50 protein-coding genes and 2 pseudogenes (1 of these 52 running past the window's edge) are annotated in these 57,671 nt (G+C 48.4%); 32 read left to right on the top strand and 20 right to left on the bottom strand.

Features of this window, described 5'->3' with window-relative positions:
- Together H6G46_RS13180 and H6G46_RS13185 are read right to left on the bottom strand one after the other, a co-directional pair.
- Positions 1 to 87 (bottom strand): IS630 transposase-related protein (locus tag H6G46_RS13180; protein ID WP_242021163.1); only part of this gene is annotated, 87 nt, incomplete at its 3' end.
- A gap of 78 nt (positions 88 to 165) precedes the next feature.
- Positions 166 to 956 (bottom strand): annotated as a pseudogene (locus tag H6G46_RS13185) (IS701 family transposase); the annotation flags it as partial.
- Positions 957 to 1,174: 218 nt separating this feature from the next.
- Here H6G46_RS13185 and H6G46_RS13190 point away from each other — a divergent pair.
- Positions 1,175 to 1,749: pseudogene (locus tag H6G46_RS13190) on the top strand (Uma2 family endonuclease).
- A 36-nt stretch (positions 1,750 to 1,785) separates the two neighbouring features.
- On the opposite strand, the gene H6G46_RS13195 reads toward H6G46_RS13190, so the two are convergent.
- From H6G46_RS13195 to H6G46_RS13210, 4 genes are all read right to left on the bottom strand, one after another.
- Entirely contained in the window at positions 1,786 to 3,438 is a 1,653-nt protein-coding gene (locus tag H6G46_RS13195) for an acetolactate synthase large subunit (protein WP_010872609.1), read from the bottom strand.
- Positions 3,439 to 3,737: 299 nt separating this feature from the next.
- Complete coding sequence (locus tag H6G46_RS13200) at positions 3,738 to 3,938, bottom strand: riboflavin synthase subunit alpha (protein ID WP_223211363.1); 201 nt, start codon at positions 3,936 to 3,938, stop codon at positions 3,738 to 3,740.
- A 441-nt stretch (positions 3,939 to 4,379) separates the two neighbouring features.
- On the bottom strand, positions 4,380 to 4,922 hold the full coding sequence (locus H6G46_RS13205; protein WP_010872611.1) for a thioredoxin family protein: 543 nt from the start codon (positions 4,920 to 4,922) through the stop codon (positions 4,380 to 4,382).
- 110 nt (positions 4,923 to 5,032) lie between these two features.
- Positions 5,033 to 5,461: a hypothetical protein gene (locus H6G46_RS13210; protein ID WP_010872612.1), complete on the bottom strand. Its 429-nt coding sequence runs from the start codon at positions 5,459 to 5,461 to the stop codon at positions 5,033 to 5,035.
- A 236-nt stretch (positions 5,462 to 5,697) separates the two neighbouring features.
- Between H6G46_RS13210 and glpX the strand changes: the two genes are divergently transcribed.
- The 10 genes from glpX to H6G46_RS13260 all read left to right on the top strand — a co-directional run bounded on the left by glpX (position 5,698) and on the right by H6G46_RS13260 (position 21,012).
- A complete protein-coding gene (glpX, locus tag H6G46_RS13215) occupies positions 5,698 to 6,735 on the top strand; it encodes a class II fructose-bisphosphatase (protein ID WP_010872613.1) in 1,038 nt (345 codons plus the stop codon).
- A 268-nt stretch (positions 6,736 to 7,003) separates the two neighbouring features.
- Positions 7,004 to 7,734 (top strand): IS1 family transposase gene (locus H6G46_RS13220; RefSeq protein WP_102014009.1). Its coding sequence is split into 2 segments (ribosomal slippage): positions 7,004 to 7,334 and positions 7,334 to 7,734, totalling 732 coding nucleotides; the frame shifts between segments, so codons are not numbered across the junction.
- A gap of 44 nt (positions 7,735 to 7,778) precedes the next feature.
- Positions 7,779 to 8,153, top strand: coding sequence for a group 1 truncated hemoglobin (locus tag H6G46_RS13225; RefSeq protein ID WP_010872616.1), 375 nt, complete (start codon positions 7,779 to 7,781; stop codon positions 8,151 to 8,153).
- Between the two features lie 272 nt (positions 8,154 to 8,425).
- Positions 8,426 to 12,211, top strand: a complete 3,786-nt coding sequence (locus H6G46_RS13230; RefSeq protein ID WP_010872617.1) for a response regulator — start codon at positions 8,426 to 8,428, stop codon at positions 12,209 to 12,211.
- 89 nt (positions 12,212 to 12,300) lie between these two features.
- Positions 12,301 to 13,401 (top strand): hybrid sensor histidine kinase/response regulator, encoded by a 1,101-nt coding sequence (locus H6G46_RS13235; RefSeq protein ID WP_010872618.1) that lies wholly within the window; start codon positions 12,301 to 12,303, stop codon positions 13,399 to 13,401.
- Between the two features lie 226 nt (positions 13,402 to 13,627).
- Complete coding sequence (locus tag H6G46_RS13240; RefSeq protein WP_010872619.1) at positions 13,628 to 14,734, top strand: two-component system response regulator; 1,107 nt, start codon at positions 13,628 to 13,630, stop codon at positions 14,732 to 14,734.
- Between the two features lie 164 nt (positions 14,735 to 14,898).
- Complete coding sequence (locus H6G46_RS13245; protein WP_010872620.1) at positions 14,899 to 15,330, top strand: cupin domain-containing protein; 432 nt, start codon at positions 14,899 to 14,901, stop codon at positions 15,328 to 15,330.
- A gap of 189 nt (positions 15,331 to 15,519) precedes the next feature.
- The gene (ftsY, locus tag H6G46_RS13250) at positions 15,520 to 17,034 is read left to right on the top strand and encodes a signal recognition particle-docking protein FtsY (protein ID WP_010872621.1); all 1,515 of its coding nucleotides are present in this window, start codon (positions 15,520 to 15,522) and stop codon (positions 17,032 to 17,034) included.
- A gap of 7 nt (positions 17,035 to 17,041) precedes the next feature.
- Positions 17,042 to 17,926 carry a lysophospholipid acyltransferase family protein gene (locus H6G46_RS13255; protein ID WP_010872622.1) on the top strand — a complete coding sequence of 295 codons (885 nt, stop codon included), beginning with the start codon at positions 17,042 to 17,044 and terminating at the stop codon, positions 17,924 to 17,926.
- A gap of 233 nt (positions 17,927 to 18,159) precedes the next feature.
- A complete protein-coding gene (locus H6G46_RS13260; protein WP_010872623.1) occupies positions 18,160 to 21,012 on the top strand; it encodes a response regulator in 2,853 nt (950 codons plus the stop codon).
- A gap of 222 nt (positions 21,013 to 21,234) precedes the next feature.
- Here H6G46_RS13260 and plsY read toward each other — a convergent pair whose 3' ends face one another.
- The gene (plsY, locus tag H6G46_RS13265; protein ID WP_010872624.1) at positions 21,235 to 21,903 is read right to left on the bottom strand and encodes a glycerol-3-phosphate 1-O-acyltransferase PlsY; all 669 of its coding nucleotides are present in this window, start codon (positions 21,901 to 21,903) and stop codon (positions 21,235 to 21,237) included.
- Positions 21,904 to 22,075: 172 nt separating this feature from the next.
- Between plsY and H6G46_RS13270 the strand changes: the two genes are divergently transcribed.
- The gene (locus H6G46_RS13270) at positions 22,076 to 23,863 is read left to right on the top strand and encodes a GldG family protein (protein WP_010872625.1); all 1,788 of its coding nucleotides are present in this window, start codon (positions 22,076 to 22,078) and stop codon (positions 23,861 to 23,863) included.
- Positions 23,864 to 24,035: 172 nt separating this feature from the next.
- On the opposite strand, the gene apt is transcribed toward H6G46_RS13270, so the two are convergent.
- From apt to H6G46_RS13290, 4 genes are all read right to left on the bottom strand, one after another.
- Positions 24,036 to 24,554, bottom strand: a complete 519-nt coding sequence (gene apt, locus H6G46_RS13275) for an adenine phosphoribosyltransferase (RefSeq protein WP_010872626.1) — start codon at positions 24,552 to 24,554, stop codon at positions 24,036 to 24,038.
- A gap of 380 nt (positions 24,555 to 24,934) precedes the next feature.
- Complete coding sequence (locus tag H6G46_RS13280) at positions 24,935 to 25,849, bottom strand: restriction endonuclease (RefSeq protein ID WP_010872627.1); 915 nt, start codon at positions 25,847 to 25,849, stop codon at positions 24,935 to 24,937.
- A 47-nt stretch (positions 25,850 to 25,896) separates the two neighbouring features.
- A complete protein-coding gene (locus H6G46_RS13285) occupies positions 25,897 to 26,091 on the bottom strand; it encodes a helix-turn-helix domain-containing protein (protein ID WP_199303631.1) in 195 nt (64 codons plus the stop codon).
- 151 nt (positions 26,092 to 26,242) lie between these two features.
- Positions 26,243 to 27,121, bottom strand: coding sequence for a bile acid:sodium symporter family protein (locus H6G46_RS13290; protein WP_010872629.1), 879 nt, complete (start codon positions 27,119 to 27,121; stop codon positions 26,243 to 26,245).
- Positions 27,122 to 27,516: 395 nt separating this feature from the next.
- Here H6G46_RS13290 and H6G46_RS13295 point away from each other — a divergent pair, with 395 nt between their 5' ends.
- Complete coding sequence (locus H6G46_RS13295; RefSeq protein ID WP_010872630.1) at positions 27,517 to 28,509, top strand: aldo/keto reductase; 993 nt, start codon at positions 27,517 to 27,519, stop codon at positions 28,507 to 28,509.
- Positions 28,510 to 28,559: 50 nt separating this feature from the next.
- Here H6G46_RS13295 and H6G46_RS13300 read toward each other — a convergent pair whose 3' ends face one another.
- From H6G46_RS13300 to proS, 3 genes are all read right to left on the bottom strand, one after another.
- Positions 28,560 to 29,810, bottom strand: coding sequence for an HhoA/HhoB/HtrA family serine endopeptidase (locus H6G46_RS13300; protein WP_010872631.1), 1,251 nt, complete (start codon positions 29,808 to 29,810; stop codon positions 28,560 to 28,562).
- Positions 29,811 to 29,923: 113 nt separating this feature from the next.
- Positions 29,924 to 30,391 carry a hypothetical protein gene (locus H6G46_RS13305; protein ID WP_020861748.1) on the bottom strand — a complete coding sequence of 156 codons (468 nt, stop codon included), beginning with the start codon at positions 30,389 to 30,391 and terminating at the stop codon, positions 29,924 to 29,926.
- 128 nt (positions 30,392 to 30,519) lie between these two features.
- Positions 30,520 to 32,331, bottom strand: a complete 1,812-nt coding sequence (proS, locus tag H6G46_RS13310) for a proline--tRNA ligase (RefSeq protein WP_010872633.1) — start codon at positions 32,329 to 32,331, stop codon at positions 30,520 to 30,522.
- A gap of 210 nt (positions 32,332 to 32,541) precedes the next feature.
- Here proS and H6G46_RS13315 point away from each other — a divergent pair, with 210 nt between their 5' ends.
- Positions 32,542 to 33,138, top strand: coding sequence for a late competence development ComFB family protein (locus H6G46_RS13315; RefSeq protein WP_010872634.1), 597 nt, complete (start codon positions 32,542 to 32,544; stop codon positions 33,136 to 33,138).
- Between the two features lie 71 nt (positions 33,139 to 33,209).
- Here H6G46_RS13315 and H6G46_RS13320 read toward each other — a convergent pair whose 3' ends face one another.
- The 3 genes from H6G46_RS13320 to H6G46_RS13330 form a co-directional block, all read right to left on the bottom strand.
- Positions 33,210 to 34,685: a DUF3084 domain-containing protein gene (locus tag H6G46_RS13320; protein WP_010872635.1), complete on the bottom strand. Its 1,476-nt coding sequence runs from the start codon at positions 34,683 to 34,685 to the stop codon at positions 33,210 to 33,212.
- 9 nt (positions 34,686 to 34,694) lie between these two features.
- Positions 34,695 to 35,372 carry a global nitrogen regulator NtcA gene (gene ntcA, locus H6G46_RS13325; RefSeq protein WP_010872636.1) on the bottom strand — a complete coding sequence of 226 codons (678 nt, stop codon included), beginning with the start codon at positions 35,370 to 35,372 and terminating at the stop codon, positions 34,695 to 34,697.
- 72 nt (positions 35,373 to 35,444) lie between these two features.
- Entirely contained in the window at positions 35,445 to 35,693 is a 249-nt protein-coding gene (locus tag H6G46_RS13330) for a hypothetical protein (protein ID WP_010872637.1), read from the bottom strand.
- 248 nt (positions 35,694 to 35,941) lie between these two features.
- Between H6G46_RS13330 and H6G46_RS13335 the strand changes: the two genes are divergently transcribed.
- The 6 genes from H6G46_RS13335 (at position 35,942) to H6G46_RS13360 (ending at position 44,239) form a co-directional block, all read left to right on the top strand.
- Positions 35,942 to 37,675 carry an alpha/beta hydrolase gene (locus H6G46_RS13335; RefSeq protein WP_232503171.1) on the top strand — a complete coding sequence of 578 codons (1,734 nt, stop codon included), beginning with the start codon at positions 35,942 to 35,944 and terminating at the stop codon, positions 37,673 to 37,675.
- Positions 37,676 to 38,228: 553 nt separating this feature from the next.
- The gene (gene hpnH / locus H6G46_RS13340; protein WP_010872639.1) at positions 38,229 to 39,311 is read left to right on the top strand and encodes an adenosyl-hopene transferase HpnH; all 1,083 of its coding nucleotides are present in this window, start codon (positions 38,229 to 38,231) and stop codon (positions 39,309 to 39,311) included.
- 118 nt (positions 39,312 to 39,429) lie between these two features.
- Positions 39,430 to 40,599 (top strand): glycosyltransferase family 4 protein, encoded by a 1,170-nt coding sequence (locus H6G46_RS13345; protein ID WP_010872640.1) that lies wholly within the window; start codon positions 39,430 to 39,432, stop codon positions 40,597 to 40,599.
- Positions 40,596 to 41,930, top strand: a complete 1,335-nt coding sequence (locus tag H6G46_RS13350) for a TrkH family potassium uptake protein (protein WP_010872641.1) — start codon at positions 40,596 to 40,598, stop codon at positions 41,928 to 41,930. Before H6G46_RS13345 ends, H6G46_RS13350 begins: the two co-directional genes overlap by 4 nt.
- A 175-nt stretch (positions 41,931 to 42,105) precedes the next feature.
- Positions 42,106 to 43,152, top strand: coding sequence for a phosphate acyltransferase PlsX (plsX, locus tag H6G46_RS13355; protein WP_010872642.1), 1,047 nt, complete (start codon positions 42,106 to 42,108; stop codon positions 43,150 to 43,152).
- Between the two features lie 94 nt (positions 43,153 to 43,246).
- Entirely contained in the window at positions 43,247 to 44,239 is a 993-nt protein-coding gene (locus H6G46_RS13360; protein WP_010872643.1) for a beta-ketoacyl-ACP synthase III, read from the top strand.
- A gap of 43 nt (positions 44,240 to 44,282) precedes the next feature.
- Here the strand turns inward: H6G46_RS13360 and psbP are convergent, their stop codons facing one another.
- Positions 44,283 to 44,849, bottom strand: a complete 567-nt coding sequence (psbP, locus tag H6G46_RS13365; protein ID WP_010872644.1) for a photosystem II reaction center PsbP — start codon at positions 44,847 to 44,849, stop codon at positions 44,283 to 44,285.
- 505 nt (positions 44,850 to 45,354) lie between these two features.
- Here psbP and H6G46_RS13370 point away from each other — a divergent pair.
- The 3 genes from H6G46_RS13370 to H6G46_RS13380 all read left to right on the top strand — a co-directional run bounded on the left by H6G46_RS13370 (position 45,355) and on the right by H6G46_RS13380 (position 47,512).
- On the top strand, positions 45,355 to 45,597 hold the full coding sequence (locus H6G46_RS13370; protein ID WP_071822649.1) for a hypothetical protein: 243 nt from the start codon (positions 45,355 to 45,357) through the stop codon (positions 45,595 to 45,597).
- Positions 45,598 to 45,969: 372 nt separating this feature from the next.
- Positions 45,970 to 47,094 carry a sodium-dependent bicarbonate transport family permease gene (locus tag H6G46_RS13375; RefSeq protein ID WP_010872645.1) on the top strand — a complete coding sequence of 375 codons (1,125 nt, stop codon included), beginning with the start codon at positions 45,970 to 45,972 and terminating at the stop codon, positions 47,092 to 47,094.
- 85 nt (positions 47,095 to 47,179) lie between these two features.
- Complete coding sequence (locus H6G46_RS13380) at positions 47,180 to 47,512, top strand: hypothetical protein (RefSeq protein ID WP_010872646.1); 333 nt, start codon at positions 47,180 to 47,182, stop codon at positions 47,510 to 47,512.
- Between the two features lie 280 nt (positions 47,513 to 47,792).
- Here the strand turns inward: H6G46_RS13380 and H6G46_RS13385 are convergent, their stop codons facing one another.
- On the bottom strand, positions 47,793 to 48,716 hold the full coding sequence (locus tag H6G46_RS13385) for an NAD(+) kinase (protein ID WP_010872647.1): 924 nt from the start codon (positions 48,714 to 48,716) through the stop codon (positions 47,793 to 47,795).
- A gap of 31 nt (positions 48,717 to 48,747) precedes the next feature.
- A complete protein-coding gene (gene psb29, locus H6G46_RS13390; RefSeq protein WP_010872648.1) occupies positions 48,748 to 49,470 on the bottom strand; it encodes a photosystem II biogenesis protein Psp29 in 723 nt (240 codons plus the stop codon).
- Positions 49,471 to 49,603: 133 nt separating this feature from the next.
- On the opposite strand from psb29, the gene H6G46_RS13395 reads away from it, so the two are divergent.
- The 9 genes from H6G46_RS13395 to H6G46_RS13435 form a co-directional block, all read left to right on the top strand.
- Entirely contained in the window at positions 49,604 to 49,774 is a 171-nt protein-coding gene (locus H6G46_RS13395) for a hypothetical protein (RefSeq protein ID WP_010872649.1), read from the top strand.
- Between the two features lie 399 nt (positions 49,775 to 50,173).
- The gene (locus H6G46_RS13400; RefSeq protein ID WP_010872650.1) at positions 50,174 to 51,598 is read left to right on the top strand and encodes an IctB family putative bicarbonate transporter; all 1,425 of its coding nucleotides are present in this window, start codon (positions 50,174 to 50,176) and stop codon (positions 51,596 to 51,598) included.
- Between the two features lie 73 nt (positions 51,599 to 51,671).
- Positions 51,672 to 51,956, top strand: a complete 285-nt coding sequence (locus H6G46_RS13405) for a DUF3288 family protein (protein WP_010872651.1) — start codon at positions 51,672 to 51,674, stop codon at positions 51,954 to 51,956.
- Between the two features lie 707 nt (positions 51,957 to 52,663).
- Positions 52,664 to 53,263, top strand: coding sequence for a superoxide dismutase (locus tag H6G46_RS13410; protein WP_010872652.1), 600 nt, complete (start codon positions 52,664 to 52,666; stop codon positions 53,261 to 53,263).
- Positions 53,264 to 53,542: 279 nt separating this feature from the next.
- On the top strand, positions 53,543 to 54,631 hold the full coding sequence (gene leuB, locus H6G46_RS13415) for a 3-isopropylmalate dehydrogenase (protein ID WP_010872653.1): 1,089 nt from the start codon (positions 53,543 to 53,545) through the stop codon (positions 54,629 to 54,631).
- A gap of 272 nt (positions 54,632 to 54,903) precedes the next feature.
- On the top strand, positions 54,904 to 55,116 hold the full coding sequence (locus H6G46_RS13420; protein WP_231848059.1) for a hypothetical protein: 213 nt from the start codon (positions 54,904 to 54,906) through the stop codon (positions 55,114 to 55,116).
- A 20-nt stretch (positions 55,117 to 55,136) separates the two neighbouring features.
- Positions 55,137 to 56,060 (top strand): 2-carboxy-1,4-naphthoquinone phytyltransferase, encoded by a 924-nt coding sequence (gene menA, locus H6G46_RS13425; RefSeq protein WP_010872655.1) that lies wholly within the window; start codon positions 55,137 to 55,139, stop codon positions 56,058 to 56,060.
- A gap of 25 nt (positions 56,061 to 56,085) precedes the next feature.
- A complete protein-coding gene (locus tag H6G46_RS13430) occupies positions 56,086 to 56,775 on the top strand; it encodes a pentapeptide repeat-containing protein (RefSeq protein WP_020861758.1) in 690 nt (229 codons plus the stop codon).
- Between the two features lie 109 nt (positions 56,776 to 56,884).
- Positions 56,885 to 57,671: the 5' portion of an aldo/keto reductase gene (locus H6G46_RS13435; protein WP_010872657.1), read on the top strand. It continues 269 nt past the right edge of the window; 787 of the gene's 1,056 nt are visible here — the first part of the coding sequence; it begins with the start codon at positions 56,885 to 56,887; its stop codon lies off the right edge, out of view.

Raw genomic sequence — 57,671 nt, forward strand, 5'->3', positions numbered from 1 at the left:
TTTATATATCTTGGAAGCCTCAGTTATTTTTCCTCCAGCTTCTATATAAGCTACTACCCTTTGCCTTAAATCTAAACTGTAAGCCATTGTTTAAACCTGTTCATTTTGTACACTCCATAATTTTACATTAAATTCTCTCATCGTTAATTGAAATGACTATACTCCTGATACTTTTGTCATAATACAATACGTTGAATTTGATGGCATTTTTTCCTTGTTATCCGTTACTTGCTAATATCTTTTTTCCCCTCTCTTTCCATAAATAATTTCTCTCACGTATCTTATTCGTATCTTACTTCCGACTTTCCACTTGCAAATTCTCTCTCAAATTTTCTCCATTTGTTCGCTCTTACTCTTTCCTCTTTCCCAAGCTAGACTCCATGATTACTCCTTATAGCTAGTACATATTCTAGATTTTCTTTTTCTAATACTCTTACAAAGTTCTCGCTGCTCTCTCCATATTCACTATCTGCTAATACTACCTTTATATTGAAATCAAGCTCTTTTATTTCTTTGATAATTTCCCCTGCTGTCTCTGGTTTGCTTTTGTATTTATCCCCCTCTTTTAGTCTTGCCTCTGGTTTATATACTTTGCTGATTAATGGTACTGTCATTCCCTTTATAATTCCATAACACATCACCTCTACTATTCCATTTTCTATTTTTCCTAGATTGCCAATATACTGACGCGCAACATAATCTGTCTTTCTTCCTTTTTTCCTATCCCCTGTTTCGTCTATGAGCATTGTTATTGCTTCTCCTTCCGCAAAACTCAGAATTTTATTAATTCTTCTTTCCCTTACCTCCTCTAACGACCAAGGGCTGTTACCGAAGAAATAGTCAAATCCTTGTCCATTTTCTAGTCCTACTACCTTAGCTATTTCTGGGAAGGTTTTTCTCTTGATATTCGCAATTAATCCTAGATACAAGTATTTAAAGTATTCAAAGCTTCTCACTTCTGGAAATAAGTCTCTGTATCCTTCGCAGTATTTGTCAATGAATTGTACTGTTTCTTTTGCTTCACGTGGGGCAACCATATACCACCTCTGCATTTCAGCCTTTTTCCTCCATTCTATCCTACCCACAATGATAGAAGAGCGATAGGTATTCTGTCACCGTAAACATCACTTAGAATGGGAGCCAATGCCACATCAATGCCTTTGGGGTAAAGCCAATGCCCGCCGCCATAACCGTCAAACTTGACAGCCTATCCCTTTCCGATGAGCAGTTTTATCAACTCTGTTTGAACAATCGAGAGTTGCGTTTTGAGCGTAATTGCCAGGGAGATTTAGTGATCATGTCACCCACCGGAGGCGAAACCAGTAACCGTAAGGGCATTTTGATACTATGGCTAGGTCTTTGGGCAGAACGCGATGGCACCGGAATTTTTTCGATTCTTCTGGGGGCTTCAAATTACCCAATGGAGCCGACCGATCGCCAGATGCGGCCTGGTTGAAACGGGAACGATGGGAAAGTTTAACCCCGGAACAAAAACAGAGATTTGTGCCCCTCTGCCCGGATTTTGTGATCGAATTAAGATCGCCCAGTGATGAACTAAAACCCCTGCGGAAAAAAATGCAAGAGTATCAAGAAAATGGGGCTCAATTGGGTTGGTTAATCGATCGCCAAACTCGCACTGTGGAAATCTATCGTCCTGGTCAGGCTGTGGAAGTTTTAGAAAATCCTGAAAGCCTCAGTGGTGAGGCTGTATTGCCAGAATTTGTTTTGGAGTTAGCGTCGATTTGGTAGATTTTTGTAGATCTTTATGGTGTCGCTAAAGGTTAGTTATTCCCAAATTTCACAGGCCAATTCCCCTGCTTTTTGCGAGAAACGAATATTCTCCCGATAATCCACAGGACAATCAATCACTGTGGGCACAGGTTGAGCTAAAGCTTCTTTGAGGATAGGAATTAAATCCGCCGCCGCTTCCACCCGATAACCTTTGAGACCCATACTTTCAGCAAACTTAACAAAGTCTGGATTGCCAAATTTAATAAAGCTGGATTCGCCAAATTGGTTGATCTGTTTCCACTCAATTAGGCCGTAACCGTTGTCGTTAAAAATCAACGTGACAAAGGGAGTGCCCACCCGCATGGCCGTTTCCAACTCCTGACAGTTCATCATAAAACCGCCGTCCCCCGTCACTGCAACAATGTTGCGCTCAGGATAAACCAGCTTAGCGGCGATCGCCCCTGGAATGGCAATGCCCATGGCCGCAAAACCATTGGAAATTAAACAGGTGTTGGGGCTGTCACAGTGGTAATGGCGGGCCATCCACATTTTATGGGCCCCCACATCGGAAATCACCACATCATCGGGGCCCATCACTTGGCGCAGGTCATAAATAATTTTTTGTGGCTTAACGGGAAAACCTGTGTCATTGGCATAACATTCATACTCGGCCCGAATTTCCGCCCGGAGAGAAGCCCCGTAGGGAGTGGGTTTACCTTGGCGATCGCACCGTTTGAGCAAATCCATCAGGGAATCGGTAATGTCCCCCACCACCTCCACCTGGGGAATATAACTGCTATCAATTTCCGCCGGAGTAGCGCCAATGTGAATGATGGGCAAATCTCCAGTGGGATTCCATTTTTTCGGAGAATATTCAATTAAGTCATAGCCCACCGCAATGACCAAATCGCTTTTTTCAAAGGCACAGGTAATGTGATCCCGTTGTTGTAAGCCCACTGTCCAAAGGGAAAGGGGATGGGTGTAGGGCATGGTGCCTTTACCCATGAAGGTGTTGGCCACGGGAATATTCAAACTGGTGGCAAATTCCGTCAGGGCTTCGCTGGCTTCGGCTCGGATGGTGCCATTGCCGGCCAGAATAATGGGGTTTTTGGCCTTGGAAATGGCGTTGGCCGCTGTGCCCAAAGTACGAAAAGCTGCATAAACCTTTTCCCGACTGTCCCGCCGTAGGGGTTTCCCATCCACCGGCATAGCGGCAATATTTTCTGGTAAATCAATGTGGGTGGCCCCTGGTTTTTCGCTCTGAGCCAATTTGAACGCTTTACGAACCACTTCCGGGGTAATGCTGGGGCGGACAATTTGCCTGGTCCATTTAGTCACCGGGTCGAACATGGCCACCAAGTCCAGGTATTGGTGGGATTCGATGTGCATCCGATCTGTGCCCACCTGTCCAGTGATGGCCACCAGGGGCGCTCCGTCCAAGTTAGCATCCGCTACCCCGGTCATCAGGTTGGTGGCTCCAGGCCCCAGGGTGGAAAGACAAACCCCCGCTTTGCCCGTTAAACGGCCGTAAACGTCGGCCATAAAGGCTGCTCCCTGTTCGTGGCGGGTGGTAATAAAGCGGATGGGCGAGTTTTTCAGCGCTTCGAGGATGTGGAGGTTTTCCTCTCCGGGTACGCCAAAAATGTATTCAACGTCCTCATTTTCCAGACATTGAACCAATAGGTCTGCGGTGTTCATTTGCCCCATGGTGGTGCCTAGTTCCCCTAGCTGTGTGAGCTATTTGAAAAATTTGAAATAAAACTATTTTCAAAATCCCCCTCTAGCCTAACGAATCCGGAAGGATTTTGGCATGGAAGTTTGGGGGGATATGATTTAGGTCGGGGAGACAATGGCTAATCGGCGATCGGGGCAATCATCTGCTCTGGGACCACCCAAGCGTCGAACTGGGCCAGTTTCAGGGATCTACTTCGGGTGGATAAACAAACAGGTTCCTAACTCCGGCAAAGGCAAAGTTAGTTATGGGCAAAGTTGCAAATTATGGGCTGTCAATCCATGGGGGCATTTTGATTGAGGCGATAAAACCGCTCTAAACCGAAGGGAACCGCCATTAAAGTCAGTTTTAACGCCCAGGGAGCAAAAAAGAGAGTGACCAAAATCGACAATACGGCCACACAACCTAACGAAGCCCTGACCACATCTTCCTGCACAGTGAAGCACAGGATGGCAGAAAACGAGGCTAAGGCCAAAGATAGGACGGAAAGTACCAACATAAAGCAGTAAGTTCGAGGATGGAGAGGGGAGAATCCAGTCAAAAGCTAAGTTAGGCGATCGGATTGGGGCTAGGCAAATAAACCCTCGGGGCGGCAGACACTTCTATGGAGAAATATCAATCTTTCACCGCTGTATCTAAATATACCATAAAGTTTTGTTAACGAGTGGATAGACTACGGTCAATCCCTCATCTTCGCCTTTCCTGAGACTTGCTGGGGCGGGTATTACCGAAAAAATAGGCAAAAAAATAAGGAAGTCCGCAAGGAGTCTTGCCATGTTTCGACCCTCCGGCTGCTTCCTTATTAATCTTACTCCTCACACACAAATAAATGTTAGCCGATCGCCTAAGGGCGGGATAGCCGAACCTGTAGCAGTTTAATGATTGGCATAGTTTCTGGCTATGGTTGCTCAAGCTCCTAGCTGGGGCGGGGATTACCGTGACTGCGGGGAGAGGTGGGGTCAGCTTCAATGGTTCGGTTTTCCACCACTGAAGTTTGGCCAGTTACATTGGCGTAGGGGATGGGTTCGTGGGCTACCAGGGCAGTGATATTTTGCTCCAACACCCTCAACGGTTGCTCTCCAATGCTCTCGGCGATCGCCGTGCCGGTGTCATCTAGGTAAACAAAATGGGGAATGCCATCCACCCGATAGCGCAACACTTCCGGCAACCATTTATTGTTGTCCACATTGAGCATGGCAAAGTTCACCGAACCGCCATAGTTTTTCTTCAACTCTGCTAAGTCCGGAGCCATGGCTTGGCAGCTAGTACACCAGTCAGCATAGAATTCCACCAAGGTGGGACGACCATTGTCCAAGGCAGTGGCCAGGGGAATGGCCCGCTGGGCTTGGGCTTCTAGGGATATACCCTGGGTTTGGGTTTGGAAACCGAGATAAACGGCCGCACTCAAGGCGATCGCCACTACGGCTAATAAGGCGTTACGAATTTTGGCCGGGGTCATGGTCTAGGGATATTTGTACGAAGTTAGGAATTCTATCCAAGGTAACAAACGAACACTAGGGACTGAACTGATTGCCTGAATTTGCCTAAAGTTAAAACCGATTAGTCAAACTATTCTGTCAGCCATTTCTTAATCCGTTCAATGTCTCGCCAATCGGGCTTACGCTCGAGACCATCATCCAAACTTTCCATCACTCCCGCAGCGATTTCCTGATCAAAGGACATCATTTGCGCCGCTAACTCCACCTGTTCCCGTACACCGGTTTTTTTATTAGCCAACATGGCCAAGGCATAGTTAATCCTTGCCTGGGGATGATAACCGTCAATTTTCACCGACCTTTGGGCCGCTTTGAAGGCCAAAGTTGGCTTGTCGTCCAGGAGATACAGCCAAGCTAGGCAAGCCCACACCGTCGCATTTTTCGGGGAGCTATCGGCAATGTCCTTAAACACCGGGATCAGGGTTTCGGGGCCTTCCCCCCCGTTATATCTGGCGATCGCCTGGTTGAAGGCATCTTCTGGGGAGATTACGGACTCAGTCATGGTCAAAATTAGCTGAATTTGGCAGTGGAATGGTTCAACGCAGTCAAAAAGCAGGCAGATAATCCGCCCAACTCTTAATCTTAGAGGATCTTTGGTGCCCGCCGTGGTCAGCGCCCAAGCCTAATTACCCCCCTCAACAATGCTGTACGCTGATCCCCCCCTCTGATAGACTTTTGACTATTAACACTTAATCACAAGCTAGGGAAACCTAATCAGCAGTTGGGAGGATTCAATTCGTGGACAGCACCCTCGGTTTAGAAATTATTGAAGTCGTAGAACAAGCGGCGATCGCCTCGGCAAAATGGATGGGCAAAGGTGAAAAAAACACCGCTGACCAAGTAGCCGTAGAAGCCATGCGGGAACGGATGAATAAAATCCACATGCGGGGCCGCATCGTCATTGGCGAGGGGGAAAGGGATGATGCACCCATGCTCTACATCGGCGAAGAAGTAGGCATTTGCACCAGAGAAGATGCCAAATCCTTCTGCAATCCCGACGAATTGGTAGAAATTGACATTGCTGTTGACCCCTGTGAAGGTACCAACCTAGTAGCCTATGGTCAAAACGGTTCCATGGCCGTGTTGGCAATTTCTGAAAAAGGTGGTTTGTTTGCCGCTCCCGACTTCTACATGAAAAAACTGGCGGCTCCCCCAGCGGCCAAAGGTCATGTGGACATCGACAAATCGGCCACCGAAAACCTGAAAATCCTCTCCGATTGCCTCAACCGCAGCATTGAAGAATTGGTGGTAGTGGTCATGGATCGTCCCCGCCACAAAGAATTGATCCAAGAAATCCGCAATGCCGGTGCTCGGGTACGTCTAATCAGTGATGGAGACGTTTCCGCCGCCATTTCCTGTGCTTTTTCCGGCACCAACATCCACGCTCTGATGGGCATCGGGGCTGCTCCTGAAGGGGTAATTTCCGCTGCTGCCATGCGCTGTCTGGGGGGTCACTTCCAAGGTCAGTTAATCTACGATCCCGAAGTGGTTAAAACCGGCCTAATCGGTGAAAGTCGGGAAGGCAACCTAGAGCGTCTCGCTTCCATGGGCATCAAAAATCCTGACCAGGTTTATAACTGCGAAGAATTGGCCTGTGGCGAAACCGTATTATTTGCCGCCTGTGGTATCACCCCTGGCACTTTGATGGAAGGAGTCCGCTTCTTCCATGGTGGGGTACGGACCCAAAGCTTGGTTATTTCTAGCCAGTCCAGCACCGCCCGCTTTGTAGACACTGTCCATATGAAGGAAAGCCCCAAAGTAATCCAACTGCATTAATTTCCCTCTCGGCAACTATCCCCAGAAGGTTAAAACCTGGGGAAATACATCGCCGTTTCCCTTGTCCCCTGAAGTTCAGACTTTGGGGGACTTATGTTTTGGTTGGGTCATAGTAACTGGGGTTTGATTACCCGCTACTGATTATCCATATCATTGGTATCGGGTAGGCGCTGATCACGTAACAAGGCTATCATTAAAATTACGGAGAGTTTCAAATAGATAATGATGTAGGATGATAGAGAATATTGGGTAATGAGCTTTTGGAAAAATGTCTACACACTGTCACTGTCCTCAATGTGGTCATGGGAATGTCGTCAAAAATGGCTTTGTCAAGGATAAGCAACGATTCAAATGTAAGAGTTGCCAATATCAATTCACCAATCTCTCCAAAGAACGGGGTAAACCTCTCTGGATGAAACTAGAAGCGGTCTTACTGTATATGAGTGGTATGTCAATGAATGCCACGGCGAAACTATTGGGAGTTTCTACTCAATCAGTGCTCAACTGGATTAGGGATTTTGGCGAAGCAAACTACGAGAAACCGGCTCCAGACTCAGCAATCGTAGTGGAATTAGACGAACTGTGGCATTTTCTTCAGGCAAAAAAAACAAGTTATGGCTCTGGAAGGCATATGACCGTGTTACTGGGAGACTCATCGACTGGGAACTGGGAAATCGTGATAGTCAAACCCTGAGTCGTTTGCTGGAGAGACTGGCAAAGTGGAAAGTGACAGTGTACTGCACCGATGACTGGAGGCCCTATCAACAACTGCTGGATGAACATCCTGATGCGTTTCATGGGATTAGCAAAAGAGAAACAGTAGGAATTGAGAGCAAAAACTCAGATAACCGTCATTGGTTTGCTAGATTTCATCGCCCCACGAAAGTTGTCTTCAGGTCACCCTACATGGTTGATATCACCATGGCAATATTTGCCGAATTTAGGGTCAATGGTAACATAGAACTACTACGCAACTGGCGCCTCTCATTACTTTCTTGAAACTCTCAAAATTTCCAATTCTTAATCCTTGTAGGAGAAAATTGATGTCAACTTTGTATGAAAAATTAGGTGGAACCACCGCTGTCGATCTAGCTGTGGACAAATTTTACGAGCGGGTGTTGCAGGATGACCGCATCAAACATTTTTTCGCCGACGTGGATATGGCTAAACAACGGGCCCACCAAAAAGCCTTTTTAACCTATGCCTTTGGCGGTACGGATAAATATGATGGTCGCTATATGCGGGAAGCCCACAAAGAGTTGGTGGAAAACCATGGTTTGAACGGTGAACACTTCGACGCAGTGGCGGAGGATTTGCTGGCAACCTTGAAGGAAATGGGTGTTCCCGAAGATTTAATTGCAGAAGTGGCCGCCGTGGCCGGGGCTCCAGCCCATAAACGGGACGTGCTTAATCAGTGAAGTTGAGAATTTATTTTATGGAGGCGATCGTTGCATCCTAAAAATTTGCACCCTTTGCCCAAATTGCCAATGGCAGGCCAAAAACTCCCGACTTTATTTGATGCTCTCCTGACTGTTGAGCAGGATATGGGCCAAAGCGTCCACATGCTCTACCTTTAACATTGTCCTGGAGTTTGTCTAAAAAAGTTTAACGTTTTCGGCGACGCTGTTCGTCATTATTGGGGCAGGAATAAGACTAGGTGGATTAGCATAGTCATATCTATGGGCAACCTATGTTTTGGCAACCTGTTAGTCCCCTCAACGCTGACCAGCTTAATTATCAGGGTTCCTATGACCCTAAATTAGTTCTGCTCTCTGTGGCGATCGCCATTTTTACGGCCTATATGGCTTTCTTGATGGCCAGTTCCGCCCTATCGTTGCCGGGGCGTTGGTCACGGAAAATTGCCTTAGCCCTCAGTGGGACTGTTATGGGGTTAGGTATTTGGGCCATGCACTTCATTGGCATGCTGGGGTTTGAGTTGCCCTGCCCCATCAGCTACGATCCCTTGATCACGTTTATTTCTGTTATACCGGCGATCGCCGCTAGCATTTACGCTCTGAACTTTTTGAGTTTCCAGGCCCCGACGGCGAAAAACCTCATGGTGGGGGCTATCTGGTTTGGTTTGGGCATTGGCACTATGCACTATAGCGGCATGGCGGCTCTGGAGTTACACGGCAATATTTACTACGAACTGCCCCTATTTGTCCTCTCCCTGGTCATTGCGGTCATGTTGGCCTTTGTGGCCCTATTATTCCGCTTCCATTCCGCCAAAATTTTCCACACGACCCATGGGCCAGCTTTGGGGAGTTCCGCCCTGGTGATGGGTCTGTCCACGTCGGGTATGCACTACACCGCCATGACGGCCACCCACTTTATCTGCCGCCCCTGGGGAGAATTTTTTATCCAAGGTATTGATATTCAGGAAGTGGCGATCGCCGTCACCATTTCCATCACCCTTTTGACTGGCGGGGTAATGCTGTTTGTTTTGCGGGAAATCAGCATCCAAAATCAACAGCAGAAAATCCTAGTGGCGACGGAATCTTGGTATCGGCAAATTATCGAGTATGCTCCGGAAGGCATTATGGTGCTGGATGCCCAGGGAAATATCATTTTGGCCAATACTTCCATAGAAAAGTTGTTTGGCTATTCCCAAACAGAACTGATTGGCCAATCCATTGCCCTACTGGGCCTGGCAGAACTGTTGCAACAATCCCTCCATCTGCTTCAGGAAGGGGAGGACGTGGGCCCCACCTGCCCCCTAGATCAAGAAGAATTTGAAATCCTCGGCACCCGTTACGATGGCTCGGAGTTTCCCATTGAAGTTAGTTTGACCAGCTTGCCTTCCCTGAGCCAAAGGGAAATGAATATTTTTGCCTCTGTGCGGGATATTTCCGCCCGTCAAGAAGCCCAGCAACAAATTTTGCGGCAACGGGAACATCTGCAGTCAGTGCTCGATTCCGCCCCCGTCGGGGTGGCCATTACCGTCAATGGCATTACCCAATTTGCCAATCCCCACATCGGTGAACTGGTGGATTTAAAAGTAGGGGATTCGCCCCAAAAGATCTATGTGGACCTAGGCGATCGCCAGCAAATGTTAGAAGAACTGACCCAGTTTGGCCGCAGTCAAAGCCGGGTGTACAAAATGTATAATCCCAGAGGTGAAATCCGGGACATTTTGGCTACCTTTTTAGCCACGGACTACGAGGGGCAAAAGGGCATCTTAGGCTGGTTAGCAGATATTACCCCCATTAAGGCCGCCGAAGCAGAAATGAAACGGGCCAAGGAACTGGCGGAGGAAGCCAGCCGCATCAAAGCTGATTTTTTGGCCAATATGAGCCACGAAATCCGTACCCCCATGAATGCGGTCATCGGCATGACCCATCTGGCTTTGAAAACTGACCTGACCCCCCGTCAACGGGAATATTTGCATAAAATTCGGTTTTCTGGTCAGCATCTGCTGGGGGTAATTAACGATATTCTCGATTTTTCTAAAATTGAAGCGGGCAAATTGCCCATGGAAAGCATTGATTTTGACCTGGATAAGGTGCTGGATAACGTTGCCACTTTGATCAGTGAAAAGGCCACCAATAAGGGTTTAGAACTGCTGTTTGACATTGACCGTAACCTACCCCGCCACTTCATCGGCGATCCCCTCCGTCTGGGGCAAATTCTGATTAACTATGCCAATAATGCAGTCAAATTCACCGAGCAGGGGGATATTACCATTGTGGTCAGGCTCCAGGAATACCGTGACCAGGACGTGGTGCTGTACCTAGCGGTGAAAGATACGGGCATTGGCATTAAACCAGAGCACATTGCCAATCTCTTTAACAGTTTTCAACAGGCGGATTCCTCCACTACCCGGAATTTTGGCGGCACAGGGTTGGGTTTGGCCATCTGCAAACGCATTGCGGAACTGATGGGGGGAGAAGTGGGGGTTGAAAGCGAATACGGCCAAGGCAGTACTTTCTGGGCCAAGGTCTGTTTGCAGAAAAGTAATGTCATACCCCACCGATTGGTTTTGAGCAAAGATCTGGAAGGTAAACGGGTGCTGGTGGTGGACGATAACGACCATGCCCGCCTGGTGATGAAAGATTTGTTGGAGCAGATGAAGTTTGTGGTAGAAACGGTGGAGAGCGGGCCGGAAGCCCTTAATTTTTTAGCAGAAGCTGATCGGGAGAACCATCCCCACAGCATTGTTTTCATTGATTGGCAAATGCCCAATATGGATGGCTTGGAAGTAGCCCGTCGTTTGAAAGCCATGGGGTTAAACCATCAGCCGTCGATTTTTATTGTCACTGCCTACGGTCGGGAAGAATTGTTTGTTAAAGCCAAAAGCCTCGGCATTGATGATGTTTTGGTCAAGCCCATTAGTCCCTCTGTTTTATTCGACAGTTTGGCGAGGGTGCTGGGGGATCCCACGGCCCTGGCCCAGGAAATGCGACAATCTTCGGGCATTGGGGCGGAAGACTTGGCCTTGGAAAAATTACGGCGTATTCGCGGGGCCCGCATTTTGTTGGTGGAGGACAATGAAATTAACCAGGAAGTGGCGGCGGAATTATTACGGGATGTGGGTTTCAACGTCGATGTGGCGGCCAATGGTTTAATTGCTCTGGAAAGACTGAACAATAATGCTTACGCCTTGGTTTTAATGGATATGCAAATGCCGGAAATGGATGGCATCGAGGCAACGATCGCCATTCGTCAGAATCCCCGTTACGCTCAGTTACCCATTGTGGCCATGACGGCCAATGTGATGCAGGGCGATCGGGAACGGTGTTTGCAAGCAGGCATGAATGACCATTTAGGCAAACCCATTGAACCAGAAGAATTGTGGAATAAGCTACTCCACTGGATTCCGGTGGACTCCCCCCTAGCCCCAGAAACGATAGAAGAATCGGCCATCAATACTAGCGATCCAGAAATATCCATTCCCCATATCCCTGGACTGAACAGCGATGATGGTTTGCGGCGGGTTTTGGGCAAAAAAAGTTTGTATCTGAAAATGCTCCATAAGTTTGTGGCCAGTCAAAGTTCTTTTCTGCCGGAAATTACTCAGGCTTTAGGGGAAAAAGACTATGGCTTCGCCGAACGGTTGGCCCATACCTTGAAAGGAGTTGCCGGGAACATTGGGGCCCAGGAGCTACAACAGGAAGCGGCGGAGTTGGAAAAAGCGATTAAAGAGCAGTGGCCCCAGCCAGAGGTTGAAAATTTACTTACCAACCTAGGCGATCGCCTGGATAATCTAATTGCCCAATTGACCAGTAATCTACCGCCGGAACCCGCAACTGTGGCCATAACCTTAGACCAGGGCCAATTAGAAGAAATTTGTGACCATTTAGCCCAACTTTTGGGGGAAGATGATGCAGAAGCCGCCGACCTCCTCCAAAACCATGGGGATCTTTTACGCCAAGCATTTCCAGACCATTACTCGGCGATCGCCGCTGGCATCAATAATTTCGACTTTGAAGCCGCCCTCGCCGCCCTCACCACCGCCCGCCAATTTTCCCAACCCTAGGGGATCAGAAAAACGGATTACACTAAACCCAGTCACCCCTTTTAAGCCCCAGCGGCTTAGGCCACTAACTTTTTCTCTCGCCATCACCCATGGATACAGCAACAACCAAGGGCAACAAAGCAACCGTGCTGATTGTGGATGACTCCCCCGATACTTTGACCATGCTCAGTGGTTTGCTCAAGGATCATTACCGCATCAAAATTGCCAGCAAAGGGGAACAGGCCTTGGCGATCGCCGCATCTATGCCGCCACCGGACTTAATCTTGTTGGATATTATGATGCCGGAAATAGACGGCTACGAAGTTTGCACCAAGCTCAAAGCTGATACCCAAACTAAGAATATTCCAGTTATTTTCCTCACCGCCAAAACCGACGTAGCAGACGAACAACATGGTTTTTCCCTCGGCGCAGTGGACTACATCACCAAACCCATCAGTCCCCCCATTCTCCTGGCCAGGGTACGCACCCATCTCAATCTCAAAGCCGCCTACGATCGCCTCACCCGCCTGCTCAAATTTCGGGAAGACATGGTGAACATGATTGTCCATGACCTCCGCAATCCCCTCTCCAGCATTAGCCTGGCCACCGAGCTGTTATTGAACAAGCCTGACTTGCCCCTAGATCGTCAACAAAAAAAGCTCAAGTCCATTCAAACAAGCACCCAACAACTACAAAATCTGGTGGAAGACCTGTTGCTTAAAGCCCAACTGGAATCCCATGCTCTGACATTGAACTATCAATCCACCGAACTTTGTGCCCTGTGTGAAATTGCCATTGCTACCCTAAGGGAAAGTATTGCCCAGAAACAGATTAACCTCATCACCCAATATCCCCCCGCTCCCCATCGTCCAGTTAATGTAGATGCCCAACTGTTCCGTCGAGCCATCGAAAATCTGATTAGCAATGCCATTAAGTTTTCCCCCTCCCAGAGTGAAGTCATAGTTTCAGTGGCCTATCCAGATGATGCCGTCGCAGTGGTGGCCATTGCCGACCAAGGGCCAGGCATAGACCTAAAACTGCGGGAACGGATTTTTGGCAAATACGAAATTGGCCCCATGCTAGAAGGGGTTGCCCAAATTGGACTGGGCTTAGCCTTTTGCAAAGTTATTGTCGAAGCCCATGGAAGCACAATAAGTGTTGTGGATAATTATCCCAAGGGTTCAATTTTTAGAATTGAACTTCGTCAGTGATTTGGGCAGGGCAACAAGCGGGTTTACCCTATTTAAATTCCGCTGAACATGTATCTAAAAAGTAAAAAAGACCGTATCACAATTTATGGCTGGTGGAAATAAAATTCAGACAGTAGCGATAGCGACTTCTATCAAGCTTGTATTAAAAGTACTTTAGCCGTTTATGTTGCCCTATTTTTGATTGAATTAGCTATACATACTCATTATTTATCTTTGACTATTGAAAATGAACACTCCCCCCGATCCCAACTCAAAAGCCACCATTTTGGTTGTGGATGACACCCCGGATAATCTAGCTTTGATGAGTGGATTATTGAAAGATTACTACCGGGTCAAAATTGCCAATAACGGGGAAAAAGCCCTCAAGGTTGCCCAAACTTTACCCCCACCGGATTTAATTCTGCTGGACATTATGATGCCGGGCATAGATGGCTATGAAGTTTGTGCCCATTTAAAAGCAAATCCGGCCACCCAGAGGATTCCCGTAATTTTTCTCACGGCCAAGTCAGAAATTGAGGATGAACGCAAAGGGCTGGCACTAGGGGCAGTGGATTATATTACTAAGCCCGTTAGTCCACCAATTCTGATGGCCAGGGTTAATACCCAGTTGACGATCAAAGCGGCGGCGGATTTTTTGCTTGATAAAAATGCTTTCCTAGAGCAGGAAGTGGCCAGACGTACCCAGGAGATGATGGCGATTCAGGATGTAACTATTCAGGTGATGGCTTCCCTGGCGGAAACTAGGGATCATGAAACGGGTAATCATATCCGCCGTACCCAAAATTATGTCCGGGCTTTGGCTGAGCAATTAAAAAACCATCCCCGCTTCCAGAAATTTTTAACCGATCACACCATCAATTTGCTCTATAAATCGGCTCCCCTCCATGACATTGGCAAAGTGGGAGTGCCGGACCACATTCTGCTTAAGCCCGGTCCCTTAACAGCAGAAGAATTTGAAATTATGAAAACCCACACCACTTTGGGGCGGGATGCCATTGTCCAAGCGGAAAAAAGTTTGGGAATGAAGGTGGATTTTTTGCAACTAGCCAAGGAAATTGCCTATTCTCACCAGGAAAAATGGGATGGAACCGGTTATCCCCAAGGGCTATCGGGGGATGATATTCCCATTGCGGCCCGTTTGATGGCGATCGCCGATGTTTATGACGCTTTAATTAGTAGTCGGGTTTATAAAGAAGCGATGCCCCACGAAGAGGCGGTGGCCATTATCGAAGCCGGCTACGGCCAACACTTTGATCCCGATGTGGTTGATGCGTTTATGGCTATTCATCCCACTTTTAAAACGATCGCCGCTGAGTTCGCCGATAAGGGGTAATGGCCATGGCGTATTAAAGAAGTACAGGTTTTGTGACTGTATGGCGATCGCCGTAATATTCCGGCAAAAAGCCTAGCCAAGGGAAAAGTTTGGGGTTAACGGGCTGAAATTAAGATTTATGGCGCAGAATTGGTTAAGACTAGCAACATTAGACCCTGAGCACCATGAAATTTATCTCCAGCTTCTTTGCCCTAGCCACAGTTCTTGCTTGCCAACCCACGGTTTTTGCTTTCGAGCCAGCGGAAGCAATTAAGGTAGAAACCATCCTCAAAACCGAAACTAGTTGGGATGGTCAACCTCTGGCTTACCCAGAAGGCCAAGCAGAAATCACTGGCATGATGATCGAAATTGCCCCCGGTGCCGAAACGGGTTGGCATTCCCATCCAGTGCCCTCCTTTGGCATTTTGCTGGAAGGGGAATTGGAGGTCACCCTCCTAAATGGGCAGAAAAAGCTCATCAAAACCGGGGACGCCATCGCTGAAGTGGTGAATACAGTACACAATGGCCGCAACGTGGGGGAGGGCCCTGTGAAAATTTTGGTGTTTTATGCCGGAGCGAAGGATTTGCCCGTAACCGTTAAGGATCAGCCCAATTAAACTGCCTAAGAAAACTGAAGCGCTCATCCCTAGGTGGCAAAAGGAAAAATTGCCCTGGTTTTTAGCCCCTGCCTCCCCGGTGTGGGAAAAACCGATAAACTAGGCACAATGGTCATTTGAAAACAGTGGGATTTCCATCCCAGGGCGATCGCCTAGAATTTTGGCCGGCTTCGTATTTTTCGCAAACGTATGTTTAATTGGTTCCGTCGTCAGTTTGGTAAAGATAACACTGCCCCCGAGTCTGCTCCCCCGGAAGGGGCGGAGGTTAGTCCTGAATTGGCACCGGAGGTAATCCAGGCAGAAACCGAATCCCCCAGCGAGGAAGATTCTCAAACAACGGAATTAGCTGCTCCCCCCCCCGAGGAACCAAGCTCAGACACTGCCAACCCGGACGATTATCTCCAATGGGCGAAAGCGGCGTACCAAAATATTCAGGCCCGTAAAGCGGAAACTGTTAGCCCGCCAGAGTCTGCCGCAGCGATCACGGTTGAAGCAGGAATAGAAGAAACCGCAGAAGAAATAGTTGTTGCCCCCGAATCTGACCAAGCAACAGCTACAGAGGCAGATCTCCCTTCTCCTGAAACCGAAATAACAACCGGCCCCGCTTGGTTACAAAAGTCCGATCGCCTAGAAGCCTTAAAAGAAACGGCGGTGGAAGAAGCCACAGTGGCGGGCACCCTAACTGCTGAATCCATGGCCATGGACGATGACTTCATGTGGTCAGCCAAGGTCCTAGCGGCCCAAGGGCGATCGGCAGCGGATGTGTCGGCGGAAGAAATTGATTGGCTGAGGAAACTGCGGCAGGGACTGAGTAAAACCAGGGTTAACCTAGTCAACCAACTTAAATCCATCGTGGGCCAGGGGCCCCTCAACGAGGCGGCGGTAGAGGAGATTGAAGCGATTCTGCTCCAGGCCGATGTGGGCGTTGAAGCCACCGATTACATCATTACCACCCTTCAGGACAAATTGCGAGAGGAAGCATTGCCCCCGGAACAGGCCATTGAATTCCTCAAAGAAATTTTGCGTTCCATCCTCGATCGCCCTTTGTTATCCCTGCCCAGTGCTGAATTTGCCCCGGAAGCGGAAGGGCTGAATGTCTGGTTATTGACGGGGGTTAATGGAGCCGGCAAAACCACCACCATCGGTAAGTTGGCCTTTATGGCCAAACAATCCGGTTATGACTGTGTGATTGCGGCGGCGGATACTTTTCGGGCGGCGGCGGTGGAACAGGTGAAAGTTTGGGGGGAAAGGAGTGGCGTTCCCGTCATTGCTAACCCTGGGCAAAATACTGACCCGGCGGCGGTGGTCTATGACGGCATTAGTGCAGCCCAGTCCCGTAACGTTAATTTGCTGTTGGTGGATACGGCGGGAAGGTTACAAAATAAGAAAAATTTGATGGACGAGCTAGCCAAAATCCGGCGCATTATCGACAAAAAAGCCCCCAACGCCACGGTGGAATCTTTACTAGTATTGGATGCCACCCTGGGGCAAAACGGTTTACGCCAAGCGGAAGTATTTGCCGAGGCCGCCAAATTGAGCGGAGTGGTGCTGACCAAATTGGATGGCAGCGCTAAGGGAGGGGTGGCCCTGGCGGTGGCCCAGCAGTTGAATCTGCCCATTCGTTTTATCGGTGCAGGGGAAGGCATTGAGGATTTGCGTCCCTTTTCCAGCTATGAATTTGTTGAAGCCCTACTAAACGGTTAATATTTTTGTGCTAAGAGCGACCAGTGATCGATCGCCGTTGTTTGAGTGTAATCCTGCCCTGGACGGTTGGTCTTTGGGGGGGCGGGATCCGGAAACCATCAAACGGTTAATGCCTTTTTGGGAATGGTTTTACAAATACTATTTCCGGGTGCAGACTAGTGGCTGGGAAAATTTACCGCCGGGACAGGTATTGCTGGTGGGTTCCCATAATGGCGGCCTTTCTTCACCGGATATGGTGATGATGATTTACGACTGGTTTCGTTGCCAGGGTTTACATCGCCCTGTGTACGGTTTAATGCATCCCACGGTTTGGAAAATGAGCCGTCCCCTGGCAGAGTTGGCCGTTAAGGTGGGGGCAGTCCAAGCTCATCCCAAAATGGCGATCGCCGCTCTGCAATCCGGGGCCAGTGTGTTGGTTTACCCCGGTGGAGCCCAGGATGTATTTCGTCCCTTTAGCCAACGACATGAAATTTATTTTGCCGGTCGTAAAGGTTTTATTAAATTGGCCCTGCGGCAAGGGGTACCCATCGTCCCGGCGATCGCCGTCGGTTCCCACGAAACTCTGTTGGTTATGGGGGATTGCTACGACCAAGTTAAATATCTCCATGACCTTGGTATGCCTTGGCTATTGGACGTGGACCCGGTGGTTTTTCCCATTTATCTGGGTTTGCCCTGGGGTCTAGCGTTAGGCCCCCTGCCCCATGTGCCTTTACCGTTGACTATGCACACTCGCATCTGTCCACCGATCTACTTTGAGCGTTACGGCAACGACGCCGCCAAAGATAAGGATTATGTCGAGCAGTGTTATCAACTGGTGAAAACGGAGATGCAACGGGAGCTAGATCAACTGGCTGAAACTGCCAATATTTTGCCTCAATTAAATTTTCTCTGAACAGGGTTTGGCCCGTAAAAACACTTTTGTCGTAACTGGCTTGATAAAAATATTTGAAGCAGAGTAATAGGTAAATGTCGACTTCATCTATAGCGGTGAATCTATAGTTTTGCTGGAAAATATCATTGTGCGGATGGGCGCAAAAATCCGCTGATGTTTGTTGGAATAAATTAAAATCAAACTAGTCTGGTCTATATCAGCCGGGACATTAGCAATCATCTGTCTCCCCCAGAATGAAGTCTTTTTTCCTCAACACATTTTCTCCGTTGCGTAGTACGGCCAGATTCTGGGTGTTAGTGGCCTTACTCACTTCCATGGAGTTATCTGCCAGCCAGTTGAGGGATACGGAACAAGCGGTGGCCATAGAGGAGTCAAAATGCACCGATTGCGTTGAAGGTAGGGGGACAGGAATTGTTCGGGGGGAAAGTTTTGCCCAGGTTGAAACGGTTCCCACCGAGGCCAAGGTGGAGCAGATAAAGCCAATGATCGAAAGAATAAGTCCACATCTAGGATTGGTGGGGTTCGGACTGGCGTTTATCGGGGTATTATGGCTGACTTATTTGCTCAAAAAAGATCGGCAAACCAAGGCGCAATTAGCTTTTCAAGCACGGCGGTCCGATGTTTTGTTGGAATTACCCCAGTACGCCGATCGCCTGAGTGAAGTGGAATTTTTACAACGGGGTCAGGAGTTTGCAGAGGAACTGACGAAAAGTAAGATCGCCTTTATTCATTTTGTCAATGATGACGAACAGACCATTGAATTGGTGGCTTGGTCCCGGGCCACCTTGGCCAACTATTGTCGTGTTGTAGCCGCTAGCCATTATCCCGTGGAAGAAGCAGGCATTTGGGCCGATGCGTTGAGACTCCGTCGCCCGGTGTTGATCAATGATTACGCCACCCACCAAGGGAAAAAAGGTTTGCCGGAGGGCCATGCCTATTTAGCCCGGTTGATCAGCGTCCCTGTTATCGACGATGGCAAAGTGGTGATGCTCACCGGGGTTGGTAATAAGGACGTTTTTTACACTGACCAGGATGTGGAAACCGTGCAATTAATTTCTAATGAAATCTGGCGCATTGCCCGTTCCCGTCGCCTAGTCAAAAAATTAACGGAAAGTGAAAACCGTTACCGCCTGGCCCAGGCGATCGCCAAAATTGGTAACTGGGAACTGGACTATGCCACCAACGTGCTTTTTTGGTCGCCGGAAGTGTTCAATCTGTTTGAGATTGCCCCCCAGGATTTTGCTGGAACCTATGAAGCCTTTCTCAATCTCATTCATCCCGGCGATCGAGAGTTGGTTGATGAAGCCTATCAGTGCCATCTGCAAAAATATCAACCCTACGATATTGTCCATCGCCTCCTAATGCCTGATGGTCGGATTAAGTATGTTCAGGAGCAATGTAATACCGTTTTTGATAAAAATAATCTGCCCCTTTTATCGAGGGGAACTATCCAAGATGTTACGGAGTTACAGGAAGCACAAATTTCCCTAGAACACCTCAATGAAAAATTAGAGCAACGGATTCAGGAGCGAACTCAAGAGCTAGAAAACAGTCAAGAAAGCTTATTGGAAGCAAAGCTGGTGGCGGAGGGGGCCACCAAAGCCAAAAGTGAGTTTCTCGCCAATATGAGCCATGAAATCCGCACCCCCATGAACGCCATCATTGGCATGAGCGAGTTGGTTTTGCAAACGGATTTGACCAGTCAACAACGGAACTATCTCCAAAAAGTCCAGTATGCGGGGGAGTTATTGTTGGGAATTATCAACAATATTTTAGATTTTTCCAAAATGGAAGCGGGCAAATTAGAGCTTGAGCAAAAGCCTTTTTCCGTGGAAGAAGTGATGGGTAATCTCCACAGTATTTTAGGCATCCAAGCGGAAGCCAAAGGTTTAACCCTTAACTTTCATCTTGATCCTAGAATTCCCCCGATTTTAGTTGGCGATCGCCTCCGTCTCAGCCAGATTTTGATCAACCTGGGCAATAATGCAGTCAAATTCACCAACCAAGGCGAAATTACCATTCGGGGCCAGTTGTTAAAAACCGAAAACGAGCAAACCAAACTACAATTTTCGGTCACAGATACGGGCATTGGTTTGACCCCCGACCAACAAAGCAAACTGTTTCAATGGTTTAACCAGGGGGAAACCTCCACCTCCCGCCAGTACGGGGGCACGGGTTTGGGTTTAGCCATCAGTAAATCCCTAACGGAGTTGATGGGAGGAGATATTTGGCTGGAGAGCGTGGTGGGCCAAGGAAGCACCTTTCATTTCACGGTTTGTTTGGGAACAGCTTCCCCAGCGGTGGCCCAAGATTATCTGGTTAGTCGGGTCTCCATTCTGGAGGCGAAACCATCGGTAACCCAGGCGATCACCCAACTGGAGGGGGCCAGCATTTTACTGGTGGAAGACAATGAGATTAACCGGGAATTTGCCCATGATCTACTGACTTCTAAAGGGTTGCGGGTACAAGTGGCCAATAACGGCCAAGAAGCTTTAACTTTGTTGACCAGTAATACCTACGATGCCATTTTAATGGACATTCAAATGCCGATGCTCAATGGTTATGATGCCACCCGGGCCATCCGGCAACAGGAATATCACCGCAATCTGCCCATTATTGCCATGACCGCCAATGCTATGGCCGGCGATCAGGAAAAAGCCCTAGATGCAGGCATGAATGACCATTTAACCAAGCCAATTAAGCCTGATCTACTTTTCCAAACCCTAGCCCATTGGATTCCGCCCAATTCTGCCAGGGAGAAAAAAAATCCAAGCAGCAATCTAAAAGCAGATTTGTCATTTTCCTCCATGACGGGCATTAATCAACAGATTGGCATGCAATATATCGAAAATGTGGAGCTTTACCACCGGCTTTTGGTTAAATTCGGCGATCGCTACTCCAACTTTGCAGATCAATTTAGAACAGAGCAAGCCAGCGACGACCCCACAGCGGCAACTCGCTATGCCCACAGCATCAAGGGTGCAGCGGCACTGCTGGGAATAGAAAATGTGCACCATACAGCTCAGCAGTTGGAAGATAGTTGCCGTGAACATGAGTCACCGGAGATGATTGACCGCCATCTCTAGGCCGTTCAAGCCGCGCTAGAACCTGTGCTGTCTGCATTAAAAATGCTCTGAAATGGGCGTTCGAGACCTAAAAAGTGGGCAGTGGGAGGGTACTGAGTTCATACTGTGGAATGCCTAAGGAGGGCTTGCTTGGGTCATCCTCAGCCTTTTTCACCATTTCTTTCTTTTTGAACTCAGGTTAAACTAATCCGATTTCGCTAAAGCGAGGGAATCCGGCCATGGCTAGGCAACCCCTTTTCTGTCCGGTACTGAAGAGACTTTTTCCCCTAACTTGGGCTCTGTACCCTGTAATATGCGTTCAATATTGGTCCGGTGACGAACAATCACATACATCCCTGCAAGAAAGGTAAAGGCAAGATAGGGCGGGGGCAATTGGAGAGCTAGGGCAATGCCATTAACGGCGATCGCCGCCACAATGGAACTCAGGGAAACAATGCGGGTGAAGAAAATTACGGTCAAAAAGGTGGCTAAAGTGCCCAGGGCCAACCAGATGTTGAGCATAAATAACACCCCCAGGCTGGTGGCAACGGATTTCCCACCGGAAAACTTGAGAAAAATGGATTTGCTGTGACCCAGCACCACCGCAATGGCCACCCCCAAAGTTAACCAGTTTTGCCAGGCCGCTGGTAAGGCCGGCAACCAATCTCCGCTGTAAATGGCCCGCACCAAGGCCACAGCCATTACCCCCTTACTGATATCAATGGCTAAAACGGCGATCGCCGCCGGTTTCCCCAGGGTGCGAAACACATTGGTGGCGCCGGTGGATTTGGAACCATGCTCCCGAATATCAATGCCCAATAACAGTTTGCCTGCTAGGTAACCAGTGGGGATAGACCCCATCAAATAGGTAATCAAGAGCAGACACAGGCAGAGTAAAAGAGCGGTGGTCATGGCGGCAGGGGACAATAATCAGCATGGCAGGGCTAACACCAATTATTTGCTGATCCGTGCCCAATGTCACCCAGTTTAAAAATTTTGGTTAAGCCAGCTAGAACTATCGCTCCATGTATGGCCAGCCCGTTTCGGTAAGATACGATACAGAGGATTTCGCATCACATCACCTATGGCTCGGCTTACTGCTCTATTTCGGACTTACGGGAAATATGCCTTCTTACCGGCGATCGCCTTTGGCTTGGCGGGGGGCATTGCCCTAGGGGTAACCGGGGTAATGAGTAAGTTATATCTAGGTTTGATGGCCATAGCAGTGATTTTTTTCTTCCTCTGGTGGACCTGGCTTTGGCAAAGATCCCAAGGTTTTCTCGGCCGGCGATCGACCCAATCTAGCGCTAACGTGATTGCCTCCACCCTAGCGGTGTTGGCGATTTTAACCCTCATTAACTACATTGCTTTTCGTTATCCTGTCGCCTGGGATTTGACCGAAAATCAACGGTTTACCCTCGCCCCCCAAAGTCAGAGCTTAGTGGCAGAGCTGGAACAACCCCTCAAAGTCTGGATTTTCGACGATGCCCCTAGTGAAAAAGATCGGAGGCTACTGCAAAATTACCAACGTTTCAGTGATCAATTTAGTTTTGAATTTGTGCACCCCGATCGCCGCCCTAAATTGGTACAGGACTTTAATGTGCAAAATAAGGGAGATGTATTCATCGAGTATGGCGACAAGAAACAATTAGTTCAAAATCTACTCAGCTTCCAGCAACGGGAAGACCTTTCTGAAATTCAACTCACCAATGCCATTGCCAAAGCCCAACGCCAGGAAATACCACAGGTTTACCTCGTCCAGGGCCATGGGGAATTGCCCCTCAATAACGAACCAAGGGGGATCTCCACCGCAGTGACCGCCCTCGAAAATCTTGGTGTGACAGTCCAACCCCTCAACGTGGTTACCGATGGAGGTATTCCAGAAGATGCCGATGCAGTGGTCATTGCCGGGCCGACCCGCAAGTTTTTAGCGCCGGAAATTGCTACTTTAAAACAGTACACCGACCAAGGGGGTAACCTATTAGTGATGGTATCCCCGGAAGCTGATGCCGGCTTGGAAGACCTTCTGGAGCCTTGGGGCGTAAGTTTTGATCCCAGACTGGTAATCGATCTTTCCGGAGCTGGTGGTGTGTTTGGCCTTGACCCCACCGTGCCCATTTTCAATCGTTACGGCAACCATCCCATCACCCAGAAACTCCAAGGGGCGATCGCCATTTTTCCCCTAGTACGCCCCGTGGCCACCAAGGAACAACCCCATATTCAAGCCACCACCCTAGTGGAAGCTTCGGATTTGATGTATGCCACCCAACTAATCAGTGAAGACCTGCAACCAAACCCGGAAACGGACTTGTTGGGCCCCTTTGATGTGGCTGTGGCTTTGACCAGGGAAGGGAAAGAAGTCAGTTCAGCCAAGGAAATGGAGACAGGCAATAATACTGAACCCGAAGAAATTAACCCCTCCCCTAGTCCCCCAGTTTCCCCCAGTCCTAGTCCCACCGGCAATGGCACCAATCAACCAGAGGCAATGCCAGAAAATGACAGCAATCAAGCTGGCGATCGGGAAGAATCACCGGCCGGTGAAAACGAAGACAGTGGCAATGATCAGGCCCAAACAGCTCAACAAAATGGCGACCCAGAGCTTCCCCCTGCCAAGATGGTGGTGGTGGGTAGTGCTGCCTTTGCCACCAATGCGTGGTTTAACGAAGCTGTCAACGGTGATATTTTTCTCAACAGTGTGCAATGGTTAGCAGAAAACGTTGACCAACCCCTTAATGTGCGGGCCAAAGACCCCACCGATCGCCGTATTAATCTAGGAGTGCGACGAGCTACGGTTTTAGGGTGGTTAACCTGGGTGATTGTCCCCCTAATCGGCCTAGGGCTAGCGGTGTTTACCTGGTGGCGACAAAGGTAAGGGTAATTAGAATTTTTTTAAAAAGTACCCCCGGAACCCCAAGTTTGGAGAAGAATCGGATTAAATTCTCCCGATATTGCCCAATCTTTAATGGGTCAATTCTGGTGAACAAATGATGCCAATAGGTCCTTAAAACCTCTTGAATACAAGGTTTTGAACACCATGGGAGCCCTTAATATTCCACCAGGGAAATAATTGGTAAATCCGGTAAACATTGACGGCCATTGAGGGCCGCAAGCTCAATGATAAAAGCAAAACCTAACACCTCACAGCCAAGCTTAGTTAACAATTCAGCAGTGGCCTTGGCGGTTCCCCCCGTAGCGATTAAGTCGTCCACAATTAACACCCGATGGTGGGGAGCTACCGCATCCTGATGGATTTCTAAAGAGTCTTTACCGTACTCTAAATCATACTCAACTCGGTGGACTGGGGCTGGTAATTTGCCTGGTTTTCGTACAGGGATAAAACCGGCATTCATTTGATAGGCAAGGGGCATGCCAAATAAAAACCCCCGGGATTCCATGCCCACCACATGGTCCGGCACAAGTTCCTGGCTTTCACATTGTTCCACCAGGGAGTCGATGGTGTAGCGCAGTCCCTCCGGACTATTGAGCAGGGTGGTTATATCCCTAAACATAATGCCTGGCTTGGGGAAGTCCGGTATATCCCGAATTAAAGCTTTTAAATCCATAATGCGATGGTTTAAGGTCGTTACGGCAACAGGTTCAGGCTACAGTGTACCTTTAACTGATGATTAGCGATAAATTCCCAACTCTACGGATAGGTGAGCGGTGGGGTACAGGGGAATTCTCTACAAGCATTATGCTGTGACGTTGCTAGATATCAGTAAACGTGTTTATCTCAACCACCCTTAATGAAGTTATTTCCCCTCCATTTACTGATGCCCTTACACTTGCAATAGGCTGTAAGGGTTTGTTCTACGGAAATAGTGCTATCTTAAGTAAATTCTCTAGCACCATAAGTAAAAACACTATGGGGTGAAGTATTAAACGGTTTAGGTTTTGCCATAGTCTAACCAAAAACGCCGTAGTTACAATAACTAAATTAAATTCATATTTTTCGTGATTCTAATATAAATTCAATTAGTTTATCTCTATCCCAAAGCTCCACTTTATTTCTGTATGCTAACTCTTTAGCATTTTCGGTATAACTATTATTAGTTACAACAATAGCAATATCAGCATCATAATATCCCTTAGCACCAAGAATTTCTTGAATAGCTTTTACACTAACAGCACTGGCACTTCTCTTTGCCTGAATAACATATTTTTTACGATCTTTCATCAAAATTAGATCAGCACCAAAATCTTGAGTTTGTTGAGTCAAAGATCCCCTGTAGCCCATCCTAGTAAAATGCGTTAGTAATACTTTTTCAAAATCAACTCCATCCATTTTATCAATACTATCCATACCGGACTCAATAAGTTTTTGCTGTTCTTTGCATTCTTTTTTTAAGTCTAAAGTATCATATAAAAATATGATATGAGAATTAATATAATTGGACGATTCTTCCCATTTTTTCATTTTATTTCTTTTTTCATTATTTTCCTCTTTCATTTCTTTACAAATTCTTGTGTCATAATAATGATCTTCTATTAATCTTGATTGGCTATCTACTGTTTCCCAAACAGAATAAATAGTTTTTGATTGCTCAATATATTTTTCTATATGTTCTATATCTTCTTCTAAATTTTTTGTATTTTTTCTGTCTTCACTCAAAATATTTTTGCTGACTTGATTCCATTCCTGGCTTATTCTCTCTTTTTCAAAAACTAACATTTCTCCGTATCTTTCAACAGCATCCCATATTGCTTTAGCTTCAGTATTTCTAGCTTCCCTTTTTTTCCTTTTTTCTTCTTCCTTTTTTTTATCTTCTTCATCCCAAGCATTTTTAATTTTATTAAATCCCCAAACAAATGTAGCAGTAGCACCAGCACCTATTAACCAAGGAAGAACTAATATCATTTACCATTTCCTCTAAACGTATAAATTTATTATGAAATTAAGGAGAGCTAAGCGCTACATAAGTTAATTATTCTATACACACTAGCCTGACTAATCCCCAACTCCCTTGCTACATAAGCTTTAGACCTACCATGACGTACAAGAGTTACAACCTGTTCCGGTACACCGTCACTGATAGGTTTTCTAGCCTCATACTTCTCTTCAGCCTTAGCTACCCCTTCACGCTGACGCTCTAGCATCATCTCTCTTTCAAACTGCCCCACACCACCAAGCAAGGTAATCGTCAATCTTCCCAACTTCTGGTAGTTTGCTAGTAAGTTACAGTGCCAAACTTAACGGCCAGAATATTTTTTGCATAAAAGCTTTGACCATGGGTTTGTTACGGAAAAGTTTTTATGTAGATTTGAGCCCCCTAAATATTTTGGCTTTCAGTAAACCAGCAAAAATGCCACTGGTCAAGAACATAACAACGGAATAAATTGCAGCAGGAATGGCCATAATAGGAGCATTTAAAAGAGTTGTGGCAATGGCGATCGCCAAAGTGCCGTTTTGGATACCCACTTCAATGGTGATAGATTTTCTTTCAGCAAGCCCTAGCCCCGCCAAGATAGCAATGCCATAACCCAGCCCCATAGTGAGAAGATTGAGCGTTACAGTTACTCCCCCCACTTGGAGGAAAAAGTCTGCCAAGTTTTCCCGCTCTTTGACTAGAATAGCAACGATAATAATACCAAGAAAAAATAGGGAAAGCCATTTAACATTTTTCTCCATTACCATGGCAATTTTAGGCAAGAAATGGTAAAAAATCATACCTAAGCTAACCGGAATAATGGTAATTACGGCAATTTGTAAAACGGTTTTGAGAAAAGGAAGTTGGAGAGCAAATTGTTCCCCCATAAAATAATTTGCCGCCAGATTAACCACCAGGGGAATGGTGATGATCGTGACCAAACTACTGATGGCAGTTAGGGTAATGGAAAGGGCCACGTTGCCTTTGAGCAAATAGGTAATTACATTGGAAGTGGAGCCACCGGGACAGGCGGCCAAAATCATTAACCCCACTGCTAACTCTGGGGACAAAGAAAACAAAGATGATAGCCCGAATCCCACCATGGGCAACATAACTAATTGGGCGATTAAACCAATTGCAACGGCTTTGGGTTCTAGCCAAATGCGATTAAAGTCTTTAATGGTAAGCCCAAGCCCCATGCCAAACATAATCAAAAAAAGAGCCAAGGGCAAGAAAATAGTTGTTAAAAAATTGGACTCCATGGGAGCAAATGATAAAAATTAATTTGATTTGAAATGGAAGTGTTGAATGATATTTGAAATAAAATCAAAAACTCTTTAAAATTGTAAAATGCGGGGTAAATTCTTTGCAAATAAACAAAGTGAGTGTATCATAATTTTGCTAAATTGCGAAAGAGCATTTGTTTTGTCTACCTGAAAATGGCCACCCAAAATTAGACATATTTTAAGACGTATCTAAGTTTATGCACATCTGGTTAGGATTGGTCCTAGACTAGAGTCAGATGAAAACGGCAAATGTATTGAAAAGACTTAACTTGCAGGGAGTAACGTCCCAACAGGTGTTTTATGGAGTAAATTTCCCAGCAATTTGGTAAAATTCAGCCCCGTCAAACTTTGTAACCAACTAGCTATGGCCTATGACAATTAGCACCACAGATACTTCCCTAATTATTTGGCCGGCCATGGGTTGTGGCACCTGGGCTTGGGGTAACAAATTGCTCTGGGGTTACCAGCCTGCTATGAATGGAGAACTGGAACGGGTGTTTAGGGAATGTGTGGCGGCGGGAATAACTTTTTTTGACACTGGAGATTCCTATGGCACCGGCCGACTCCAAGGACAAAGTGAAAAACTGTTGGGGCAATTTTCCCAAGCCTATGAAGGACTAAATCAAGACAAAATTTGCCTGGCCACCAAATTAGCTCCCTACCCGTGGCGACTCACTCCCCAAGCTATGGTTGGGGCCGGCATGGCTTCCCAGCAACGACTACAGCGACCAATTGATCTCGTCCAACTCCATTGGTCCACGGCCAACTATGCTCCCTGGCAAGAACAACCTTTGCTCAAGGGTTTAGTCCAACTTTGCCAACGGGGCCACGCTAAGGCTTTAGGTTTATCCAACTTCGGTCCCAAGCGTCTGCAAAAGGCCTATGACTTTTGTCAGAATGAGGGAGTTAGCATTGTCAGTCTGCAGGTGCAATATTCCTTGCTTTCCACCGATCCCGTCAGCAAATTAGGCTTGAAGGAACTCTGTGAGCAATTGGGCATCAAATTAATTGCCTATAGTCCCCTGACCCTGGGGCTGTTGACCGGTAAATATGGTCCCCAAGGACCTTTTCCTCCAGGTATCCGTGGCCTATTGTTCCGGCGACTATTACCCAAAATTCAGCCTCTTTTGGATACTCTCCAGGCGATCGCCAGGGAGCGGGAAAAAACCATGGCCCAGGTAGCCTTGAACTGGTGTATATGCCAGGGGACTATGCCCATTCCAGGGGCAAAAAACTGCCAACAGGTACAGGACAATCTGGGAGCGCTGGGTTGGCAACTGGATCGGGGGGAGATGGACGAGTTGAACAATCAGGCAGCGGCCTTACCCCAAACCATGGTGCAAAACATTTTCCAAAGTCGTTAGTTTGCCAAAGGATTAACTGGGTTTATAAATACTAATCAAAGCGCTAGACTTTATTGACCCAAATCTTCGGGAAAGGGCCCTGGTCGCACTGCCATCATTTGTGGTTTTTGTCCACGCTTAACGGCGATCGCCAAAGGTTCCCCAATTTGACTCACTTCCACCCGTTCTTGAACGTCAGTGGCGGTTTTAACCCCCATGCCCCCCACTTCGAGAATGATGTCCCCTGGGGCCAACCCTGCCTGGGCCGCCGGGGAACCTGGACTGACTTGAATAATTAAAACCCCTGTGTCCGCTGTCACCCCTGCCGGTAACTCCCCACTAGTCCGCAATTGTTTAGTCATTTCCGGGGTCAGGGTAACCATGTGGATGCCAAGGTAGGGATGCTCCATTTTGCCCTTGGTAAACAGATTTTCCGCTACATTTTGGGCCGTTTGAATAGGAATGGCAAATCCCAATCCCTGGGCATCGGCTCGGATGGCTGTGTTGACTCCAATCACTTCCCCTTTGGCATTGAGCAGGGGGCCACCGGAATTGCCTGGATTGATGGCGGCATCGGTTTGGATAAAGCGCACCCGTTTATCTGGCACCCCCACCTCGGAACTAGAGCGGCCCAGGGCACTGATAATGCCAACGGTAACGGTGTTATCTAAACCCAAAGGATTACCAATAGCGATGGCCCATTCTCCAGGCTGCAGGCGATCGGATTGGCCAATTTCCACCACAGGCAAATTTTCCGCTTCAACTTTCACTACGGCCACATCGGTCATCGTATCAATTCCCATCACCTTACCTTCGAGGACGGAGCCATCTTTAAGGGTGACCTTAACTGTGCTGGCCCCTTCCACCACATGGGCATTGGTTAAAACTTCGCCGTCAGAACTCAAAATAAAACCCGAGCCAGTGCCCTGTTCCCTTGGGTCGGGGTTAGGGGGCATTTCCTCACCAAAAAAGCGACGGAAAAAGGGTTGGTCTCCCATGGGGCCGCCCTGGGAAACAGCAGTCCTTTCCGAATCAATTCTGACCACTGCGGGGCCAATTTTTTGCACAGCCCGGGCGATGAAATTTAGCTCCTGATCATCCTGGGCAGAGCGAGGCAGAGTTAGGGGGAGGGCACTGCGGTAATTGCTCTCCACCGGGGCAGGAGTCAGACTTTGGGGACTGGTGTTGACAGGGGAGTCGGGGGAGGAATGGTTTTGGCCTGAAGACAAAAGATAACCCCCCCCAGCGGCACCGATCGCCCCACCGAAAAGGAGTAAAAGCACGGCCACGCCTAAATGTGATGCCTTCAGATGGATTGCCATGGAGAATTGTTAATAGTCAGTGTTTTAACTTTAACAAACTGGAGCTGGGGAAATTGTCGCCAAAGGACGAAAACTCTTTCCCCTTCAACCCAGCTAAATGGCAGCGCAAAACTCTATTCCCAAAAGGGATTACTCTGGCCGTGGGTGCAGACCATATTTTGATTATTAGCTAAGTTATTCATCCAGCTTGTCATCTCTGCTTTACCGCCTTCCCCTTCTAGCCAAAAGACAGTGATTAAGCCCATGGTGGCGTTAGTTTCACAAGAAAAAGTGGCATCCCCTGGATCAACGGAGGGAATATTTTGTTCGCATGCCCAAGTCTGGTCTGGGTTAACGGTTTCCTGCCAACCTTTCAGCTCCTTAACTTCTACAGCAACACTTTTACTACCGTTTTTACATATCCAAGTGATCAACTGGTCGGGTTGGTCGGTGATGTCATCTACATCGGGGGTATCCAAAGCCTCTTGCACGGTGGGTATGTCATCCCCTGGAGCTACCTGGGCTGAAGTGGTTAATCCATAGCCCCCTGTGGCCATCAACACCGACACGGATAGGGCAATTCCCCGCAGTAAAGATTTCATCACAACTTACCCTCTGGAAAAAGTGATTCAAGATATTCAAGACACATTGACCATAGCATTTTTCCCTAAAAAGCTGGGGCAAAAGGGTGCTATTTCTGCAACTGGACTGGCCCTAGGACTAAGTAGTTTTAACTAGTCTTTTTCTCTGCTTTGATCCAGGCAGTTAAGGTGGGGACAACGGCGGCGATCGCCAGATTTTGCACACTTTTATCGGCCCGCTTGACCACTTCTAGCTGTCCTTGTTTGAGGGATTTGCCGGTGACAACCCGATAAGGAATGCCAATAAGTTCAGAGTCTTTAAATTTGACCCCGGCCCGTTCGTTGCGGTCATCCAGCAGCACATCTACCTCGGCGGCCTGGAATTCTGTGTAAATTTGCTCGGCCACCTGCATTTGTTCTTCGTCCCCCACATTGGGTACCACAATGACTACTTCGTAGGGGGCGATCGCCGTGGGCCAAATAATGCCGTCTTTATCGTAACTCTGCTCAACGGCGGCCTGGGCTAAGCGGGACACGCCAATGCCGTAACAGCCCATCACCAAAGGTTTTTCTTCCCCCTGTTCGTTGGTGAAGGTAGCTCCCATGGCTTGGGAATATTTGGTGCCCAATTGGAAAATATGCCCCACTTCGATACCCCGGGCAGTTTTCAGTTCCCCTGTGGGGTCATGGACCGGGCGATCACCAGCCAGAGCTTTACGCACATCCACCACCAATTTAGGCAGGGTAAAGTCGGTGCTCCAGTTGGCTCCAGTAACATGGTAATCAACTGCATCAGCGCCGGTGGCAAAGTTGGTCAAATCCACCGCGGTTTGATCTACCAGCCGGAGAAATTTGTCTGCTACTTGTTTATTTGTGGCAATGTAATCATCACTAATGCCGGGGGAAATATAACCCAAAGGTAACGGTTTTGCCGCCCATTTTTGCTGTTCTTTTTCATCGGGAACAGTCAAACTTAAAATATTAGTGCTTTCATAATGGGGAGCTAGTTTGGTCAACTCGTTGGTTAATTTAACTTCATTAACTTCTTGATCACCCCGGATACTTACCAACACTAAAACCGCTTTGCCGGAATTGTACACCGCTTGATATAAAACGTTTTTCACCACATTGCTGGCATCACAGTCTAAGCATTGGCACATCTTGGCGATCGTGGCGGTATTGGGGGCTGACTGTTTTTTATAACCACTAAAAGGGGAAGGTTTAGCATCGGGGGCAAGGGACACTGCTTTTTCCACATTGGCGGAATATAAACCATCTTCGGTGTAGAGAATTTCATCTTCCCCGGCATCGGCCAGCACCATAAACTCCTGGGAACCGGAACCACCGATCGCCCCGGAATCCGCATCCACCGGCCGGAAATCTAGACCACAGCGGCTAAAAATATTTCTGTAGGCCTGGTCCATGGCCCCGTAGGTTGCCTTTAAACTAGCTTCGTCACTGTGGAAAGAATAGGCATCTTTCATAATGAACTCCCGCCCCCGCATAAGCCCAAAACGGGGACGAATTTCATCCCGGAATTTGGTCTGAATTTGGTATAAATTCACCGGCAATTGACGATAGGAACGGATCATTTCCTTGGCGATCGCCGTGATTACTTCTTCATGGGTGGGGCCCAAACCAAGTTCCCGTTCTAGTCGATCCCGGAGGGCAAACATAATTCCTTCGGACTCTGTGTAGGTATCCCACCGTCCTGACATTTTCCACAATTCCGACGGCTGTAGCTGGGGCAATAGGCACTCCTGGGCCCCGGTGCGATTCATTTCTTCCTGGACAATGCGCTTCACTTTTTCTAGCACCCGCCATATCAGAGGTAAGTAGGCGTATAGACCACTGCCCAAACGACGGATAAAACCGGCCCGCACCAGAAGTTTATGACTGGGGATTTCCGCATCCGCTGGATCGTCTCTGAGGGTGACAAAGAGCATCTGGGACAGTCGCATAATGAGCCTAGGTAAATGACGCACTGACCCATTATCCCACACCAGTTAAATTGTGTTGAATGACTGCGCCGAGAATCCCTTAATTCAGCTAAAATCGGAGTGCCACTTGAATCCGGGGATGTATTTGCTCTGTATTTTCCCCAGTATTTTGCTCCCGCTCCCCTATGATAATTTTTCTCGTCTAGTTATCACTTTCCCCAGCTCTCTGCCATGGATTTTCTCGCCTCCGAGTCCTCAGCCCCCGTCAATGCCGGCGTTCATGTCAATGTGATGGAAACGTTGGTCTATGAAGAGATTGATAAACAACTGCGTTTTTACCCCAAAAACTTGAGAAATTATCTCAATTTAACCGAGGTGGCAACCTACGCCCTCAATCGTTTACCGCCCCTCTATGCCTCCAGTGTGAAGGGAGTGGAAGAACAACGTCGGGTGGCGGCCCGCCAGTATCGCAGTGAGTTGACTTCCGCCGTTCGTCGGGCGATCGCCGCAGTGGAGAGGGACCCTTTACGAAGCTCTGAACCCATCGTTTCGGAAATTGAGGTGAATTATCGGGGAGCAGAAAATACCCTGGGACAAATTCAGGAATTGCTCAAACGCTACAACTTGTTGGAACCAGTTAACAAAGAAGTTACCTGGGACAATTGTTTACCTTTACTAAGGCAAGCCTTTTTGAAATTGACCGCTGTCCAATCCCCTACTCCTCCCGCCATTAATGAACGGCGATCGATGCCTTTGCCGCCCCCGCCCCCCATTAGAACTCCGGCCATGGATAACCGCCAGATTGACCCCAAAAATACCCTTTGGTAATTGGTTAATTGGATTTATGGAGCCTTGGCCAGGATTTACTCTGGGTATATTTCCAAAGATGACCGACAAAATTAATTCTCAAACATAATTTGATTGCCCCGCAAAGCAATAATTCTGATCTTTAACGGTCCGACCACCGATGTATCCTCAGCGGCGATCGCCCGGACTTCATTGGGGGGATTATCGGCCTGACGGCGCAGTTGTTCGATAAAATCAATCAAAGTTTTAATGCGCCCATCCTCCACTTGTATCGGGCCCAAAATACCTTCCCGACGGGCACGGAATTGGGCGGCAGCCAGGAGATAATCAATCCGTTTTTGGACATCAACTTCGCTAAAGTCGGAGGATTCGAGGGAAATGGTGGCAATGGTTTCCGCTTCTCGAAAAACTTGGCGGTTGGGCACCACGTCAAAAAAGACCCGAATTTCCCTTTCTTCCTGCACATAATTCCCCGCTGATAGCACCCGAATAACATATTCCTGGCCTGGTTGGAGTTGGCTTGTAATACTATCCACCTGGGCGGTGGTCACCCGGACAATGGGTTCATCGGGCACGGGCATATTGGGGGTTTTAACCAGTTGTAGAGCAGTGCGATTAGCCTGGCGCAACAATTGATCCACGGCACCAGTGACAGCTTCGCTACTTACCACCCTTAGACCACCAAAGGCCAATAACTGACCCCGCAGAATGGCAATTTGTTGCCCCCGCAGCTCTTGGTAATCTTGATAATAGCGTTCGAGTTCTTCCACTTCCCTCTGCAGGAAACTTAGTTCTGTTTCTAGCCCCTGTAACTTTTCTTCCCGGGCCTGGATGTCATTATCTTTAGCGGCGATCGCCTGGTCGAGTTGATCAATTTTGGTGTCCCGTTGATTAATTTCAGCTTGTAACTGTTGGCGCTGGGCCTCCAAAGAAGCAAACCTTTTCTCCAAAGATTGCACCTGTTCCCGCTGACGGGCAAGGACTTTTTCCTGTTGGGCAATGCGTTCCTGACGCTTGGATAATTCTTGATCCCTCAGTTTTACCTGACTCTGAAGTTCTGAAGATTCCGCTAATAGTGAGTCCTTTTGTTCGTTCAATTGAGCCCTTTCCGCTGAAAGGTTAGCCACCTCCTGGCGCAAATTACGGGATTGTTCCGATACCCGGCGCAATAACTGCAAAGCTTTGGTATAGTTTCGATTCAGCTCCCGACTGCGCTCCTGCACCAATTGTTGCTCTTCGCGTACAGCCGTAAGTTCCGATTCAATTTCTTCTTTCGCTTGGCTAGCCTGTTCCAATTCTGTTTTGGCCACCCGCAACTGCGCCAAAATATCATCTAGTTGAAACACCCCCTCTCGTAAGGATTTACTAAAAGTAAACAAAATCCCCAGGGTGGAAGCGGAAATCAGAGTGCCAGTAATCACCGTCAACAATACCGCCGTCTGTCGGGGTCGCAGTTTAAACAGACGTAGGCGAGCTTTGCCCACCTTACTGCCCAAATGATCCCCCAGCGCAGCAATGATTCCGCCCAAAACTAGGACAGAAAGAACCAGAATATAGGCACTGGTCATAGAGGGTGGTTAGGTAAACTGTTGACTGAGAGCAACGGGGTTATGGACGGTAATTTTCTTTTTCGTGATGGAGATCATATTACCCTCCCGCAGATCTCCTAGGAGCCTAGTCACCGTTACCCTGGTGGAACCAATGGCTTCGGCGATCGCCTGATGGGATAACTTGAGGTCAATGCGAATGCCGTCCGGGGCAGGTACACCAAAATCTCGACAGAGAATCAGCAAAAAACTAACCAAACGAGAACCCATATCCCGGTGGGCTAGGGTTTCAATCATCATTTCCGTCTGGAGAATGCGGGAAGAAAGCCCCTGTAACATCAACAATGACAGGTCGGGATGCTCCTTGAGAGCCTGTTCCACCTGTTCAATGGGGGCAGACAGTAACTCCACCGGGGTAAAAGCCACTGCGTGGTAAAAACGGTCAGAACGTTGCCCGGTAACTAATGATAACACCCCAAAAACACTGTTCTCCCTCAACAGAGCGACGGTAATTTCTTCCCCGGCTTCGTAAACCCTAGATAACTTAACAGCCCCCTTGAGCAAAAAATAAACCCGTTCCGCCGGATCCCCAGGAAAAAAAATTGTTTTACTCCGATCAAACGTTTCCACCACCGGGGGCATCAACTCACTGCCTAAGCGTCGAAACACTGCCGCTAGGGGACGATCTTGGGTTAGGGACTGATCCATGCACGTTCACGGTAATGGGGGCATCAAGGGAAGTGCAAAACCCCATTCTGTATCAAGATTATACACAACGGATTACATGCGCTCCACACTGCCAAAGAAAATTGGTTCCACCCGAATGGCAACGATCGCCGAGGGTCGCACCACCATGTACTCGCCCTGAATATTTCTGATAGGCACACTGATAAATTCCTGGGAATCGTGCTTGGGCACAACTTCGTTGCTATACCATTTTTGGAAATCTTGAATGGTCATGAAACGGACTTCCTCTCGATGGCCATTGGCCAAAAACAGATGGATGGCAAATTCGTCGGCTTTTTGCATGGTCAGGGTCCCTAATGATTTCGTTTAGATTATCCTCCATCCCGTGGACAGAGCAACGGTGACAAAAGGTCCAGCCTAGGTTGGCTCCATTAAATTTTAGGTAACAAAAGGTAATGGAGAAAAAAATAACTTTACGTTGGGGGCAATGGCAACAAAATTGCCTAGAATTAGCTCAGGTTTCTTGCCCACTGCTCCAGTCCAGCAACTTGGTTGATCCCCCCCCTTTAATTAATCTCGATATAGCTTCCATGGTCACTTTTCCCTTAAACCTCCGTCGTTGGCTGCAGTCCGTTTGTTTGGGAGCCCTCACGGCGATCGCCGTTCAATTGCCGGGCAAAACTGCGGAAAATATCTTTTTCACCTACGGGCCAATCAAGTTGACGGTGCGGGTGGAATCCCTAGAAAGATTTGTGCAGGATGGCACTGTGGATTCCAATCTCAGCTTTTTATTTAATCTGGTGGGAGCTTCCGAAGAAAAATTAGCAAAATTAAGGGAAATTATGGGGCTCCGGGCAGAGGTGGACCCCGTTGTGCTGAGTAACTTTTTTAACACCAGCCTGGGGGAAGATTCCCTGGCTAGGGCAGCGGTGATTCTCAATGCCCCCTGGGGAGCTAACTCCAAATATGGTATTCGGGCCGCAATTGTGCAGGCAGCCGAGGATCCAGAAGGGGGACTAAGCCTCATCAATTTCATCAAAAAGTATCCCACCGATATCCATTTCCAAGGGGAAGTGGTGGAAGAACGGGCCCGGGCGGTGGAACTGCTAGTTAAAGCTTCCGAACACTTCATTGATAAGATGATTGCCCTCTCGGAAATTGAGGCGGCTTCAGAAGGGGATATCAACTTTAGTGCTTTACCAGATCCCACTGAAATGGGCCCCTACGGTGTGGCCCCCAAAGAAACCTGGTGGTTAAACGACCAAAGTCGTAACCGTCGTTTTTACGTGGATGTTTACCGCCCCCAACGCTGGAAAGAAGGCAAAACACCAGTTTTAGTTTTTTCCCATGGTTTGGCTTCCCGTCCGGAAGATTTCGACAATGCGGCGGAGAAAATGGCCTCCTATGGTTTTGTGGTGGCTTTGCCCCAGCATCCCGGCAGTGACATTCTCCAGGCCCAAGCTTTACTCAATCGCACTTCTCGCCAGGGTTACTATCCCACCGAGTTTATTGACCGGCCCAAGGATATTAGCTACGTCATTGATGAGTTGGAACGTCGCAATGCCAGTGAGTTCGGCGATCGCCTTAACTTGACCCAGGTAGGGGTGGGGGGCCACTCCTTTGGGGGTTATGGCGCGTTAGCTGTGGCCGGGGCCACCATTGACTGGGATTTTTTGAAATCGGAATGTCGCATTGGCCAAGGAGTCCCCAACACGGCCCTGTTATTGCAATGCGATGCCCTAACCCTGCCCCGGTCCGATTATGACTTCCGAGACCCCCGGGTAGTGGCAGTGCTGGCGGCCAATCCTGTTAACAGTGCGATCTTTGGCGTATCGGGACTGCATAAGGTTACGGTCCCAGTTCTATTGCTTGGGGGCAGTTATGATCCAGCCACTCCTTTTGTGTTGGAACAGGCCCGTTCTTTCCCTCGCTTGGCCAGTCGTGATAAGTATCTAACTTTGATGGAAGGGCAAGCCCACGTAGATTTCTCCAAAATTGATGCCAATATCAAAAACGTGGTCGAGTCAGTGGAAGCAGTCAGTTTGAAATTGCCTGATCCAAACCTACTCCACACCTATGGTTCTGCTGTCATGGTGCCCTTTTTCCAGTTGTATGTAGCTGGGGACGAAAGTTTCCGCCCCCTAGTGGAGAACGGAGCCGCCCATGCCGCCTATTTGAGTCGGGATCAAGAATTCAAGTTTTATCTAATTAGCCAAAAATCCGAGGGAGCTTTAATTAAGGACATTGAGGAGTTCCGCCGCACCAACGGTCTGACTCCTCCTCCCAATGAGTTTCCCCCCCAAACCATTTCCGATAATTTTTAATGTGAACTAGCCATGAAAATCACTCTAAATCTTAACGATGATTTTTTCCAAGCAGCAATGAATCTTAGTCCAGATATGACCTTAAAACTGCTATTGAGCATGCTTTACAAGCGTACCTAGAACAATAAAAATTACTGAAAATCATCAATATATTTGGGACAATAGAATAAGGTCTTGATTATGACTATAAACAACAGGGAACTGTCCAATGGAAGTCATCGTAGATACCAGGATTTGGTCGTTGGCACTGCTAGGACGACAATCCAATTTAAATCAAGATATTACAGCCCAACTTCAGGCTCTCATTCAGAATGGTCAAACTTTAATCAATACTACTGATTATCAATGTTTGTTAAATCGTAAAGTAGAGTTATGGCCGCAAATCCTTAAATCCTTAGAAAGCTTAATCTACCTAGGGACTACGGATAATTTCCCCCTCTAAAGAGTAATTCCACCGTTGTCGGCAAGGGGTTTTGCTCTGTGTTGCCGTGGCTGTGCCTGTACTTTGTCATTAGAATCAGGATTAAACTCCGTTGGCCCATCCCGGCCCTGAATGGCAGGGTTTTCCCGTGTCATACTTTTCGGTAATAATCAGAAATTTAGGTGGTGTGAAAAAATCATGGCTGTATCCCTTAAGCAAGCCCTAGTAGTAGGCAGCTACATTGTTGGTCAGCGGCTCCAGGGCAAAAAGCGGTTCCCCCTAGTGCTGATGCTAGAACCCCTATTCCGCTGTAACCTGGCCTGCCAAGGCTGTGGAAAAATTCAACATCCCACGGAAATTCTCAAGCAAAATCTCTCCCCAGAAGATTGCTTTCGGGCAGTGGAGGAATGCGGTGCCCCGGTGGTATCCATTCCCGGTGGTGAACCTCTGCTCCATCCTCAAATTGATGAAATTGTCCGGGGCTTGGTGGCCCGCCGGAAATTCATTTATCTTTGCACCAACGCAATTTTGTTGGAAAAAAGCCTCGACAAATTCCAGCCTTCCCCTTATCTGACTTTCAGCGTCCATCTCGATGGCCCCAGGGAACACCACGATAAATGTGTCGATCGCCAAGGGGTATTTGATAAAGCTGTTGCAGCCATTAAAGCAGCTAAGGCCAAAGGATTCCGGGTTACCACCAACACCACCGTGTTTGAAGGGGCCAACGTGGCAAAAATGCAGGCATTTTTTGACTATCTGCAAACCCTGGGCATTGACGGCATGATGATCTCCCCAGGCTATAGCTACGAGTGGGCACCGGATCAAGACCATTTCCTCAAACGGGATCAGACCAAAGCCCTGTTCCGAGAACTACTAGCTCCCTGGAATAAAGGTAAAAAAGCCTGGAATTTTAACCACAATCCCCTCTTTTTAGACTTTCTCATGGGGGAAAAGGATTACGATTGCACCCCCTGGGGTAGCCCTAGCTACAGCGTGCTCGGTTGGCAAAAACCCTGCTACCTACTCAACGAAGGTTATTACCAAAGTTTCCAAGAACTACTGGAAGAAACAAGATGGGAAAATTACGGTCCCAAAAGCAACAATCCCCAATGCCAGGATTGCATGGTCCACTGTGGCTATGAACCCACCGCGGCCCTCGATGCCCTCCACCCGGCCAATATGGGTCGGGCCATGGGCAGTTTAATCAGCGCCTAGGGAGTAATGCCATCGCCAGAAGCCCAAAGATCCCCTATGATTGGCGAAGAAATTTTGAGAATGCCAAAGTTTACAATGCCCTGATTGGCACGGTTTCGTTCACGGTCTGGTTATCTGCATGCATATTGCTTGGTTAGGAAAAAAAACGCCCTTTTGCGGCAATGTAACCTACGGTCGGGAAGTAACCAATGCATTACTAGACCGGGGCCATCAGGTCAGCTTTTTGCATTTTGCCCAGGAGGAGGAGGGAGAACCCCTGGCGGAAAATGGTTGCGCGGAAGTGGCCTTACCGTTTCTATTTAAATCAACCGTTTATACCATCCCTACCCCCCGCTCCAGCCGGGTTTTAACCGATGCCCTGGCCAAGTTAAAGCCGGATTTGGTGCACGCCTCCTTAACCCTTTCTCCCCTGGATTTTCGTTTGCCGGAAATTTGTGAAGAATTGGGCTTACCTTTAATTGCCACCTTCCATCCCCCCTTTGACAGTAAGCTACGCAATTTTTCCTCCAGTACCCAGTTTTTGACCTACCAACTCTATGCCCCCTCCTTGGCCCAGTACGATAAGGTAATCATCTTTTCCCGACTACAGCGGAACCTTTTACTCAAGTTGGGGGTGCCCCGGCAACGCCTGGCCATCATTCCCAATGGGGTTGCGGTGGAGCGCTATTGTCCAGGGCAAAATGACCTGAAAAAAGAGTACCAGGCCGAACGGTTATTCATTTATCTGGGACGCATTGCCCCGGAAAAGAACGTGGAAGCTCTGCTCAAAGGTTGGAAATTTTCCGACATGGGCCCCCATTGCAAACTGCTGATGGTGGGGGACGGCATTTTAAAATCGACTCTGCAAACCCACTACGGCCCGGAAATGGGAGTCCATTGGTTGGGCTTCGTGGCCGATGAATTGACCAGGATTCAACTGTTGCGGGCTGCCGATGCCTTTATTTTGCCTTCCTTGGTGGAGGGTTTATCCCTATCTTTATTGGAAGCCATGGCCTGTGGCACAGCCTGTGTGGCCACCGACGCTGGAGCGGATGGGGAAGTGCTGGAAAATGGGGCGGGCATTGTGCTCAAAACCCAGGGGGTGACTGCCCAACTCAAAATTCTTTTGCCGCTACTACGGGACCATCCAGAGATTACGGATTTGTTGGGACGCAAAGCGAGGGAAAGGGTGTTGGAGCGCTACACCTTTGCGGCCAATATGGTGCAATTGGAATCCCTCTATAAAACTTTGGTGCCCCACCAAGCCCATTCTACGAACCTAAGTTCCTATTTTTATCTGCTGGAATGACTATTTCCCGTACCATTTGCCTTGGTTTCATTGCGGCGATCGCCGGGGGAACATTACTGTTGCTGATGCCCCTTGCCACCAGTACTGGGGAGTGGGGTAATCCCTTGGTGGCTTTGTTTACTGCCACTTCCGCTGTTTGTGTGACGGGGCTCAGTGTGGTGGATGTGAACAAGTACTTTTCCTTTTGGGGAGAATTGACTGTCATGTTGCTGGCCCAGTTGGGGGGGTTGGGCTACATGACCCTGACCACTTTTTTGATGATCCTGATTGGGCGCAAATTTGACCTCCAGCAACGGTTTGCCATCCAAGAATCCTTTGACCATCGTTTTGCCCAGGGCAGCAATAATTTAATCAAATCAGTCATTGCCACCACGCTAATTTTTGAAGTTACTGGTACTATAGTTCTTTTTTTTGTTTTCCTTCAGGACTATCCTCCCCCCCGGGCCCTTTGGTATGCCGTTTTCCACAGCGTCAGTGCTTTTAATAATGCTGGTTTTAGTCTTTTTGCCGATAACTTAATCGGCTATCAAACCTCCGTGCCCCTTAATTTGACCGTTTCAGCCCTAATTATTTTTGGTGGCATTGGCTACCAGGTAATTATCGAGTCCTATTTCTGGTTAGTGCGAAAGGTAAAAAAATCCCAACGACCCTTTGCCTTTTCCCTTAACCTACGGGTGGTGGTGCGGGTGACTATTTTCCTGCTGTTGTTAGGCTTTTTCGGCATTCTGATTTTAGAGGCCCAGGGCAATCGAGCTTTTGCTCAGTTTTCTTTCCAGGATCGTTTACTGGTCGCCTGGTTCCAGTCGGTGACTACCCGGACAGCGGGCTTTAACACCATTGATTTGAATGAGCTGAGTTCTACTAGTTTGGTGCTGGTGATGTTGTTGATGTTCATTGGGGCTAGTCCCAGTGGCACCGGCGGCGGAATCAAAACCACCACCTTTGCCATTTTGGCCAACTGCACCCGGTCAGCTCTGCGGGGCCAGGAAAGGGTAATTATTGATGACCGCTGTATTCCACCCCAGTTAATTCTCAAGGCGATCGCCGTGGTGTTTGGTTCGATGGTGACGGTGATTTCCAGCATAAGTTTGTTGATTTTCCTGGAGTCGGAGCAGGAAGCGGTGTCCTTGGCATTTGAAGCGGTGTCTGCCTTTGCCACAGTAGGGCTTTCCTTGGGCACTACCCCAGAGCTAAAACCCCTTTCCCAACTGGTCTTAATTGTCACCATGTTCATTGGTCGGGTGGGCATTACCATTTTGATGGCGGCGATCGTGGGGGATCCTAAGCCAAGTTTGATTAAATATCCAGAGGAAAATTTGCTGGTAGGCTAATCCGGCTTCCCTATTCTGTTGAATAACAACGATATCAAGGTAGCCCATTTTGTCAGTAGGCCCCTCAGGGAAAAACAAGCCTAGGTTATGGATCAAGTTAGTTAGATGGATGGGGAAAAGTTCTGCTTAACCGGGCGGTCTGCTACAATTTTTGAGATTCAATGGGTTTTGATCAATGGCTGTAACGCGGGCGAAAATTGCTTTAGACGCAATGGGCGGTGACTATGCCCCCGAAGAGATTGTTATCGGTGCTATCCGGGCGAGTCAGGAATTAGATGTAGATATTTTCCTTGTCGGCGATCGCCAGGCCATTGAGGATTGTTTAAACCGCCATCCCCATCAGGGCATTAACCTTACCATTGTCGATGCGGAAGGGGTGGTGGAAATGGAAGAAGATGCGGTGGTGGTGCGCCGTAAGCCCAAGGCGTCCATTAATGTGGCGATGAATTTGGTCAAAGAAAAACAAGCCGATGCGGTGGTGTCCGCTGGCCATTCGGGAGCGGCCATGGCGGCGGCCCTACTGCGGCTGGGCCGTTTAAAAGGCATTGACCGGCCGGCGATCGGCACCTTATTTCCCACAATGGTTCCCGGCAAATCGGTAATTGTGCTAGACGTGGGGGCCAATGTGGATTGCAAGCCTAAATACCTGGAACAGTTTGCCCTCATGGGAACGGTGTACAGCCAATATGTGTTGGGGGTTGATAGCCCCAAGGTTGGTCTGCTGAACATTGGTGAAGAGTCTAATAAAGGTAACACCCTCGCCCTGCAAACCCATGAATTGTTGCAGAGTAATCCGGAAATTCCCTTTGTGGGCAACGCCGAAGGAAGGGACGTACTTTCCGGTAATTTTGATGTGATTGTTTGTGATGGTTTTGTCGGCAATATTGTGCTTAAATTTGCCGAAGCGGTGGGGGAAATTTTACTGAGCATTGTTAAAGAAGAACTACCCAGGGGCTGGCGGGGCAAATTGGGGGCCATTATTTTAGCCCCCAACCTCAAACGCATTAAGCAACGGGTGGACCATGCCGAACATGGAGGAGCCTTACTATTCGGGGTCGATGGGGTTTGTGTAATTAGCCATGGTAGTTCCCGCAGTGGCTCCATTTTTAACGCCATTCGCCTAGCTAAGGAGGCGATCGATAATCAGGTTTCTGTGCGCATTAACAGTTCCACTTCCCTATTAATGGAACGACAAAAAACAGAGGAATTACAGAATATCTAGAAACTCCCCCCGGCCATAGTGACTCAGGGGCCAGCTTTGTCCTATGCTTTAAGCCTGTAATCGCTCACCATGACATCAGCGGGAGTCAGGACTTTTGAATACCCTTGGCAGTGGCCTCAAAATTATTGGCAGTGGCACGGCGATCGCCGACCAGAGTTTAACAAATCAAGACCTGAGCAACATTGTCGAGACCTCCGACGAGTGGATCCAGTCCCGCACGGGGATGCGCCAACGCTACATTTGTTCGGCCCAGGAAAATTTGGCCAGTTTGGGGGTAAAGGCCGGCCAAAAAGCCCTGGCCATGGCGGGACTACAACCGGAAGACCTGGATTTAATTATTCTGGCCACCTCCACCCCCGATGATTTATTTGGCACTGCAGCCCAAATTCAAGGGGGATTGGGGGCCACCAGAGCCTTTGCCTTTGACATAACGGCGGCCTGTTCTGGTTTTGTGGTGGGGTTGAACGTAGCAGCCCAATTTTTACGCACCGGGGTTTACCAAAGGGTTTTAATAGTGGGAGGGGATGTACTTTCCCGTTGGGTGGACTGGTCGGACCGCACCACCTGTGTGTTATTCGGTGATGGAGCCGGAGCCGTGGTGCTACAACGCCAAGCCCAGGACAATTTGCTCGCCTTTGAAATGTACACCGATGGCACTGGCAATGGCTGTCTTAATTTGTCCTATCAAGCAAACCCTCAACCTTTAACAGCAGAAAAAACCGTTGCCCAGGGCACCTATCAAGCCATCACCATGAACGGCCGGGAAGTGTACCGTTTTGCCGTGGCTAAGGTGCCCGAAATCATCGAAAAAGTACTGTTTAAAGCCCAGTTGACCACCTCCGACTTGGACTGGGTAATTCTTCACCAAGCCAATCAACGCATTATGGATGCGGTGGGCGATCGCCTGGGTATTCCATCCGAGAAAATCATCAGTAATGTAGGGGAATACGGCAACACTTCGGCAGCTTCCATTCCCCTGGCTTTGGATCAAGCGGTGCGGGAAGGGAAAATTAAAGAGGGAGACCTAATCGCCCTGGCCGGCTTTGGGGCCGGCTTAACCTGGGCTGCTAGCATAGTGCGGTGGTAAATAATCAACAGTCTAAAGTAGTTAGTAGTTACTAGGCAATGGATTAGTAAACGTGGAAGGAGCTGGCCACTGTGTCAAACAGACTTTTCACTGTGTCCCAGCGGTCTTCTGCCGTGGATAAATCAAACGTAATTAACTTACCCCGGTTAGTGGTCACACTGGCCAAATCGTGGCGCTCCACATTGTCCCCCACCAACACCCGGTACTCCAGAGTGTAATAAACCTGACCGTCCTCATCCCTTGCCTCCGCATTAATTAATTCCGCCTGGCGATCGCCTTGGGAAGCATCGTTGACGGTTTTCATAAAGCGGTAACCCACATCGGTGGCTGTGCCCAAATCCGTCAAGGTTTTATCGCTGGGGATTTCACTAATAATCACGCTCAAATTTTCATCCCGCTCAATCAGGTCCCGGAACACCACATCCACCCCAGGGGAAGCCCCCTTAACGTCCACCCCAATCCAACCATTGGGATAAAGAAACTCATAACCATCTTTGGTGTCACTGTAGCGTTGCAGACTGGCAATGCCCACTCCTCCACAGGCGGTGAGGGTAAAGCTCAGCAGTAAAGTTACCAGGACTACAGCAGTGGATAGGGACTTTTTCAACATGGGAGAAAGGGAAGAACTGGGCAAGAAGGCAAAATTACCTTTCCTTACCCATTAAACCTCCAATGGTTGACCAGAAACTAGAGGTAGAATGATTCCCGCCAGAAAAAGAAGTTTAACAATTTGCCATGGGCACTGTTCTGAAGCGGGGAGGAAGGCTATGGCCTCCTCAACCAATTTATTTCCTGCCTAACCCAGGGGACGTTGTTGAGGCTATAAGTTGAGGCTATAAATTTAACTTATTAAAAGGTTCGACAAATTTGAGATAGTTTTGTGGCAAAGATACTGCTTAGGAACCAAATATTGCATAAACTTAGAGATATAGTTTTTTCTAAAAAAATAGTCTTATTTCTATCTATTGAATCGGGGCAATTTAAACTCAGAATAGATTAGTTGTTCCCAGCTGAAACCATCGTGTGCTTTTTCCAGAGGCGTTTTTGGCAATTTTTCCTCTGGTAAATTTCACCGACTTTGGGGCAATGCTCATAATCACCATAGAGTGAAATCCATGAACAAGTTTGAATCAAGACAATCGGAACCAAAGACAAATAACAATGCTGGTTGGATAATTCATGTGTATGATAAAAGTCGCCGTCTTTTATTTGTTCTAGAACCTTCCCACGCTTGGCTCTTTTTCCTGGGTTGTGGTGTCGGCTTACTACTGTCGGTGGTTTGGGTCAATGTTGCTCGCCATAGTCCTCCGCTAGAATCCTCCCCAGTCAAGGTCTCGCCTCCCTTCCAGGTCGACTAGTCACAACAATTTAAAAATCAGAAAAATTGTCCCATTGATCAACTTACAGGGGGCCATTGAGCAAAATCCGGGGTCACCATCTAGTCCCCAAAAAGCTGGCGATCGCCAAATAATAGTAAAACTTATCATTCAAATTTAAAATTACTTAGCAGATCCAGGGGGACAACTGCAAAATTGGTCGGATTTACATATAGACTTTAGCTTATAGATTTCAAGACATAGGCATTCAAACCTGCATAGACAAGAGTCTATACAGAGCGAAGCCAATGGGGTTCATTGCCCCTGGAAAGATCAAGCAAACTGCCGAAGATTCAGGGCCAAGCTTTACTACCCCAATCCCCATAAATTTCAACCAAGGAGACAATTTACATTATGGATTTTTTGTCCAATTTCTTGACGGACTTCGTGGGACAATTGCAGTCCCCAACCCTAGCCTTTCTGATTGGGGGGATGGTTATTGCCGCCCTTGGCACCCAATTGGTAATTCCAGAGGCGATTTCTACGATCATCGTCTTTATGTTGCTCACTAAGATTGGCCTAACCGGGGGCATGGCAATTCGGAACTCCAACTTGACGGAAATGCTCCTACCCGTGGCATTCTCTGTGATATTGGGAATTCTTATTGTCTTCATCGCCCGTTTTACCCTGGCTAAACTGCCTAACGTCAGAACCGTGGATGCCCTGGCCACCGGCGGCTTGTTTGGGGCAGTCAGTGGCTCTACAATGGCTGCCGCCCTCACTACGTTGGAAGAATCAAAAATTTCCTACGAAGCCTGGGCTGGTGCTCTGTATCCCTTTATGGATATTCCTGCCCTGGTAACGGCGATCGTCGTAGCTAATATTTATCTCAATAAGAGAAAACGTAAGTCTGCTGCTGCTAGTATTGAGGAATCGTTCAGCAAGCAACCCGTTGCCGCCGGGGATTATGGCGACCAAACGGATTATCCTCGTACCCGCCAAGAGTATTTAAGCCAGCAAGAACCGGAAGATAATCGGGTCAAAATCTGGCCAATTATCGAAGAAAGTTTACAAGGCCCTGCCCTATCAGCCATGTTGTTAGGTCTTGCCCTGGGCATATTTACCAAGCCGGAAAGTGTCTATGAAGGTTTTTATGATCCTCTTTTTCGAGGACTACTTTCCATCTTGATGCTGATTATGGGCATGGAAGCTTGGTCCAGAATTGGTGAACTACGTAAAGTAGCTCAATGGTATGTGGTCTATAGCCTAATAGCTCCCATAGTGCACGGGTTTATTGCCTTTGGTCTTGGTATGATTGCCCACTATGCTACGGGTTTCAGTCTGGGTGGTGTGGTAGTTTTAGCAGTTATCGCCGCTTCTAGCTCTGATATCTCCGGGCCTCCTACCTTGCGAGCAGGTATCCCATCTGCCAACCCCTCTGCCTATATCGGTTCATCCACCGCCATCGGTACTCCCATTGCCATCGGCGTGTGCATACCGCTTTTCATTGGGCTTGCCCAGACCCTTGGTGCAGGTTAATCCCCAATAGTTTATGGTCTGTCAATAATCCCTTGACCTAACAGACCAAAAAGATTAACTTACATACTTCTAGGAGATAAACAAAATGGCTAAACCAGCGAACAAGCTCGTCATCGTCACAGAAAAGATTCTGCTCAAAAAAATTGCCAAAATCATCGACGAATCCGGTGCCAAAGGATACACGGTAATGAATACCGGTGGCAAGGGTAGCCGTAACGTGCGCTCGTCGGGTCAACCTAACACTTCCGACATCGAGGCCAATATTAAGTTTGAAATATTGACTGAAACCCGGGAAATGGCTGAAGAAATTGCTGATCGAGTTGCCGTCAAGTATTTTAATGATTACGCTGGCATCATCTACATTTGTAGCGCAGAAGTACTTTATGGGCATACTTTCTGTGGCCCTGAGGGCTGTTAAATCAACAATAACTAGGCTTGTTTCTATTCCGGCAACCGCATTCCAGGCAAAACTATTCTTGGGCGGTTGCTTTTTGTTTCTTCAGGGGGCCATGGCCCTATTTCAAATGCTTAGAAAGTCACCATATTTTCAGTACAGCCCAAACTTACCGGGAAAACCTAGATAGAATTGATCCCGACTAAAAACAGAGTAAATTTTCAGAAAAATGGGTCTAAAAACCTGTCCTTGTTTAGCTTTAATCCTTGCCCGCACGAAATCTTAGGTTTGACGACAAAATAACTCAATTGACCTTGTTGTTACCATCGTACAAAAACCTCGCCCCGGCCCACTGCAGCTTATCCCGTAGAGTTTTGTAAAAGGAATAGCTTTCCCGTAGGAGGATAAATTGGGCTGCTCGATGGGCCATCCACACCCCCACTCGTTGCCCAGGCCAAACGCCTGTAGCCAGAGAACCGTCGGTCCAAAGTTTAGTATTTAACTCAAAATCCCCCAGGGGCCAAATGTTTACCGAAGAGCCAGGGGGAATGACAATGGGGCGGCTGGATAAGCTCAGGGGACAAATGGGAGTAATGACAATGGCGTCCATGCCAGGGTGCAAGATGGGGCCATTGGCAGAGGATGTATAGCAAGTAGAACCCGTAGGGGTGGCGACCAAAAGACCGTCGCACTGATACTGATCAATTAACTCCCCATCCACTTCCACTTCGATGATGGCCGTGGGCATCCGGTCAATACTGGCCGGTTTGATGCACATTTCGTTCAGACAGTAGTAGGTTTCCCCCACCATCTGGGGATCCCGGCGATCGCCTTCAAATAAACTGGCCGCTAGCATCATGCGTTGGGAAACAGCATAGCGGTCTTGGTTGAGACGGTCCCACACCTTTTGAGTATCCTGGAACACATCGAATGGTTCCGTCAAAAATCCTAGATGCCCGCCCACGTTAACAGACAAAATGGGAATGCCTTCGGGGGATAAATGCCTGGCCGCCGCTAGGGTAGTGCCATCTCCCCCTAAAACCAAAGCCAAATCTATTTTTTCTGTGGCGGAAGCCAAAAACACTGGATAGGGATTGTCTTTAATGCCACTGGGGCCCATCAGCACCTTACAACCCCTAGCTTCCAGTTCCCTGGCACACCGTTCGGCATAGGTTTTGCTTTCATTGTGCCCGGCTTTATGGGCAATGATCACCTGTTTCAGTTCCACAATGGGGCCTCATAGTGGGGCATGGATTGAACTAGCTTTCGGAACTCTCCGCTGTGGTTACGGGAGCTTCCTCGATCGCCGGAGTGGTAGAAGCGGCTTGTTTTTCCTTTTTCTTCCGTTCTGCTTCGGCGGCATCTTCCAACACCTTAAGCAGTTGGTCAACTTTTTCCAGATTACTGCGGTACAGGTCTAAATCCTTGACCACTTTATCGAGGGACAAGTCTAATAGTTCCGACAGCCTGGTGAGATAATCTTGACGTTTTTCGTCATTGTCCTTCACCTCTGGGTCCTGGTCAGCTAACAGAGTGTAAAGCCCGATGGCAAATAAACGACTGTATTTGAATTTGTGGCGTTGGTGGATCCCCGTGAGGGTGTTGAGCAGAAGATTATCCCCAGATGCTTGTTCGCTGGCGGCGGCGGTTACCCAGGCATCCAGACCAATGTGATGGGCACTGGCGGCCACATTCTTGGCATCTTGGCGCACTTGGTCGGGGTTTTGATCCACCCCATGGCAGAGGGCGTTGAAAATGGCCGGTAATTGTTCGGCGGGTTGATAGCCCTGCATGAAACTATTAAAGGAGGTGACAATGCCTAGGGCAAAAATCGGATCGTAGGTAAAATCAATGTTCACACTGAGCAAATGCATTTCCACCAAGAGTTCTTCGACAAAACGCCGGTAGATGGAACTAATGGGACGGCTGTAGTGGGTAAAAAATTTTCGTTTGGCGTCAGAAACAGTGCGAATTTTAGTCACAGGGCCGATTACAAAGGGGGGGATAGTTCCCTACATTTTCCCTTGTTAAGCGGCCTTTGCCAACCTGAACCCTTGCTGGGGGAAGTGCGATCCCCGGGCATTGCTAGAATGGGACAGTCTTAGGGAACAGACCATGCCAGACTTCCAGGCATTTATCGCCATCATTACCACCATCTTGGTGTTTGCCATCGGAGTAGCCCTCAAATATGAAACCATCTACTTCAAAAACTACGAACTCTCCATCCCCCAATGGGCCGGCCTCAGCTTCGCCGGGTTTACTTTCACGTTTGTGGTCTTGGATTAAATCCTACGGGGGTTTGTCCGACTTGAGGAACTACAACGCAGAAATGAAGAAATACAACGAAGAAATGAGGAAGCTAGAGAACGAAAAGCAGACGCGGCACGAGCAAAGGATGAAAGAGCTGAGGCGGCAGAACGAGAAACTCGCCGAACTAGAATCGAAACTCGATATCGTACTACGATCGCCAGATTCCAACTGGACCCCAGCCAACTCCACCGAAGACAGTTAGCGGATATTATCGCCCTATTGGAAGAGTACCGAGATACGCTGTGAAATTGTTTGACACTAAACTTTTGTCAGAGCCGCGGGATCTAATTTTGGCTGTATCCCTACCGAGAATATGCCCCATGGCTTAGGCTAATTGGTGAGAAAGTTGTTCAGAATTCACGGGCAAAGTATTTAATGGTGTCTCCCATCTCTATCTGGCGATCGCTGATGTTTGGCGGTTTTTCCCCCCAGGAATGGGGCCGGGGCAGTGTGCTCCATCGTTTGGTGGGCTGGGGACAGAGTTGGATACAGGCTAGTGTGCTCTGGCCCCACTTCGAGGCATTGGGTACGGCTCTAGTGGCAATAATTTTTATTGCGGCTCCCTTCACCTCCACCACCATGTTGGGCATTTTTATGCTGCTCTGTGGAGCCTTTTGGGCTCTGCTGACCTTTGCTGATCAACCAGGGAAGGGTTTGACTCCCATCCATGTTTTAGTTTTTGCCTACTGGTGCATTTCGGCGATCGCCGTGGGATTTTCTCCGGTAAAAATGGCGGCGGCGTCGGGGTTAGCGAAATTAACAGCTAATTTATGTCTGTTTCTACTGGCGGCGAGGTTATTGCAAAACAAACAATGGTTGAACCGGTTAGTAACCGTTGTTTTACTGGTAGGGCTATTGGTGGGGAGTTACGGTCTGCGACAACAGGTGGACGGGGTAGAACAGTTAGCCACTTGGAATGACCCCACCTCTACCTTGGCCCAGGCCACTAGGGTATATAGCTTTTTAGGTAATCCCAATCTCTTGGCGGCTTACCTGGTGCCCATGACGGGTTTGAGCTTGAGTGCCCTGGTGGTATGGCGACGGTGGTGGCCCAAACTGCTGGGAGCAACCATGGTGATTGTTAACCTACTCTGTCTCTTTTTTACCCAGAGCCGGGGCGGTTGGCTAGCAGTGCTGGCCCTGGGAGCTACCTTCCTGGCCCTTTGTTACTTCTGGTGGTTACCCCAATTACCCAAATTTTGGCAACGGTGGTCTTTGCCCCTGGCGATCGCCGTGGCGGTTATATTAGGTGGGGGAGCGTTGATTGCGGTGGAACCGATTCGACTCAGGGCCATGAGCATTTTTGCTGGGCGGGAAGACAGCAGTAATAATTTCCGCATCAATGTTTGGGAAGGGGTAAAAGCCATGATCCGAGCCCGCCCTATCATTGGCATTGGCCCAGGTAACGAAGCCTTTAACCAAATTTATCCTTACTATATGCGGCCCCGCTTCACCGCCCTGAGTGCCTATTCCATTTACCTAGAAATTTTGGTGGAAACGGGTGTAGTTGGTTTTACCTGTATGCTCTGGCTGTTGGCCGTTACCCTAGGCAAAGGCGTAGAACTGGTTAAACGCTGTCGCCAAACCCTCGCCCCGGAAGGCATCTGGATTATGGGGGCTTTAGCGGCGATCATCGGTTTGTTGGTCCACGGCATGGTAGATACAGTCTGGTACCGTCCCCCGGTGAGCACTTTGTGGTGGTTGCTAGTGGCCATTGTTGCTAGTCAGTGGGCCAGCGCCCAGGCCCGTTTGGAGGCCAGTAAAGAAGAAAATGAGGACAAACCTCTTCTTGCTTCATAAGAGCCAATGGCAATAACTTGGCCAGCCAGACTTAACCTTTGCCCTTTTTGAAAATTTGTCAGGAGTCATAACCATGGCGATCGGAGAGCAAACCCATCCCCAAGCAAGTAAAGACCAGGCCATTGTCGATCGCCTCTTGCAGTCCCCCGCCGATACTCCCCACCTGCTCTCCTTGGCAAGGCTGAGAATCCGTTACAAAAATTTTCCCGGGGCCAGGAGTTTACAGCGAGATTTGGACACCGTGCTTCAACAATGGCATCTGACTGAAGAAGAACTCTTTGCCCAAACTAGAGCCCTCTATGCCAGCGGTGCGGCCCATGCCAAACAGAGTACCGAGGAGCAACAGGACTGGAGCTAGCTCTCGTTAATCCATTGCCCCAACTAGGCTGAGATGATTTTCCGGGTGGAACCCTCGAGTGTGCCGATGTCGACCTCCACCATAGGCATTGAAGTTAATCTATGGTCAAGCTTTTTAGCAAGTATTAATCCCTACTATTGGTGCGATAAGCAATGCCAAAGCCAAAACCAGAGATTTTCCCCTATGCTTGAAGCAACATCTCCCGTTACAAAAATTAACTAAATGTCTAATTTGATTGCTGTTGCTTTCTGTGGCTACTTTGCCCTGTTGATCATTCTCTTCTCTGCCAAAAACTTTCTCGTCAAGGACAAAACCAGTCTTAATCTTCCCGAGTAGATCTTTCAAATGACAACAATGGGAATTAGGTCGTTGTAATCCTGTTTGCCTAAAGTCCTAGCTAGACTAACCCAAATCAAAGTAGGTCAAAACGAGCCTATTAAGCGGGTGGGCTTGAAATGGGCGATAGCAATGTTTCCCGTTGAATTGTTAAGTAGCTCCGAGAGATTAACAAGGGATTAAAAAACTGTCAGGCTTGGTTGGCGGCGATGATTACCAAGGCTTTGTCGCTCTTTTTCTTGCCCATGGCCACCGGCAATATTTTGTCTTTTGTGCGGTTCTCCACCGGATTACCGACCTTTTAACCGAGGAAACTTTAGGGTAAAGTGAGAGCCATGGAATCCCCTATTGAGTAGAGAATTTAAATTTAAATGGCTTACGCACTACCTAACTTACCTTACGACTACACCGCTCTGGAACCCTGCATTTCCAAAAGCACCCTGGAGTTCCATCACGACAAACACCATGCCGCCTACGTTAACAATTTCAACAATGCAGTGGCGGGTACTGATTTAGATAATCAATCCATTGAAGACGTAATTAAAGCCGTTGCTGGCGATGCTAGCAAAGCCGGTATTTTCAACAACGCCGCCCAAGCTTGGAACCATAGTTTCTACTGGAATTGCATGAAGCCCGGTGGTGGTGGCCAGCCCTCTGGTGCCTTGGCGGACAAAATCAACGCTGACTTTGGTAGCTTTGACGCTTTCGTGGAAGCTTTCAAACAAGCTGGAGCCACCCAATTCGGTAGCGGCTGGGCTTGGTTGGTGTTAGACAATGGCACTTTGAAAGTGACCAAAACCGGCAACGCCGAAAACCCCATGACCGCCGGTCAAACTCCTTTGCTGACCATGGACGTATGGGAGCATGCTTACTATTTAGACTATCAAAACCGTCGTCCCGATTACATTGCCGATTTCCTCGGTAAGTTGGTCAACTGGGACTTTGTGGCGGCTAACTTAGCAGCGGCCTAGTTTTTGCCATCAATTCCAAGAAAGCTCTTTAAAAACTCTCTTTGCTCCCCAGAGTTGGGCAAAATCGGAGTTAATCTAGACGTTTTCTTCACTTTATGTACCCTTTCCCTAAATTATTGGGGGAAGGGTATTTGCTGGGAGGTGGGAGGCGATCGCCAGTGGCTGAAGTTTCTAATCTGCGTCCCCAATCCACTACACTGGGGAAGCTTGTGGAATCCATTCCCAAAGCCCGTTTAAATTTACTTATTTGATCAAAGTTTTTTCAGTTCTTCCACTACCATGTCCCAGACCTATAACGTAACCCTGCTCCCCGGTGATGGCATTGGCCCCGAAATTATGGCGGTGGCGGTGGCGGTGTTAGGCAAAGTGGCCGACCAGTTTGGCTTTGCGTTTAATTTTCAAGAGGCTTTAATTGGCGGAGCGGCCATTGATGCCACAGGGCAACCCCTACCGGAGGCAACCCTAGCCCAAGCAAAGGATAGTGATGCGGTACTCTTAGCGGCGATCGGGGGTTATGCCTGGGACAATTTACCCCGTTCTCAAAGGCCGGAAACTGGTTTGCTTGCCATTCGGGAAGGGTTGGGGCTATTTGCCAATTTACGTCCTGCGACGATCTTCCCCCAATTGATTGACGCTTCCAGCCTGAAACGGGAAGTGGTGGAAGGGGTGGATATTATGGTGGTGCGGGAACTAACCGGCGGCATTTATTTTGGTAAACCGAAGGGTATTTTCGAGACGGAAACGGGGGAAAAACGGGGGGTCAATACCATGGCTTACACCGTGGGAGAAATTGACCGCATTGCTAAGGTTGCTTTTGAAACGGCTCGTAAACGACGCGGGCAACTCTGTTCAGTGGATAAGGCTAACGTATTAGATGTGTCCCAACTGTGGCGGGATCGGGTCATGGCGATCGCCGTAGATTATCCCGATGTGGAACTGTCCCATTTATATGTGGATAATGCGGCCATGCAATTGGTGCGGAGTCCCAGACAATTTGACACCATTGTGACGGGCAATTTATTTGGTGATATTCTTTCCGACATTGCCGCCATGTTAACCGGCAGTATTGGCATGTTACCCTCCGCCAGTTTGGGCAGTGATGGCCCTGGGTTATTTGAGCCCGTCCACGGTTCCGCCCCGGATATTGCCGGCCAGGATAAAGCTAACCCCCTAGCCCAGGTGCTCAGTGCCGCCATGATGTTGCGCTACGGTTTGGATCAACCCCAGGCGGCCGATCGCCTTGAGGATGCAGTGAAAAAAGTTTTAGAACAGGGTTACCGCACCGGTGATATTCTTTCTCCTGGCACACAATTGGTGGGCTGTCGGCAAATGGGAGAGCAATTGTTGAGCATCCTAGATGAAATGTAACGACCATTGCCCTTGGCTAAAAACTAGACAAACTCTGCCCTATTAATTTCCCCACGGCCAGGCGGTTCGGGTCAAATTAGATCTTGGTCGGATAACTAAGAATCTTCTGGGGTGGCCCTTACGTCAAACCCTATTGTTATTTATGATGATGGCTAACCTGGCTGACATTTTTCGGTCAATGGCTACAACACATATGCGTCCTGAGTGGGGAGTTTGTTATGGTTTTTATTCCTGATGAGAGCGATTTTGATGTGGAGTACAGGAGCGTACCCATGCCCCTAGACCCCAAAATGTTGCGGATGGCCCGACGCATTTATCGCAGTTACCGCATGCTCCACCCCCGATCCCAAAAGCAGCCTCTGGGCATTGCTATCCATAAAGAAACCCACCGGGGTCAACTGATGTTCAATCGTCAGCCAGTGCTGTTGCCAGGGGAATGTTTCGTACCCTTAAACCAACTGGAAGCGGAAGCCCAGGTAGTTTGAACTAGCTTCATCCCTCTGTTATGACCGAATCTTCGCCCCTAGCACCATCGACGGCCCCGGCAACCCGCAAACTTTGGTTAGCGGCCATTAAGCCCCCCATGTACACGGTGGCAGTGGTGCCCATTACCGTTGGTTCGGCGGTGGCCTATGGCCTTACTGGGCAGTGGCATGGTGATGTTTTTACCATCTTTTTGCTGTCGGCGATCGCCATTATCGCTTGGATTAACCTGAGCAATGATGTGTTTGACAGTGACACGGGCATTGATGTGCGTAAAGCCCATTCGGTGGTTAATTTGACCGGCAATCGCAATCTAGTTTTTTTAATTAGTAACTTTTTCTTGCTAGCTGGTGTGCTGGGGCTAATGAGCATGAGCTGGCGAGCCCAGGATTGGACAGTGTTGGAGTTAATTGGGGTGGCCATATTTTTGGGCTACACCTACCAAGGGCCCCCTTTTCGCCTCGGCTACCTAGGATTGGGGGAATTGATTTGTTTAATTACCTTTGGCCCCCTGGCGATCGCCGCCGCCTATTATTCCCAGAGCCAAAGTTTTAGCTGGAATTTGCTTACGCCTAGCGTTTTTGTGGGCATCAGCACGGCGATTATTCTTTTTTGCTCCCACTTCCACCAGGTAGAAGATGACCTGGCCGCCGGCAAAAAATCCCCCATTGTTCGTTTAGGCACCAAGTTGGGGTCCCAGGTTTTAACCCTGTCGGTTGTTAGTCTTTATCTAATTACGGCGATCGGCGTTTTGTGTCATCAGGCTCCATGGCAAACGTTACTGATAATTGCCAGTCTGCCCTGGGCAGTGCAATTAATTCGCCATGTGGGGCAATATCATGACCAGCCGGAGCAAGTCAGTAACTGTAAATTTATTGCTGTTAATTTACATTTCTTCAGCGGCATGTTAATGGCTGCGGGCTATGGCTGGGCTGGCCTGGGCTAAGGACTACCACCGCCAGTGGGTTAAGATGAATTACATTATGAGCAATGGTTTGTCCCCTACCCCCATCAACGCCCCAGGCTGGTTAAACAGTGGGGTTGCTAGTCTTTTGGTCAATGGCCATGTTCCCCAAGGCTTAGAACTGACCAATCAAAATTTGGCTGGGTTAGTGTTTCCCCATGGGGACCTCAGCCAGGTCGCCTTGATCGGCTGTGATTTACGCTTTGCCAATCTGGAAGGGGCGGATTTGACGGATGCCAATTTGATTGCTGCCAGTCTGCACAAAAGCAATTTGCGTCGGGCTAACCTCTGTCGGGCCACCCTCAATCGCTGCAATTTGAGTGAGGCGGATCTAACTGAAAGTGATGCTAACGAAGCCCTTTTTTGTCAGGCTGTTTTTACCGAAGTGGAAGCCCACGGCTTAAGACTTTACCGAGCTAAGGTCAGCCAAGCCCAATTAATGGGAGCCCATCTCCACCAAGCCTATGCTCCGGAGGCAGATTTTAGTGCGGTGGCGGCGATCGCCGTTGATTTGCGCTGGGCTAATTTAAGAAAGACTAATTTTCGGGGGGCGGATTTACGCTATGGCAATTTTCGGGGGGCGAATCTAACCCAGGCGGATTTTACCGGGGCCAACCTGAAAGGAGCTAATTTACGGGGGGCAAACTTAGTGGGCACTAACCTGCAACGGGCCGACCTCAGTGATGTTACTTGGTAGATGAAAAGATTTTGATCTCAACTCTGATAAAAACAATAAAAACTGACCTTTGCAATACCGTCGTTTTGGCCGCACCAATCTGAATTTATCTGTTTTTTCCCTGGGCACCATGCGGGGCTTAGGCAATCGCCAGCAATTTGTGGCTACGGTGGAAAAGGCTCTAGCCGGGGGCATTAACCACATCGAAACAGCGGCGGCCTACGGAGAAAGCGAAGTTTATTTGGGGGAGTTACTGAAGGAATATAATCGCTCCGATATTTACCTCACCAGTAAAGTTTGTCCCACGGAGAACTCAGCACAATTTATCCAGGGCCTTGACCGTTCTCTGCAACGACTCCAGGTGGATTATTTAGACTGCTTTGCTATCCATGGCATTAATACCTCCGAGCATTGGCAATGGTTACAGCAATTGTGGCCGGCGATAGAAAGAGCCCAACAACAGGGAAAATTTAAACATCTTGGCTTTTCTACCCACGGTAGTTTGCCCCTAGTACAAGAGGTCGTTGCTTCGGGAAAATTTGCCTTTGTTAACCTGCATTATTACTGGTTTAATCAGCATCTTGCCCCGGCGATCGCCTCAGCCTATGGGCACGATATGGGCATTTTCATCATTTCCCCTGCTGACAAGGGCGGTCAACTATACACACCAACCGTAACTTTGCAGAACCTCTGTCAACCCTTTACCCCTTTGGGTTTAACCTACCGTTTTCTCTTGAGCGATGCTCGCATTACAACCCTGAGTCTTGGCCCCGCCATTCCCCAGGAATTGAATGAACCTCTATCCCTTGGCGATCACCTGGAGCCATTGAGTGAGCAAGAACAGAGAATTTTGCAAAATTTGCTTGACCATCAAAAACAAGCATTGGGTACGGATGCCTGCCACCAGTGTTATCAAT

The organism is Synechocystis sp. FACHB-908 (assembly GCF_014698595.1).
In the GTDB taxonomy this organism is placed as follows: domain Bacteria; phylum Cyanobacteriota; class Cyanobacteriia; order Cyanobacteriales; family Microcystaceae; genus Synechocystis.

Coding starts and splice junctions, on each gene's coding strand:
- H6G46_RS13195 (WP_010872609.1), bottom strand. CDS start 3,438: ATGGGGCAAATGAACACCGCAGACCTATTGGTTCAATGTCTGGAAAAT.
- H6G46_RS13205 (WP_010872611.1), bottom strand. CDS start 4,922: ATGACCCCGGCCAAAATTCGTAACGCCTTATTAGCCGTAGTGGCGATC.
- H6G46_RS13210 (WP_010872612.1), bottom strand. CDS start 5,461: ATGACTGAGTCCGTAATCTCCCCAGAAGATGCCTTCAACCAGGCGATC.
- H6G46_RS13225 (WP_010872616.1), top strand. CDS start 7,779: ATGTCAACTTTGTATGAAAAATTAGGTGGAACCACCGCTGTCGATCTA.
- H6G46_RS13230 (WP_010872617.1), top strand. CDS start 8,426: ATGTTTTGGCAACCTGTTAGTCCCCTCAACGCTGACCAGCTTAATTAT.
- H6G46_RS13235 (WP_010872618.1), top strand. CDS start 12,301: ATGGATACAGCAACAACCAAGGGCAACAAAGCAACCGTGCTGATTGTG.
- H6G46_RS13240 (WP_010872619.1), top strand. CDS start 13,628: ATGAACACTCCCCCCGATCCCAACTCAAAAGCCACCATTTTGGTTGTG.
- H6G46_RS13245 (WP_010872620.1), top strand. CDS start 14,899: ATGAAATTTATCTCCAGCTTCTTTGCCCTAGCCACAGTTCTTGCTTGC.
- ftsY (WP_010872621.1), top strand. CDS start 15,520: ATGTTTAATTGGTTCCGTCGTCAGTTTGGTAAAGATAACACTGCCCCC.
- H6G46_RS13260 (WP_010872623.1), top strand. CDS start 18,160: ATGAAGTCTTTTTTCCTCAACACATTTTCTCCGTTGCGTAGTACGGCC.
- plsY (WP_010872624.1), bottom strand. CDS start 21,903: ATGACCACCGCTCTTTTACTCTGCCTGTGTCTGCTCTTGATTACCTAT.
- H6G46_RS13270 (WP_010872625.1), top strand. CDS start 22,076: ATGGCTCGGCTTACTGCTCTATTTCGGACTTACGGGAAATATGCCTTC.
- apt (WP_010872626.1), bottom strand. CDS start 24,554: ATGGATTTAAAAGCTTTAATTCGGGATATACCGGACTTCCCCAAGCCA.
- H6G46_RS13280 (WP_010872627.1), bottom strand. CDS start 25,849: ATGATATTAGTTCTTCCTTGGTTAATAGGTGCTGGTGCTACTGCTACA.
- H6G46_RS13285 (WP_199303631.1), bottom strand. CDS start 26,091: ATGATGCTAGAGCGTCAGCGTGAAGGGGTAGCTAAGGCTGAAGAGAAG.
- H6G46_RS13290 (WP_010872629.1), bottom strand. CDS start 27,121: ATGGAGTCCAATTTTTTAACAACTATTTTCTTGCCCTTGGCTCTTTTT.
- H6G46_RS13295 (WP_010872630.1), top strand. CDS start 27,517: ATGACAATTAGCACCACAGATACTTCCCTAATTATTTGGCCGGCCATG.
- H6G46_RS13300 (WP_010872631.1), bottom strand. CDS start 29,810: ATGGCAATCCATCTGAAGGCATCACATTTAGGCGTGGCCGTGCTTTTA.
- H6G46_RS13305 (WP_020861748.1), bottom strand. CDS start 30,391: ATGAAATCTTTACTGCGGGGAATTGCCCTATCCGTGTCGGTGTTGATG.
- proS (WP_010872633.1), bottom strand. CDS start 32,331: ATGCGACTGTCCCAGATGCTCTTTGTCACCCTCAGAGACGATCCAGCG.
- H6G46_RS13315 (WP_010872634.1), top strand. CDS start 32,542: ATGGATTTTCTCGCCTCCGAGTCCTCAGCCCCCGTCAATGCCGGCGTT.
- H6G46_RS13320 (WP_010872635.1), bottom strand. CDS start 34,685: ATGACCAGTGCCTATATTCTGGTTCTTTCTGTCCTAGTTTTGGGCGGA.
- ntcA (WP_010872636.1), bottom strand. CDS start 35,372: ATGGATCAGTCCCTAACCCAAGATCGTCCCCTAGCGGCAGTGTTTCGA.
- H6G46_RS13330 (WP_010872637.1), bottom strand. CDS start 35,693: ATGCAAAAAGCCGACGAATTTGCCATCCATCTGTTTTTGGCCAATGGC.
- H6G46_RS13335 (WP_232503171.1), top strand. CDS start 35,942: ATGGTCACTTTTCCCTTAAACCTCCGTCGTTGGCTGCAGTCCGTTTGT.
- hpnH (WP_010872639.1), top strand. CDS start 38,229: ATGGCAGGGTTTTCCCGTGTCATACTTTTCGGTAATAATCAGAAATTT.
- H6G46_RS13345 (WP_010872640.1), top strand. CDS start 39,430: ATGCATATTGCTTGGTTAGGAAAAAAAACGCCCTTTTGCGGCAATGTA.
- H6G46_RS13350 (WP_010872641.1), top strand. CDS start 40,596: ATGACTATTTCCCGTACCATTTGCCTTGGTTTCATTGCGGCGATCGCC.
- plsX (WP_010872642.1), top strand. CDS start 42,106: ATGGCTGTAACGCGGGCGAAAATTGCTTTAGACGCAATGGGCGGTGAC.
- psbP (WP_010872644.1), bottom strand. CDS start 44,849: ATGTTGAAAAAGTCCCTATCCACTGCTGTAGTCCTGGTAACTTTACTG.
- H6G46_RS13370 (WP_071822649.1), top strand. CDS start 45,355: ATGAACAAGTTTGAATCAAGACAATCGGAACCAAAGACAAATAACAAT.
- H6G46_RS13375 (WP_010872645.1), top strand. CDS start 45,970: ATGGATTTTTTGTCCAATTTCTTGACGGACTTCGTGGGACAATTGCAG.
- H6G46_RS13380 (WP_010872646.1), top strand. CDS start 47,180: ATGGCTAAACCAGCGAACAAGCTCGTCATCGTCACAGAAAAGATTCTG.
- H6G46_RS13395 (WP_010872649.1), top strand. CDS start 49,604: ATGCCAGACTTCCAGGCATTTATCGCCATCATTACCACCATCTTGGTG.
- H6G46_RS13400 (WP_010872650.1), top strand. CDS start 50,174: ATGGTGTCTCCCATCTCTATCTGGCGATCGCTGATGTTTGGCGGTTTT.
- H6G46_RS13405 (WP_010872651.1), top strand. CDS start 51,672: ATGGCGATCGGAGAGCAAACCCATCCCCAAGCAAGTAAAGACCAGGCC.
- H6G46_RS13410 (WP_010872652.1), top strand. CDS start 52,664: ATGGCTTACGCACTACCTAACTTACCTTACGACTACACCGCTCTGGAA.
- leuB (WP_010872653.1), top strand. CDS start 53,543: ATGTCCCAGACCTATAACGTAACCCTGCTCCCCGGTGATGGCATTGGC.
- H6G46_RS13420 (WP_231848059.1), top strand. CDS start 54,904: ATGCCCCTAGACCCCAAAATGTTGCGGATGGCCCGACGCATTTATCGC.
- menA (WP_010872655.1), top strand. CDS start 55,137: ATGACCGAATCTTCGCCCCTAGCACCATCGACGGCCCCGGCAACCCGC.
- H6G46_RS13430 (WP_020861758.1), top strand. CDS start 56,086: ATGAATTACATTATGAGCAATGGTTTGTCCCCTACCCCCATCAACGCC.